The 57,279-nt window shown below is 68.7% G+C and carries 49 protein-coding genes (1 of these 49 cut by a window edge); 25 read left to right on the top strand and 24 right to left on the bottom strand.

The window, feature by feature from the left end; all coding sequences use genetic code 11:
* Together BM436_RS03695 and BM436_RS03690 are read left to right on the top strand one after the other, a co-directional pair.
* Positions 1-620, top strand: partial view of a metal-dependent hydrolase gene (locus BM436_RS03695; protein WP_093553574.1) — the final stretch only. Its footprint begins 637 nt before the window's first position; 620 of the gene's 1,257 nt are visible here — the last part of the coding sequence; its start codon lies beyond the left edge, outside the window; the stop codon is at positions 618-620.
* Between the two features lie 95 nt (positions 621-715).
* Positions 716-1,633 (top strand): ion transporter, encoded by a 918-nt coding sequence (locus tag BM436_RS03690; RefSeq protein WP_093553572.1) that lies wholly within the window; start codon positions 716-718, stop codon positions 1,631-1,633.
* A 76-nt stretch (positions 1,634-1,709) separates the two neighbouring features.
* On the opposite strand, the gene BM436_RS03685 is transcribed toward BM436_RS03690, so the two are convergent.
* Complete coding sequence (locus BM436_RS03685; RefSeq protein WP_093553570.1) at positions 1,710-2,561, bottom strand: oxidoreductase; 852 nt, start codon at positions 2,559-2,561, stop codon at positions 1,710-1,712.
* Between the two features lie 105 nt (positions 2,562-2,666).
* On the opposite strand from BM436_RS03685, the gene BM436_RS03680 reads away from it, so the two are divergent.
* From BM436_RS03680 to BM436_RS03660, 5 genes are all read left to right on the top strand, one after another.
* Positions 2,667-3,578, top strand: coding sequence for a LysR family transcriptional regulator (locus BM436_RS03680; RefSeq protein WP_093553568.1), 912 nt, complete (start codon positions 2,667-2,669; stop codon positions 3,576-3,578).
* A 2-nt stretch (positions 3,579-3,580) separates the two neighbouring features.
* On the top strand, positions 3,581-4,498 hold the full coding sequence (locus BM436_RS03675; protein ID WP_093553566.1) for a LysR family transcriptional regulator: 918 nt from the start codon (positions 3,581-3,583) through the stop codon (positions 4,496-4,498).
* Positions 4,499-4,810: 312 nt separating this feature from the next.
* Positions 4,811-6,043, top strand: a complete 1,233-nt coding sequence (locus tag BM436_RS03670) for a CmpA/NrtA family ABC transporter substrate-binding protein (RefSeq protein ID WP_093553564.1) — start codon at positions 4,811-4,813, stop codon at positions 6,041-6,043.
* A gap of 9 nt (positions 6,044-6,052) precedes the next feature.
* Positions 6,053-6,964 carry a nitrate ABC transporter permease gene (gene ntrB / locus BM436_RS03665; protein WP_093553562.1) on the top strand — a complete coding sequence of 304 codons (912 nt, stop codon included), beginning with the start codon at positions 6,053-6,055 and terminating at the stop codon, positions 6,962-6,964.
* Between the two features lies 1 nt (position 6,965).
* Entirely contained in the window at positions 6,966-7,769 is an 804-nt protein-coding gene (locus BM436_RS03660) for an ABC transporter ATP-binding protein (protein ID WP_093553561.1), read from the top strand.
* Between the two features lie 62 nt (positions 7,770-7,831).
* Here BM436_RS03660 and tsaD read toward each other — a convergent pair whose 3' ends face one another.
* Positions 7,832-8,872 (bottom strand): tRNA (adenosine(37)-N6)-threonylcarbamoyltransferase complex transferase subunit TsaD, encoded by a 1,041-nt coding sequence (gene tsaD / locus BM436_RS03655; protein WP_093553559.1) that lies wholly within the window; start codon positions 8,870-8,872, stop codon positions 7,832-7,834.
* A gap of 186 nt (positions 8,873-9,058) precedes the next feature.
* Between tsaD and BM436_RS03650 the strand changes: the two genes are divergently transcribed.
* Positions 9,059-9,478, top strand: a complete 420-nt coding sequence (locus tag BM436_RS03650) for a Rieske 2Fe-2S domain-containing protein (RefSeq protein ID WP_093553557.1) — start codon at positions 9,059-9,061, stop codon at positions 9,476-9,478.
* A 13-nt stretch (positions 9,479-9,491) separates the two neighbouring features.
* Here BM436_RS03650 and BM436_RS03645 read toward each other — a convergent pair whose 3' ends face one another.
* A complete protein-coding gene (locus tag BM436_RS03645; protein ID WP_093553555.1) occupies positions 9,492-10,550 on the bottom strand; it encodes a 3-deoxy-7-phosphoheptulonate synthase in 1,059 nt (352 codons plus the stop codon).
* A gap of 87 nt (positions 10,551-10,637) precedes the next feature.
* On the opposite strand from BM436_RS03645, the gene ybiB reads away from it, so the two are divergent.
* From ybiB to rpoD, 6 genes are all read left to right on the top strand, one after another.
* A complete protein-coding gene (gene ybiB, locus BM436_RS03640; RefSeq protein WP_093553553.1) occupies positions 10,638-11,603 on the top strand; it encodes a DNA-binding protein YbiB in 966 nt (321 codons plus the stop codon).
* 149 nt (positions 11,604-11,752) lie between these two features.
* Positions 11,753-12,961: a BaiN/RdsA family NAD(P)/FAD-dependent oxidoreductase gene (locus tag BM436_RS03635; protein ID WP_093553551.1), complete on the top strand. Its 1,209-nt coding sequence runs from the start codon at positions 11,753-11,755 to the stop codon at positions 12,959-12,961.
* A 192-nt stretch (positions 12,962-13,153) separates the two neighbouring features.
* Positions 13,154-13,366, top strand: a complete 213-nt coding sequence (rpsU, locus tag BM436_RS03630; RefSeq protein WP_005665410.1) for a 30S ribosomal protein S21 — start codon at positions 13,154-13,156, stop codon at positions 13,364-13,366.
* 130 nt (positions 13,367-13,496) lie between these two features.
* Entirely contained in the window at positions 13,497-13,946 is a 450-nt protein-coding gene (locus BM436_RS03625; RefSeq protein ID WP_093553549.1) for a GatB/YqeY domain-containing protein, read from the top strand.
* 182 nt (positions 13,947-14,128) lie between these two features.
* Positions 14,129-15,925, top strand: a complete 1,797-nt coding sequence (gene dnaG, locus BM436_RS03620) for a DNA primase (protein ID WP_093553547.1) — start codon at positions 14,129-14,131, stop codon at positions 15,923-15,925.
* A gap of 471 nt (positions 15,926-16,396) precedes the next feature.
* Positions 16,397-18,586 carry an RNA polymerase sigma factor RpoD gene (gene rpoD / locus BM436_RS03615; protein WP_229488908.1) on the top strand — a complete coding sequence of 730 codons (2,190 nt, stop codon included), beginning with the start codon at positions 16,397-16,399 and terminating at the stop codon, positions 18,584-18,586.
* Between the two features lie 757 nt (positions 18,587-19,343).
* Here rpoD and BM436_RS03610 read toward each other — a convergent pair.
* The 3 genes from BM436_RS03610 to BM436_RS03600 all read right to left on the bottom strand — a co-directional run bounded on the left by BM436_RS03610 (position 19,344) and on the right by BM436_RS03600 (position 21,455).
* The gene (locus BM436_RS03610; protein WP_093553543.1) at positions 19,344-19,559 is read right to left on the bottom strand and encodes a cold-shock protein; all 216 of its coding nucleotides are present in this window, start codon (positions 19,557-19,559) and stop codon (positions 19,344-19,346) included.
* Between the two features lie 332 nt (positions 19,560-19,891).
* Positions 19,892-21,010 (bottom strand): YsnF/AvaK domain-containing protein, encoded by a 1,119-nt coding sequence (locus tag BM436_RS03605; RefSeq protein ID WP_093553541.1) that lies wholly within the window; start codon positions 21,008-21,010, stop codon positions 19,892-19,894.
* A 10-nt stretch (positions 21,011-21,020) separates the two neighbouring features.
* Positions 21,021-21,455 (bottom strand): YsnF/AvaK domain-containing protein, encoded by a 435-nt coding sequence (locus BM436_RS03600; protein ID WP_093553539.1) that lies wholly within the window; start codon positions 21,453-21,455, stop codon positions 21,021-21,023.
* Positions 21,456-21,655: 200 nt separating this feature from the next.
* On the opposite strand from BM436_RS03600, the gene BM436_RS03595 reads away from it, so the two are divergent.
* From BM436_RS03595 to BM436_RS03575, 5 genes are read left to right on the top strand one after another with little or no spacing between them, the layout of a single operon-like run.
* The gene (locus tag BM436_RS03595; protein ID WP_093553538.1) at positions 21,656-22,681 is read left to right on the top strand and encodes an ABC transporter substrate-binding protein; all 1,026 of its coding nucleotides are present in this window, start codon (positions 21,656-21,658) and stop codon (positions 22,679-22,681) included.
* Between the two features lies 1 nt (position 22,682).
* Positions 22,683-23,267, top strand: coding sequence for an SCO family protein (locus BM436_RS03590; protein ID WP_093553536.1), 585 nt, complete (start codon positions 22,683-22,685; stop codon positions 23,265-23,267).
* 3 nt (positions 23,268-23,270) lie between these two features.
* A complete protein-coding gene (locus BM436_RS03585) occupies positions 23,271-23,732 on the top strand; it encodes a cupredoxin domain-containing protein (protein WP_229488891.1) in 462 nt (153 codons plus the stop codon).
* On the top strand, positions 23,720-24,478 hold the full coding sequence (locus BM436_RS03580) for an ABC transporter permease (protein ID WP_093553534.1): 759 nt from the start codon (positions 23,720-23,722) through the stop codon (positions 24,476-24,478). Before BM436_RS03585 ends, BM436_RS03580 begins: the two co-directional genes overlap by 13 nt.
* Before the next feature lies 1 nt (position 24,479).
* Complete coding sequence (locus BM436_RS03575) at positions 24,480-25,226, top strand: ABC transporter ATP-binding protein (RefSeq protein WP_093553738.1); 747 nt, start codon at positions 24,480-24,482, stop codon at positions 25,224-25,226.
* Positions 25,227-25,326: 100 nt separating this feature from the next.
* Here BM436_RS03575 and BM436_RS03570 read toward each other — a convergent pair whose 3' ends face one another.
* Positions 25,327-27,054: a GMC oxidoreductase gene (locus BM436_RS03570; RefSeq protein WP_218164807.1), complete on the bottom strand. Its 1,728-nt coding sequence runs from the start codon at positions 27,052-27,054 to the stop codon at positions 25,327-25,329.
* Positions 27,055-27,214: 160 nt separating this feature from the next.
* Here BM436_RS03570 and lpxO point away from each other — a divergent pair, with 160 nt between their 5' ends.
* Positions 27,215-28,114 carry a lipid A hydroxylase LpxO gene (gene lpxO / locus BM436_RS03565; protein WP_093553532.1) on the top strand — a complete coding sequence of 300 codons (900 nt, stop codon included), beginning with the start codon at positions 27,215-27,217 and terminating at the stop codon, positions 28,112-28,114.
* A gap of 44 nt (positions 28,115-28,158) precedes the next feature.
* Here lpxO and BM436_RS03560 read toward each other — a convergent pair whose 3' ends face one another.
* Both BM436_RS03560 and BM436_RS03555 read right to left on the bottom strand, forming a co-directional pair.
* Entirely contained in the window at positions 28,159-28,482 is a 324-nt protein-coding gene (locus BM436_RS03560; RefSeq protein WP_229488889.1) for a hypothetical protein, read from the bottom strand.
* Positions 28,483-28,502: 20 nt separating this feature from the next.
* Positions 28,503-29,813, bottom strand: a complete 1,311-nt coding sequence (locus BM436_RS03555) for an NRAMP family divalent metal transporter (protein WP_093553530.1) — start codon at positions 29,811-29,813, stop codon at positions 28,503-28,505.
* Positions 29,814-29,967: 154 nt separating this feature from the next.
* Here BM436_RS03555 and BM436_RS03550 point away from each other — a divergent pair, with 154 nt between their 5' ends.
* A complete protein-coding gene (locus BM436_RS03550) occupies positions 29,968-31,692 on the top strand; it encodes a methyl-accepting chemotaxis protein (RefSeq protein WP_093553528.1) in 1,725 nt (574 codons plus the stop codon).
* On the opposite strand, the gene BM436_RS03545 is transcribed toward BM436_RS03550, so the two are convergent.
* Entirely contained in the window at positions 31,689-31,877 is a 189-nt protein-coding gene (locus BM436_RS03545; RefSeq protein ID WP_093553526.1) for an oxidoreductase-like domain-containing protein, read from the bottom strand. The two genes, BM436_RS03550 and BM436_RS03545, sit on opposite strands and share 4 nt — an antisense overlap.
* 199 nt (positions 31,878-32,076) lie before the next feature.
* On the opposite strand from BM436_RS03545, the gene BM436_RS03540 reads away from it, so the two are divergent.
* Complete coding sequence (locus BM436_RS03540) at positions 32,077-33,672, top strand: DEAD/DEAH box helicase (RefSeq protein WP_093553524.1); 1,596 nt, start codon at positions 32,077-32,079, stop codon at positions 33,670-33,672.
* Positions 33,673-33,838: 166 nt separating this feature from the next.
* The gene (locus BM436_RS03535; protein WP_093553522.1) at positions 33,839-35,851 is read left to right on the top strand and encodes an acyltransferase family protein; all 2,013 of its coding nucleotides are present in this window, start codon (positions 33,839-33,841) and stop codon (positions 35,849-35,851) included.
* Between the two features lie 27 nt (positions 35,852-35,878).
* On the opposite strand, the gene BM436_RS03530 is transcribed toward BM436_RS03535, so the two are convergent.
* The 14 genes from BM436_RS03530 to BM436_RS03465 form a co-directional block, all read right to left on the bottom strand.
* A complete protein-coding gene (locus BM436_RS03530; protein WP_093553520.1) occupies positions 35,879-37,966 on the bottom strand; it encodes a DUF7024 domain-containing protein in 2,088 nt (695 codons plus the stop codon).
* Complete coding sequence (locus tag BM436_RS03525; RefSeq protein WP_093553518.1) at positions 37,963-38,346, bottom strand: GtrA family protein; 384 nt, start codon at positions 38,344-38,346, stop codon at positions 37,963-37,965. The genes BM436_RS03530 and BM436_RS03525 overlap by 4 nt, the downstream gene beginning before the upstream one ends.
* Entirely contained in the window at positions 38,339-39,334 is a 996-nt protein-coding gene (locus tag BM436_RS03520; protein ID WP_093553516.1) for a glycosyltransferase family 2 protein, read from the bottom strand. The genes BM436_RS03525 and BM436_RS03520 overlap by 8 nt, the downstream gene beginning before the upstream one ends.
* A gap of 43 nt (positions 39,335-39,377) precedes the next feature.
* Complete coding sequence (locus tag BM436_RS03515; protein WP_093553514.1) at positions 39,378-41,336, bottom strand: hypothetical protein; 1,959 nt, start codon at positions 41,334-41,336, stop codon at positions 39,378-39,380.
* 10 nt (positions 41,337-41,346) lie between these two features.
* Positions 41,347-41,688, bottom strand: coding sequence for an SMR family transporter (locus tag BM436_RS03510; RefSeq protein ID WP_177306922.1), 342 nt, complete (start codon positions 41,686-41,688; stop codon positions 41,347-41,349).
* Positions 41,689-41,705: 17 nt separating this feature from the next.
* Complete coding sequence (locus BM436_RS03505; protein ID WP_093553510.1) at positions 41,706-43,193, bottom strand: UbiA family prenyltransferase; 1,488 nt, start codon at positions 43,191-43,193, stop codon at positions 41,706-41,708.
* A gap of 19 nt (positions 43,194-43,212) precedes the next feature.
* Entirely contained in the window at positions 43,213-47,805 is a 4,593-nt protein-coding gene (locus tag BM436_RS03500) for a glycosyltransferase (RefSeq protein WP_229488885.1), read from the bottom strand.
* Positions 47,806-47,807: 2 nt separating this feature from the next.
* A complete protein-coding gene (locus BM436_RS03495) occupies positions 47,808-49,211 on the bottom strand; it encodes an FkbM family methyltransferase (RefSeq protein ID WP_093553508.1) in 1,404 nt (467 codons plus the stop codon).
* On the bottom strand, positions 49,208-50,431 hold the full coding sequence (locus BM436_RS03490) for an ABC transporter ATP-binding protein (protein ID WP_093553506.1): 1,224 nt from the start codon (positions 50,429-50,431) through the stop codon (positions 49,208-49,210). The genes BM436_RS03495 and BM436_RS03490 overlap by 4 nt, the downstream gene beginning before the upstream one ends.
* Positions 50,431-51,231, bottom strand: a complete 801-nt coding sequence (locus BM436_RS03485; RefSeq protein WP_093553504.1) for an ABC transporter permease — start codon at positions 51,229-51,231, stop codon at positions 50,431-50,433. The genes BM436_RS03490 and BM436_RS03485 overlap by 1 nt, the downstream gene beginning before the upstream one ends.
* A gap of 222 nt (positions 51,232-51,453) precedes the next feature.
* Complete coding sequence (locus BM436_RS03480; protein ID WP_093553502.1) at positions 51,454-52,206, bottom strand: Crp/Fnr family transcriptional regulator; 753 nt, start codon at positions 52,204-52,206, stop codon at positions 51,454-51,456.
* A 36-nt stretch (positions 52,207-52,242) separates the two neighbouring features.
* Complete coding sequence (locus tag BM436_RS03475) at positions 52,243-52,560, bottom strand: VanZ family protein (RefSeq protein ID WP_229488883.1); 318 nt, start codon at positions 52,558-52,560, stop codon at positions 52,243-52,245.
* Positions 52,561-52,614: 54 nt separating this feature from the next.
* Complete coding sequence (locus tag BM436_RS03470; RefSeq protein WP_093553498.1) at positions 52,615-53,874, bottom strand: tetratricopeptide repeat protein; 1,260 nt, start codon at positions 53,872-53,874, stop codon at positions 52,615-52,617.
* Entirely contained in the window at positions 53,871-55,766 is a 1,896-nt protein-coding gene (locus tag BM436_RS03465) for a CHASE2 domain-containing protein (protein WP_229488875.1), read from the bottom strand. The genes BM436_RS03470 and BM436_RS03465 overlap by 4 nt, the downstream gene beginning before the upstream one ends.
* Before the next feature lie 188 nt (positions 55,767-55,954).
* Here BM436_RS03465 and BM436_RS03460 point away from each other — a divergent pair, with 188 nt between their 5' ends.
* Positions 55,955-56,227, top strand: coding sequence for a type II toxin-antitoxin system TacA family antitoxin (locus BM436_RS03460; RefSeq protein WP_093553728.1), 273 nt, complete (start codon positions 55,955-55,957; stop codon positions 56,225-56,227).
* 385 nt (positions 56,228-56,612) lie between these two features.
* Positions 56,613-57,279, top strand: a 667-nt coding sequence (locus tag BM436_RS03450) for an RNA-guided endonuclease InsQ/TnpB family protein (RefSeq protein WP_143132950.1), incomplete at its 3' end; no start/stop codon positions are given.

Below are 57,279 nucleotides of genomic sequence, written 5' to 3'. Positions count from 1 at the left end.
GCTTCTGGGCGCACAGCCGCTGGGCGATGGCGCTCGCGCTGGCGGCCAGCGCGGCCTTCGTGGCGGGGCAGGGCGCGGCGTCGGCCGCCGGCGCGCAGCGGGTGCGGGCCGCGCTGGCCCCTATCGATCCCCGGGCCCGGCTGCTGGACGTGGCGATGACGGCCTTCCCGGCGCAGCCGCTGTGCTGGATCTTCGTGTCGGTCGAGAGCGACGAGGCGGCGGACCGCTACCGGCTGCGGCGCGGGCTGGTGAGCCTGGCGCCGGACGTGGTGCCGCCGTCGCGCTGTCCCGCCGGCCTGGCCGACCCGGGGCGGCCCGCAGCCGCCGGCGCCGGCGTGCTGCTGTACAGGGAAGTGGAAGGCAGCCTGTCCGGACTGCGCCGCCTGCGGCGGGAGAACTGCTGGATCGACGACTGGCTGCGTTTCGGCCGCGCGCCGGCGCTGGAGGGCGGCGCCATCACCGACCTGCGCTTCGCCACCACGCCGCGCGGCAACTTCTCCACCATGGACCTGGCGGGAACGGGCGGACGCGCCTGCCCGGCCGGCGTCCCCGCCTGGACCCACCCGCGCGCCGACCTGCTGGCCCCGCCGCCCGCCGCCGAGCGCCAGGCGCGCCGGTAAGCGGCGTCAGCAACAGTTTGGGGTCAGACCCCAAGCGGCGTGAACCGTACTGAAACCGCGTGCGCCGCGGCGGGCGGACGCGCTATCATGGCGCGATGAGCAACCCTTCCCACGCCCCCGCGCCGCCCGGCGCCTCGGCCGATCCCCATCAGCGCTACGGCAAGCCGGACGGCGGCTGGCGCGCGCGCCTGTACGCCGTCATCTTCGAGTCCGACACGCCGGCCGGCCGCAGCTTCGACCTGGTGCTGATCGGCGCCATCGTGCTCAGCGCGCTGGTGGTGGTGTTGACCAGCGTGGCGCCCGTGGCGCGCGCATACGGCCCCTACCTGCAGGCCGCCGAGTGGTTCTTCACCCTGCTGTTCTCCATCGAATACGTGGGGCGCCTGCTGTGCGTGAAGCGCCCGGTGCGCTACGCGCGCAGCTTCTTCGGCGTGATCGACCTGATGGCCATCCTGCCCAGCTACGTGTCGCTGGTGCTGCCGGCCGCGCACGTGCTGATGGGCATCCGCATCCTGCGCCTGCTGCGCATGTTCCGGATCCTCAAGCTGACGCTGTACATCGAGGAGTACAGCATGCTGGGCCGCGCGCTGATGGCCAGCCGCCGCAAGATCCTGGTGTTCCTGTCGGTGGTGATGATGATCGTGTTCCTGCTGGGAACGGTGATGTACGTGGTGGAGGGGCCGCGGCACGGCTACACCAGCATCCCCACCGCCGTCTACTGGGCCATCAGCACAGTCACCACCGTCGGCTTCGGCGACCTGGTGCCGAAGACGGACCTGGGCCGCACCGTGGCGTCCATGATGATGCTGCTGGGCTGGGGCATCCTGGCGGTGCCCACCGGCATCATCAGCTCGGAGATCTCGCACCAGCGCAGCGCCGGCTACGCGCCGCGCCGCGACTGCCCGGCCTGCGGCACCACGGGCCACGAGCAGCTGGCGCGCTACTGCAAGGATTGCGGCGGCGCGCTGCCCGCCACCGCCGTGGCCCCGGTGCCGCCGCCGGCCGCCACGTAGCGCGGCCGGCGGACTGCGCGCGGCGTCGCCGCGCTTACTCCGCCCTATGGAACGGGGCGCGGGCCCGCGGCCCTGGTTACGCCGCCAGCGGCGCCGTGTCGTCATGGTCGGTCGATTCGGCCACCTGCAGCCATTCGGCCAGCTCCCCCGCCACGACGGCCTGCGTCTCGCGCAGCGCGGCCACCGCGTCCGTGCCCAGCGGCAGGCGCGCGGGCGGGTTGGCGCTGTCCACCAGCCGCAGGATCGCGCGCGACAGCTTTCGCGGGTCGCCCGGCTGCCTGTGGTTCACGCCGGCCACCAGTTCGCGCATCGCGCCCACCGTTGGCGCGTAGGCGGCGATGGGCCGGGCGGCGTCGCGCATCGACGAGCCGTCCAGGAAGTCGGTGCGGAAGAAGCCCGGCTGCACCGACGTGGCGCGGATGCCCAGCGGCGCCAGTTCCGCCGCCAGCCCGGCCGTGATGCCCTCCACCGCGAACTTGGTCGAGCCGTACACGGCCCAGCCCGGGTAGGACTTGTAGCCGCCCACCGACGAGATGTTGACGATGTGGCCGCTCCCCCGCGCGCGCATGAACGGCAGCACCGCGCGCGTCACGTTCAGCAGGCCGAACACGTTGGTGTCGTACTGCGCGCGCACCTCGGCGTCGCTGGCCTCCTCGACGGCCGCCAGCAGGCCGTAGCCGGCGTTGTTGACCAGCACGTCGATGCGGCCGAAGCGCTCCACGGCCTGGCGCGCCGCCAGCACCGACGCCGCCTCCAGCGTCACGTCCAGGCGCAGCGCCAGCAAGTTGGGATGGGCGCCCAGCGCCGCGACGACGGCTTGCGGATCGCGGGCGGTGGCGACCACGCTGTCGCCGCGCGCCAGCGCGTCCTTCGCCATCAGGACACCGAAGCCGCGGGACGCGCCGGTAATGAACCATACTTTGGACATGCTGTTCTCCTCGAGGGTGGTGGGTTGATGGAGGCCAGTGTAGGCCGGCCGGCGGTGCTACACTAGATAGCGGAAAGCTGTTTGATTTTCATCCACGGGTTGTAAATGGACAAAGCGCGTGTCATCACCTTATTCACCGGCGTCGTGCGCGCCGGCAGCTTCAGCCGGGCGGCCGTGGAGGCCGGCCTGTCGCCGCAGGCCGTCAGCAAGGCGATACGCCAGCTGGAGGAGCACCTGGGCGTGCGCCTGTTCCACCGCACCACGCGCAGCCTGACCCTGACGCGGGAGGGCGAGCGCCTCCACGAGCTGGCCAGCCCCGGCCTGCGCCTGCTGGACGAGGCGCTGGACCAGGTGCGCGACAGCCGCCGGGACATGGACGGCACGATCCGCATCGCCGCGCCCACCTCCTTCGGCAACCACATGGTGGTGCCCCTGATCCGCGACTTCCAGGCGCTGCATCCCGGCGTGCATTTCGACCTGCTGCTGGAGGACCAGTTCACCGACCTTGTGGAGGCCCGCATCGACGTCGGCTTCCGGGGCGGCAATCCGCCCGAGCGCAACCTGGTGTCGCGCCGCATCGGCGACCTGTGGCTGCTGGTGTGCGCGGCGCCGGCCTACGTGGCGCGACACGGCGCGCCGCGCGGCGTGGACGAGCTGCGCAAGCACCGTTGCACCGGCTTCCGCCAGCCCAACACGGGCCGCATGACGCCCTGGGAGCTGAGCGTGGACGGCGCCACCGTCTACCTCGACATCCCGGCCGTGGCCAGCTTCAACACCGCAGAGGCGGAGGCCTGCGCCGTGCTCTCGGGCATGGCGATCGGGCAGCTGGTCAGCTACATGGCGGACCCGGAACTGGACGCGGGCCGTTTGCTCCACCTGCTGCCGGAAACGGCGGCGCTGCACGGCGGCGTCTATATGTATTACCAGCAGCGCACCCAGATGCCGCAACGCGTGCGCCAGTTCATCGACTACGCGTCCGAGCGCGCGCCGGGCATGTTCCGCGGGCGGGGAGGCTGACCATGGACCGTTTGCACCTGATGACCGTGTTCGCCGCCGTCGGCGAGGAACAGAGCTTCGCCGGCGGCGCGCGCCGCCTGGGCATGTCGCCGCCCGCCGTCACGCGCGCCATCGCCGCGCTGGAGGCCCGCCTCGGCGTGCGCCTGCTGGAGCGCACCACGCGCCATGTGCGCGTGACGGAGGCGGGCCAGCGCTACCTGGACGACGCGCGCCGCATCATCGCCGAGATCGACGAGGCCGACGAGGCGGCCGCCGGCAGCAACGCCGCGCCGCGCGGCCACCTGGCGGTGACGGCGCCGGTGCTGTTCGGCCGCATCTACGTCACGCCCGGCATCGTCGACTACCTGCGGCGCTACCCGCACATGGAGGTGAACGCCATGTTCGTGGACCGCGTGACGAACCTGATGGAGGAGGGGCTGGACGTGGGCGTGCGCATCGGCGAGCTGCCCGATTCCAGCCTGCGCGCCGTGCCCGTGGGACGGGTGCGGCGCGTGATCTGCGCCTCGCCCGCCTACCTGGAGCGGCACGGCGCGCCGCGCACGCCGCGCGACCTGGCCGCGCACACCATCGTCAGTTCCACCGGCTCCAGCGCGCCGCCGGACTGGCGCTTCACGCGCGACGGCCGCGCGCAGGCCCTGCGCCTCAAGCCGCGCCTGACCGTCAACAGCAACGACGCCGCCATCGAGGCGCTGCGCGACGGCTTCGGCGTGGCGCGGCTGCTGTCCTACCAGGCCGCCCCGCTGCTCGCCTCGGGCGAGCTGCGGGAGGTGCTGGAGGACTACGCCACGCCCGGCGTGCCGGTCAACATCGTGCACCGGGACAGCCGCCAGGGATCGCCCCGCATCCGCAGCTTCGTCGACCTCATGGTGGAGCGCCTGCGCGCCGAGCCCAACCTGCAAACCGGGCCATACGGCCTATAGGTATGGGCCGTATGGCCCGGCGACCCTCGAAAAACGCACCTCTTTGATCCACGCGGGCGCGCCGTGCGAGGTCTTGGTGCGTTGCACAACTCCGGTGCCGAAAATAGTTGTTGCCGCGCTTGCGCTCATGAACGAACTTTCGCGCCGCGGCCGGCCCGCGCGGCCCGCCCCCCGGCGTGTTTACAGAGTGAAAAACGGTTGTTTCGGCGCTCTTTTTCCACGCGTTTTATCGTGGTGCACGGGACCTGGCACAGCTATTGCAAAGCTAGTGGCAGGGCAGGCACCCGCCTGTCATACGCTACGGGGACCTAGATGGACAATAAATTCACTCTCACCCGCCGCGCCTTGATCAAGGCCGGCGCCGCCACTGCCATCACCGGACTCGCGACCCAGGGAGCATGGGCCGCCGGTTCCGACAAGCCGGAGAAGGAGGAGGTCAAGGTCGGCTTCATTCCGCTGACCGACTGCGCTTCCGTCGTCATGGCCTCGGTGCTGGGCTTCGACAAGAAGTATGGCATCAAGATCGTGCCGAGCAAGGAGGCCTCCTGGCCCGGCGTGCGCGACAAACTGGTGAACGGCGAATTGGACGCGGCCCACGTGCTGTACGGCCTGATCTACGGCGTGCACCTGGGCGCGGGCGGTCCGAAGAAGGACATGGCGGTGCTGATGAACCTGAACCACAACGGCCAGGCCATCACGCTGTCGAAGAAGGTGGCCGACAAGGGCGCGGTGGACGGCGCCTCGCTGGCCAAGCTGATGAAGACCGACCCGCGCGAATACACCTTCGCCCAGACCTTCCCCACCGGCACCCACGCCATGTGGCTGTACTACTGGCTGGCCAGCTACGGCATCAACCCGATGAAGGACGCCAAGGTGATCACCGTGCCGCCGCCGCAGATGGTGGCCAACATGCGCATCGGCAACATGGATGGCTTCTGCGTGGGCGAACCGTGGAACCACCGGGCCATCATCGACAACATCGGCATCACCGCCACCACCACCCAGGACATCTGGCGCGACCACCCGGAGAAGGTGCTGGGCACCAGCGCCGAGTGGGTGAAGAAGTACCCGAACACCGCGCGCGCGCTGACCGCCGCCATCCTGGACGCCAGCCGCTGGATCGACGCCTCGCTGTCGAACAAGATGAAGATGGCCGAAACCATCGCCGACAAGTCCTACGTCAACACCACCGTGGACGCGATCAACCAGCGCATCCTGGGCCGCTACCAGAATGGCCTGGGCAAGACCTGGGACGATCCGAACTCGATGAAGTTCTTCAACGACGGCTCGGTCAACTATCCGTACCTGTCGGACGGCATGTGGTTCCTGACGCAGCAAAAGCGCTGGGGTCTGCTGAAGAGCGAGCCGGACTACCTGGCCGTGGCCACGCAGATCAACCAGGTCGACGTCTACAAGGACGCCGCCGCGATGGCCAAGGTCAGCGTGCCGAAGTCGCCGATGCGCACCGTGAAGATGATCGACGGCACCACCTGGGACGGCAAGAATCCGAAGGCGTACGCCGACTCGTTCAAGATCAAAGCGTAAGGAGAGAATATGAGCGCAGTGCTGGAAAACATCGCCGCCCCCGCGCCCGGAGCGCCGGCGGCCAACGTGGTCCCCCTGGAACGGCCGGCGCGCACCGAGCGCCTGGCGGCCAAGGGCGTCAATCTTGCCTCGGGGAGCGCGCGCATGCGGCCGTACGTCATGAAGTTCCTGCCGCCGCTGCTGGGCATCGCCATGCTGGTGCTGGTGTGGCAGGTGATGGCCTCGCGCACCGAGGGCTTCCCGGGTCCGTTCGAAACCTGGAAGGAGGCGGTGCACCTGTTCTCCGACCCGTTCTACCGCAAGGGCCCGAACGACCAGGGCATAGGCTGGAACGTGTACGCCTCGCTCAAGCGCGTGGCGCTGGGCTTCGGCCTGGCGGCCGCCGTCGGCATCCCGCTGGGCTTCGTGATCGGCCGCTTCAAGTTCATGTTCGGCATGTTCAGCCCCATCATCAGCCTGCTCAAGCCGGTTTCGCCGCTGGCCTGGCTGCCGATCGGCCTGTTGGTGTTCAAGGCCGCCGACCCGGCCGCGATCTGGTCCATCTTCATCTGCTCGATCTGGCCGATGATCATCAACACCGCCGTCGGCGTGCAGCGCGTGCCGCAGGACTACATGAACGTGGCGCGGGTATTGAGCCTGTCGGAGTGGAAGATCTTCACCAAGATCCTGCTGCCGTCCGTGCTGCCCTACATGCTGACCGGCGTGCGCCTGGCCATCGGCACCGCCTGGCTGGTGATCGTCGCGGCCGAGATGCTGACCGGCGGCGTGGGCATCGGCTTCTGGGTCTGGGACGAATGGAACAACCTGAACGTGCCGCACATCCTGATCGCCATCGGCGTGATCGGCATCGTCGGCCTGCTGCTGGAACTGGCGCTGGTCTCGCTGGCCAAGGCCTTCACCTACGAACAAGTGGAGAACTGATATGAGCGCGAAATTCATCGAAATCAGCCATGCCGAGATGGTGTTCAACACCAAGAAGGGGCAGTTCCACGCGCTGGCCGACGTCAACCTGACGGTGCAGCAGGGCGAGTTCATCACCCTGATCGGCCACTCGGGCTGCGGCAAGTCCACCCTGCTGAACCTGATCGCCGGGCTCACCACGGCCACCCACGGCGTCCTGCTGTGCAACGGCCGCGAGATCGCCGGCCCGTCGCCGGAGCGCGCGGTGGTGTTCCAGAACCACTCGCTGCTGCCGTGGCTGACCTGCTACGAGAACATCTACCTGGCGGTGGAGCGCGTCTTCGGCGGCAAGGAGACGGGCAAGCAGATGCAGGAGCGCACCATGGCGGCGCTGGCGCTGGTCAACCTGACGGCGGCGGCGCAGAAGCGGCCGCACGAGATCTCGGGCGGCATGAAGCAGCGCGTGGGCATCGCCCGGGCGCTGTCGATGGAGCCTAAGGTGTTGTTGATGGACGAGCCCTTCGGCGCGCTGGACGCCTTGACCCGCGCCCACCTGCAGGACGAGCTGCTGCGCATCGTGGCCGCCACCGGCGCCACCACGGTGATGGTGACGCACGACGTGGACGAGGCGGTGCTGCTGTCGGACCGCATCGTGATGATGACCAACGGCCCGGCGGCGACCATCGGCGACATCGTCAACGTGCGCCTGGCGCGTCCGCGCGACCGGCTGGAGCTGGCGCAGGACCCGCTGTACATCGAGTACCGCACCAGCGTGCTCGAGTTCCTGTACCACCGCCAGGGCCGCCCGGCCCAGAAAGCCGCCTAAAACCAGGGGCGGAATCTGGGGGCAGACCCCTCGGGGTCTGACCCCGGCCTTTGCGGTTGGGTTTAGACCACCCGCAACTCGTCCAGCGGCCAGCGCGGACGCACGTTGAAGGAGTAATCCTTCTTCGCCGCGTCCGGGTTGATCATCAGCCGCATCGCGCCGGCGAAGGCGATCATCGCGCCGTTGTCGGTGCAGAACTCCAGTTCCGGGTAGTAGACCTTGAACTTCCTCTTCGCGGCCGCCGCGTTCAAGGACGCGCGCAGCTGCGCGTTCGCCCCCACCCCGCCCGCGATCACCAGCCGCTTCAAGCCCGTGTGCTTGATGGCCGACACGCACTTGGCCGTCAGCACCTCCACGATGGCGTCCACGAAGCCGCGCGCGATGTTGGCCTTGTCCTGCTCGCAGATGTTGGCGATGCCCTGCGCCGGGTGGTTCTTCACCACCGTCAGCACCGCCGTCTTCAGGCCGGAGAAGCTGAAATTGAAATCCTTGGTGTGCATCATCGGGCGCGGCAGCTTGTAGGCCAGCGGGTCGCCGAAGTCGGCCAGGCGGGAGATCGCCGGCCCGCCCGGGTAGCCCAGGCCCAGCAGCTTGGCCGACTTGTCGAAGGCCTCGCCGGCCGCGTCGTCCAGGGTCTCGCCCAAGAGCGTGTACTGGCCCACGCCGTCCACCCGCATCAGCTGCGTGTGGCCGCCCGAGACCAGCAGCGCGATGAAGGGGAACTCCGGCGGCTGCGACGCCAGCAGCGGCGACAGCAGGTGGCCCTCCAGGTGGTGCACGCCCAGCACCGGCTTGTCCAGCGCCATGCCCAGGCTGCAGGCGATGGACGAGCCGACCAGCAGCGCGCCGGCCAGGCCGGGTCCCTGCGTGTAGGCGATGGCGTCGATGTCGGCCAGCGCCTTGCCGGCGCCGGCCAGGGTCTGCTCCAGCAGCGGGATGGCGCGCCGGATATGGTCGCGCGAGGCCAGCTCCGGCACCACGCCGCCGTACTCCTCGTGCATCGCGACCTGGGAATACAGGGCATGGGACAACAGGCCGCGCTCGGTGTCATACAGCGCCAGGCCGGTTTCGTCACAGGAGGATTCAACGCCGAGAACGATCATTTGGACAGTGCGAAGTGGAAGGGGAATCCGCCATTGTAAAGGAAAGCCGGGCGCGCCTGCACCAAAGGGGCGAGCGCCGCACCCATGTAGGGCGGCCGGCCGCGCGCCGGCCGCCGAAAGCGCGTCCGGGCCATGGCATCGCTCTTGCTACGTATGCAATAACAAGCACAAGCACTGGAGGCGACCATGGCCGAACACTGGAAATTGATTTGCAAGCTGAAAGACATCCCGCCGGAGGGCGCGCGCCTGGTGCCGCGCGGGTTCGCGTGGCAGGAGCTGCCCGGCGTGGCCGTGTTCCGCACCGCCGGGGACAAGGTCTTCGCCCTGCTCGACAGCTGCCCGCACAACGGCGGCCCGCTGTCGCAGGGCAAGGTGCTGGGCGAGCAGGTGTGCTGCCCGCGCCACCAATGGAGCGTCGAACTGGAAACCGGCTGCCTGGTGTCGCCCGAAGAGCATGGCTGCGCGCGGCGCTACGCGGTGAGGATAGAGGACGAGAAGATTTATCTGGACTTGAATGAACTGAACGCGCCGGCCAGCCGCGCGGAGGCGGCGTTGGCGGGCGCGTTCGGCGTGGCGCCGCACGTGGGCGCCAATCCCTGGGCCTAGAGGGGCCGGGGGCTCAAGGACGGGCCAGCAGTTCCTTGTGCGCGCCGCGCAGCATCTCGGCCGTGGTGTCCCAGTCGATGCAGCCGTCGGTCACCGAGCAGCCGTATTTCAGCTCGCCCAGGTTGGCCGGGATCTTCTGGTTGCCGCCCACGATGTTCGATTCGATCATCACGCCCACCAGCGCCTTGTTGCCGTGCGTGATCTGGTTGACCACGTCCGTCATCACCAGCGGCTGCAGTTCCGGCTTCTTGTAGCTGTTGGCGTGCGAGCAGTCCACCACCACGTTGGCCGGCAGCTTGGCCTTCTCCAGCGCCTGGGCGGCGATCGCCACCGACACCGAGTCGTAGTTCGGGCGGCCGTCGCCGCCGCGCAGCACCACGTGGCCGTAGGCGTTGCCGCGGGTGCGCACGATGGACACGTTGCCCTGGCTGTTGATGCCCAGGAAGGCGTGCGGGTTGGCCGCCGACAGGATGGCGTTGATGGCGATGCCGATGTCGCCGTCGGTGCCGTTCTTGAAGCCCACCGGCGTCGACAGGCCGGACGACATCTCGCGGTGCGTCTGCGATTCCGTGGTGCGCGCGCCGATCGCGGTCCAGGCGATCAGGTCGCCCAGGTATTGCGGCGAGATCGGATCCAGCGCCTCGGTGGCGGTGGGCAGGCCCATTTCGCACACGTCCAGCAGGAACTGGCGGGCCTTCTCCATGCCCACGTCCACGCGGAAGGAATCGTCCATGTCCGGATCGTTGATGTAGCCCTTCCAGCCGGTGGTGGTGCGCGGCTTCTCGAAGTACACGCGCATCACCAGCAGCATCGTGTCCTTGACCTCCTCCTGCAGCGCCTTCAGGCGGCGCGCGTAGTCCAGGCCGGCGACCGGGTCGTGGATGGAGCAGGGGCCCACCACCACGAACAGGCGCTTGTCCTTGCGGTCCAGGATGGCGCGCAGGTCGGCGCGGCCCTTCATCACGGTGGCCGAGGCGGTGTCGGTCAGCGGCAGCTTGGCGTGCAGCGCCTCCGGCGTGGGCATGGAGGCGAAGTTGGTGACGTTGATGTTTTCGATGTCTGGCGAGATCATGGTTCAGGCTTGTTTTATCGGGGGAGCCTGCAAGTGTAGCTGAATTGTGGCTTTCCCGCGGCGGTCGGGCGCGGTAAGCTACGCCTTATGACTACGCAAACCACCTTCCATTCGAATCCCTACCCGGCCGCCCACCTGATCAAGGAGATCGGCCGCGGCAGGAAGGGCGCGCGCGGCATGACGCGCGAGACCGCCCGTGAACTCTACGGCGCCATTCTGGACGGCCGCGTCTCCGACCTGGAGCTGGGCGGCATCCTGCTGGCCATGCGCATCAAGGGCGAGACGGTCGACGAGATCGCCGGCTTCCTGGAGGCGGCGGAAGCCTCGTTCGCGCCGCTGCGCGCCCCGGCCGGCTGCGCGCCGGTGCTGATCCCGACCTACAACGGCGCCCGCAAGATGGCCAACCTGACGCCCTTGCTGGCGCTGCTGCTGGCGCGCGAGGGCGTGCCGGTGCTGGTGCACGGCGTGGGGCACGACCCGGGGCGGGTGGCCACGGCCGAGGTGTTCGAGGCGCTGGGCATCCACGCCGCGGGCGGCCACGCCGAGGCGGAGGCCGCGCTGGCGGCGGGCAGGGTGGCCTTCATCACCATCGAGGCGCTGGCGCCCCGGCTGGCGCATATGCTGTCGCTGCGTCGCGTGCTGGGCGTGCGCAACTCCACCCACACGCTGGTCAAGATGCTGCAGCCCTTCGCCGGGCCGGCGCTGCGGCTGGTGTCCTACACCCATCCGGAATACCTGGAAATGCTGGGCGAGTACTTCACCACCGCCGCGCCCCACGAGCGGGGGCACGCCTTCCTGATGCGCGGCACCGAGGGCGAGACGGTGGCCAACGCCAACAAGGGCCAGCGCATCGACTGGTTCCACGACGGCGAGCGCACCGAGCTGGTCGAGAAGCAATTGGACGCCGAGGAGAATGTCGCGCTGCCGGAGGACAAGAGCGCGGCCGCCACCGCCGCCTGGATCGCCTCCGTGCTGCGCGGCGATCTGCCGGTGCCGGCCTCGATCGCCGAGCAGGTCGCGCAGGTCGCCAGGGTGACCCGCTCGCTGGCGTGATCGCGGCCCAAAACCGGGGACAGACCCGCGATCGGCGGCTCTGGCTTTGTTAGAGGTTTGTGGCGCGGAGGGGCTGTCCCCTCGGCCACTGTCGCTGTCCCCGCCGCAACAGGTACAATGGCCGGTTTTGAAGCGGAATCGAGGCGGTTATGGCAAAACAGTTTGATGTGGCGGTGATCGGCGCGGGCGCGGCGGGGATGATGTGCGCGGCCGAGGCCGGCAAGCGCGGGCGGCGCGTGGTGCTGATCGACCATGGCGCCAAGCTGGCCGAGAAGATCCGCATCTCCGGCGGCGGCCGCTGCAATTTCACCAACATCAACGCCGGCCCGGCCAACTTCCTGTCCGAGAATCCGCACTTTTGCAAGAGCGCGCTGTCGCGCTACACGCCGCGGGACTTCCTGGCGCTGGTGAAGAAACACCGCATCGCCTTCCACGAGAAGCATCGCGGCCAGCTGTTCTGCGACGACTCCGCCGAGCGCATCATCGACATGCTGAAGGCCGAGTGCGCGGCCGGCGACGTCAACTGGCGCATGCCCACCAGGGTCGCCAGCGTCGAGCGCATCGACGGCGGCTTCTATCTGGCCACCGACACCGGCGACATCGAGGCCGAGAGCGTGGTGATCGCCACCGGCGGCCTGTCGATCCCGAAAATCGGCGCCACCGATTTCGGCTACCGCGTCGCCAGCCAGTTCGAGCTGCGCATGGTGGAGCCCCGTCCCGCGCTGGTGCCGCTGACCTTCGACGCCGACTCCTGGGCCCCGTTCGCGCCGCTGTCCGGCATCTCGCTGGAGGTGGACGTGGAAACCGGCGCCCTGAAGGGCCGCAACCCGGACGGCGCGCGCTTCCGCGAGGACCTGCTGTTCACGCACCGCGGCCTGTCCGGCCCCGCCATCCTGCAGATCTCCAGCTTCTGGCGGCCGGGCGCGCCCATCACCATCGACCTGCTGCCGGAGATGGACGTGGCGCAGGCGCTGATCGAGGGCAAGCAGACCGTCAAGAAACAGCTGGGCAACGTGCTGGCCGGCTGGCTGCCCGCGCGCCTGGCCGAGGGCCTGCTACAGGCCCACGGCTTCGACGGCGAACTGCGCCTGGCCGACATGCAGGACGCGGCGCTGCGCAAGCTGGGTACGGCCATCAACCGCTGGGTGCTCACGCCCAACGGTTCCGAGGGCTACCGCAAGGCCGAGGTCACCCGCGGCGGCGTCGACACGCGCGAACTGTCGCAGCAGACCATGATGGCCAACAAGGTGTCCGGCCTGTACTTTATCGGCGAGGCGGTGGACGTGACCGGGTGGCTGGGCGGCTACAATTTCCAGTGGGCCTGGGCCTCCGGGGTGGCGGCTGGGCAGGCGGCCTGATATAATTGCTATCCCGGCGTGCAGATCCCGCCCGGAGTCAGATGTTGGCAGGACGAAAAGGTTGCTCGTAATCAGACACTTTCCCCACGAAATGTGCCTGTAGAGCCGGTTTGGCGTCCAAGGCTCTTCCCAATCGGGCCGAAAGCTGCTAATATCTTTTTCTTCCTAAAATCTAACGGTTTGAATTTTTACATGACCACCATCCGCCTTAAAGAAAACGAGCCGTTCGAAGTCGCAATGCGTCGCTTCAAACGCACCATCGAAAAAACCGGCCTGCTGACCGAACTGCGCGCACGCGAGTTCTACGAGAAGCCAACCGCCGAGCGCAAGCGCAAGCTGGCCGCCGCCGTGAAGCGCCACTACAAGCGCATCCGCAGCCAGCAACTGCCTAAGAAACTGTACTAAGACTGCCACAGCAGGATGGCCCGGCAGTACGGCATAGCGCCGCGGGCTTCCTGTTCAGTCGTTTGCCCGCTCCGGCTCGCCGCGGCGGGTTTTCGCGTTTTAGCGCCCCATATTTTCCACAGGACATGATATGACTTTGAAACAACAGATCTCCGACGACATGAAGAACGCCATGCGCGCCAAGGAGGCGGGCAAGCTGGGCACCATCCGCCTGCTGCTGGCCGAAATCAAGCGCAAGGAAGTGGACGAGCGGATCGAAGTCGACGACACCCAGGTCGTGGCCATCGTGGAAAAGATGATCAAGCAGCGCAAGGACTCGATCACCCAGTTCGAGGCCGGTGGCCGCGCCGACCTGGCCGACATCGAGAAGGCCGAGCTGGCCGTGCTGGCGGGCTACATGCCGGCCGGCCTGTCGGAGGAGGAGGTGGCGGCCGAGGTCGCCGCCGCCGTGGCCGCCTCCGGCGCCGCCGGTCCGCAGGACATGGGCAAGGTGATGGCCATCGTCAAGCCCAAGCTGGCTGGCCGCGCCGACATGACGGTCGTGTCCGCGCTGGTCAAGAAAGCGCTGGCCCCGGCGTAGGGCGGAGTAAGCGTAGCGCAGTCCGCCACGGCGCCGTCGAAACGCGTGCATGGCGGACTGCGCCCTACGAGCTTACTCCGCCCTACGTTGCTGAGCTGTCCCCGGTTTGCCACCCCCTTGCGCCGGATCAAACCCGCTCCACAGGCGGCGGTATAGCCTGATGTAGAACAACACTGATCGCCGTGATACCTCAATCCTTCATCTCCGATCTCCTGAACCGCGTCGACATCGTCGACGTGGTCGGCCGCTACGTGCAGCTGAAAAAAGGCGGCGCCAACTACATGGGGCTGTGCCCCTTCCACAACGAAAAATCGCCCAGCTTCACGGTCAGCCCGACCAAGCAGTTCTACCACTGCTTCGGCTGCGGCGCCCACGGCACCTCGATCGGCTTCATGATCGAGTACTCCGGCATGGGCTTCGTCGACGCCGTCAAGGACCTGGCCCAGGGCGTGGGCATGGTCGTGCCCGAGCAGGACGACAAGATCCCGCCCGCCCAGCGCGCCCAGATGCAGGCGCAGAGCATGGCCCTGTCCGACGCCATGTCGCACGCCGCCGAGTACTACAAGTCCCAGCTGCGCCAGGCGCCGGCCGCCATCGCCTATCTGAAAGGGCGCGGACTGACCGGCGAGATCGCCGCCCGTTTCGCGCTCGGCTACGCCCCCGGCGGCTGGGACAACCTGCGCGCCGTGTTCCCCGACTACGACGCCGTCGCGCTGGTCGAGGCCGGCCTGGTGATCGACCGCGTGGACGAGGAGGGCAACCGCCACAAGCGCTACGACCGTTTCCGCGAGCGCGTGATGTTCCCCATCCGCAACACCAAGGGGCAGGTGATCGCCTTCGGCGGCCGCATCATGGAACAGGGCGAGCCAAAGTACTTGAATTCCCCGGAAACGCCTTTATTTTCAAAGGGCCACGAGTTGTACGGCCTGTTCGAGGCGCGCCAGGCGATCCGCGACGCGGGCTACGTGCTGGTGACCGAGGGGTATATGGACGTGGTGGCGCTGGCGCAGATGGGTTTTCCGCAAGCCGTGGCGACCCTGGGGACCGCGTGCACCACCACCCACGTGCAAAAGCTGTTGCGGCAAACAGACACGGTGATCTTCAGTTTCGACGGCGACAAGGCCGGCCGCCGCGCCGCGCAGCGCGCGCTGGAGGCCTGCCTGCCGCAGGTGTCGGACAACAAGACCATCAAGTTCCTGTTCCTGCCGGCCGAGCACGACCCGGACAGCTATATCCGCGAATTCGGCGCCGCCGGTTTCGAGCGGCAGGTGGCGGAGGCGATGCCGCTGTCGCAGTTCCTGCTGCGGGTGGTGTCGGCCGAGCACGACTTGGGCGAGCCCGAGGGCCGCGCCCGCGTGCAGTTCGAGGCCAAGCCGTTGCTGCAGGCGATGGCGCCGTCGGCCCTGCGCCTGCAGATCGTGCGCGGCCTGGCGACGATGACGCAGAGCAGCCCCGGCGAGATCGAGGCGCTGTACGAGCTGAGCAAGCCGGTGGCCGAGGTGCGCCGGGCGCCGCCGCGCAGCAGCCGCCAGCAGCCGGTGGGGCTGGAGTTGCAGATCGTGCGGCACCTGGTGGCCCATCCGGCGCTGGCGCTGCAGATCGACGAGGCCGGCATGGCCGCCTTCGCCAGTTTCGGCCCGGAGCCGCACGAGCGGCTGGCGCAGCTGATCGGCGCGGCCTGCGCGTTGGGGCCACAGGCCACCTTCGCGGCGCTGGCGCAGCACCTGAAGGAGCAGGGCGGCGAGTACGACGCGATCATCGGCGAGATCGCGGCGGAGCCGGAATCGGACGTGGACGCGGTGCGGGTCTACCTGGTCAGCGCGATCCGCCAGATCAAGATGGACGCGCTGAAAGCGGAGCTCGCACAGTTGTTCGCCTCCGGTTTGTCGTCCACGGAAATTGGTGTACGCTACCGCGAGATTACCGCGATGCAAGACCAGCTGTTGCGGGAGGCCGAGGCGGACTTGTCGGCGCGCTAGCGGGGGCGGTTTTCACGGGCGGGGACGCGGGGCGTTCCCCCTGGAATTTGTAAAGTGGCGTGCTATAATAAAACGCTAAGTATTGACTCTTGGCGTAGCGTTATTTGTTCGGAATTTTGTTTGTTTTCAGTAAGTTAGGCTCTTGATCGGCACAGCTGGACGATGCCGGCGGCCAGGGCCAGGACTTTGGCACGGATCGCGCCAGCAACGAGGTGGCGCGCCCATCCCGCCAATCGCGGCTCTAGCCCCCATGCGCTGTCTACAGTAGAATTTCTGCGGAGCACGACCTAGGGTTGAGGTCGGCGGCGGAGGTTCCGGGTGTGCGTGGCACGGTCGGGGGCCGAAGGTATAAGTATTCGTAGCGGTGTTGCAAGAACTTTATCCTAACCCGTAAAGCAAGTCGTTGTGTAATCGAAAGCGCCTGTGCCAACAAAGAAACCTGAATCCCAAGCGGCTGAAAAGCCGAGCAAAGTGACTGCCAAGGCCGCGAAATCGGCCGACAAACCGGAAACGCGCGTCAACACGCCGCCGGCAGTCAGCCAAACCACGGACGCGGCCACGCTGGCCGCCATCGACACCTCCGGCTATGTGCTGCCGAGCGTGAAGGTGCCGGGGCGGCGCGGCCGCAAGCCCAAGGAATTCCAGCCCGAGAACGACGAAGTGGCCGCGTTGAACGCGGTCGAGCGCGCCGAGCTGAAAGCGGTGGACAAGGCCAAGGCCAAGGATCGCAAGGCCAAGGAAAAGGCCCTGCTGAAGGACGCGTTCTCCTCCGACACGGAAGCCACCGAGGAAGAGCTGGAGCGCCGCCGCCAGAAACTGAAGACCCTGATCAAGTTCGGCAAGGAACGCGGCTTCCTCACCTACGCCGAGATCAACGACCATCTGCCCGAGAACATCGTCGATCCGGAAGCGATCGAAGGCATCATCGGCACCTTCAACGACATGGGCATCGCGGTCTACGAGCACGCGCCGGACGCCGAGACCTTGCTGCTGTCGGACAACGTGGCCACCGTCACCAGCGACGACGAGGCCGAAGCCGCCGCCGAGGCGGCGCTGTCCACCGTCGACTCCGATTTCGGCCGCACCACCGACCCGGTGCGCATGTACATGCGCGAGATGGGCTCGGTCGAGCTGCTGACGCGCGAGGGCGAGATCGAGATCGCCAAGCGCATCGAGGACGGCCTGAAGGACATGATCCAGGCCATCTCCGCCTGCCCGGTGACGATCGCCGAGATCATCGCCGCCGCCGACCGCATCCGCAACGACGAGATCAAGATCGACGAGATCGTCGACGGCCTGGTGGACGACACCACCGCCGAGGAGGCCCCGTCCGCCGCCGCGTCCGACGACGAGGAGGAGGACGAGGAGGAGGAGGAGGAGGAGGAAGAGGAAGAGGAGGAGGCCCCCAGTCCGTCGGGCGCGGCCGGCTACTCGGCCGAGCAGCTGGAGCAGATGAAGAACGCCGCGCTGGAAAAGTTCGACATGATCTCCTCGCAGTTCGACAAGATGCGCCGCGCCTTCGAGAAGGACGGCTACAACTCCAAGGCCTACGTGAAGGCGCAGGAAGCCATCTCGTACGAGCTGCTGGGCATCCGCTTCACCGCCAAGGTGGTCGAGAAGCTGTGCGACACCTTGCGCGGCCAGGTGGACGAGGTGCGCCACATCGAGAAGCAGATCCTGGACGTGGCCGTGAACAAGTGCGGCATGCCGCGCGCCCACTTCATCAAGGTGTTCCCGGGTAACGAGACCAACCTGGAATGGGTGGACGCCGAGGTGTCGGCCGGCCACGCCTACAGCGCCATCCTGGGCCGCAACATCCCCACCATCAAGGAACTGCAGCAGCGCCTGATCGACCTGCAGGCGCGCGTGGTGCTGCCGCTGCCGGACCTGCGCAACATCAACCGCCAGATGGCGGCCGGCGAGATGAAGGCCCGCAAGGCCAAGCGCGAAATGACCGAGGCCAACCTGCGCCTGGTGATCTCGATCGCCAAGAAGTACACCAACCGCGGCCTGCAGTTCCTGGACCTGATCCAGGAAGGCAACATCGGCCTGATGAAGGCGGTCGACAAGTTCGAATACCGCCGCGGCTACAAGTTCTCGACCTACGCCACGTGGTGGATCCGCCAGGCCATCACGCGCTCGATCGCCGACCAGGCGCGCACCATCCGCATCCCGGTGCACATGATCGAGACCATCAACAAGATGAACCGCATCTCGCGCCAGATCCTGCAGGAAACGGGCGCCGAGCCCGATCCGGCCACCTTGGCGATCAAGATGGAAATGCCGGAGGACAAGATCCGCAAGATCATGAAGATCGCCAAGGAACCGATCTCCATGGAAACGCCGATCGGCGACGACGACGATTCCCACCTGGGCGACTTCATCGAGGACAACAACACCCTGGCGCCGTCCGACGCGGCGCTGCACGCGTCCATGCGCGGCGTAGTGAAGGACGTGCTGGACTCGCTGACCCCGCGCGAGGCCAAGGTGCTGCGCATGCGTTTCGGCATCGAGATGTCGACCGACCACACGCTGGAGGAGGTCGGCAAGCAGTTCGACGTCACGCGCGAGCGTATCCGCCAGATCGAGGCCAAGGCGCTGCGCAAGCTGCGCCACCCGTCGCGCTCGGACAAGCTGAAAAGCTTCTTGGAAGGCAACTAGGCACTTGACGGGAGCCGGCGTTCCGCCTATGCTCCCGTGTCCGTTTAATCAACGGTTGCAGTACCCAGGGCCTCTAGCTCATGCTTGGTTAGAGCAGCGGACTCATAAAATTTGTGCCTTACGATTGGGAAACCGCGTAAGGGATGGTGTCAAATTCGGCGAAACCTAAGCACAGCAATGTGGATGGCAACGCCGAGCCAAGCTCCGGCGCGAAAGCGCCGTTGAAGGTGTAGAGACTAGACGGCACCCACCTAAGGCGCGAGCTATGGTGAAGGCATAGTCCAGGGAGTGGCGAAAGTCACACAAACCAGAATCCGTTGGTGCCGTGTTCGACTCACGGGAGGCCCACCATATAATGAAAAAGCCAACCCTTCGGGGTTGGCTTTTTTTCGACTAAACTGTGGTGACTCGAATTTAGCTGCGCGGGAAAATAAACCAGGCAGGCAGACGTAAAAAAGCCCGCCGAGGCGGGCTTATCTATTCAGTATGACGCATGACTCACCGATCACCCCGGCTATCTGCCGGGTGTCATCAGTCACCTGCAACCCGCGCTATCTGCTCGGTGTTGCCGGTTAATGCAAGCCATTGTCCCGCTAAACCATTTTCCCCAGACCCTGGCTATCTGCCAAGTGTCCGTAGCCGGATGGAGGGGGGCGCAACAAGGCGCATGGCAATGCGACCTTCATCTGTGTGGAGCATGTCTTCAACGGCGAAGACTCTTCGCGCGCGGCTGTGCCGGGCGCGGGCACATCATCGATCAGGACACAACCTGAATGTTGCCAGCCTTTTCGCCTTTAGGGCCAACGCTGCGCTCAAACGAGACGCGCTGGTTTTCGGACAGGCTCTTGAAGCCGGTCGATTGGATGTCCCCGAAATGGGCGAACAGATCGGCGCCGCCTGCGTCCGGCGTGATAAAGCCGAAGCCTTTAGCGTCGTTGAACCATTTAACGATACCGGTTTGTTGAGTACTCATGATTTTTCCTTTAATTAAAATAATAGGCAACTTTTGCCATAAGGGCACTTGAAACCAAGAATTAAAACCGAAGGAAAAAAAACTGGACGACCGGGAAAGACAGCCATGCGGAATTGGGACCGACAAGATTACGACTTGATGTAAGTACGAGATGCAATATACGCGGCTTTACAGGTATCACCTAGCTTTAATTTATTTTTTTGCTATTTTCCGTTATCTGCGCGGCAGGAAGGAACGCTCGCGTGCGGGCGGATTGCCCGGCATGAAGACCAGCCCGCCTGGTGCCCTCCAACCAACAGCGGCGCCGCGCGGCGCCGCAGCGGTTCGCTCAACTACGAGGTGACCCGATCCCAGCCATGTCGCACGGCCGCCTTGAACTTCTCCCAGGCCGATTGCGGATAGCTGCTTTCCCAGCTGGAGCGCAGCGTGGGCTCGGCCTCGTCCCAGGAGCGGTCCGGGGAGCTGGAGCGCATGGTGGCGCCGTAACGGTAGGCGGGCGCGTAGTCGTCGTAGCCGCCGCCCGAGCCCGCGTAGTTCGAGGTCCAGTGCGAGCGGAAATACTGGTCCGCGTCGGCGTCGTCCGCGCCCAGCTGCTCGACCTCCACCTCGGTGCGGCGCACCGTCTCGTTGATCTGGTCCTGGCGCTGCGTGGCGTCCTTGCTGACCACCACCTCCTCGACCACGCGCGCGGTCTTCTGCACCACGGCCTCCTCGGCCATCTCGCGCAGCTCGATGGTGTTTTCCTGGAACGCGTCCACGCTGGCGGGATCGACCGGGCGGTCCACCGCGTGCCGCTCCACGTTCACGTGTTCCTCGCGCAGGCTGACGTTCTCGCTCACCGGCGTCGACACCACGCGCTGATGGATGCGCAGGCCGCCGCGCTGCACGATGCGCTTGCCCACCTTGAGCGCCTCCTCGACCACGGGGATGGTCTGGCTGGCGGCGCCGGCGGCGTACTGCATCGATCCCTGCGCGCTCGCACCGCCTTGCTGCGAGGCGCTCTGCATGGCGCCCTGCGACGCGGCCGACCCCTGCAGGTTCTGGGCGCCGCTGCGCGGCGTCTCGGCGCCGCTCCAGCCGCTGGCGCGCCATTCGTTCTGGTATTCGTCGATGTCGACCGGACCGTAGCGCTCCACGATGTCGGCCGCGCGTTCGATCTCGTCCTCGCTGTCGGCCTGCACGGTCAGCACGGCCTTGCCACGGTGGACCGCCTCCTCGTACACGCGGCGCTCGTCGTCCTCGTCGCCGAACAGGTTGGAGAAGAAATTGCCGATGCGGTCGCCCAGCGATTCGTCGCGCGGGGCGGCGGCGGTGGCGCCCGCGCTTGCGCTTGCGCCGTCCGCCGAGCTGTCGCTCAGCGCGGTGTTGTTGAAGCCCGAGCCGATCAGGTCGGTCCTGGCGCGCTCGGCGTCGGAACGGTTGTCAAATACTGCTGCCAGCGTGTGTGTCATGGTTGACTCCTTACTGTTGAGTGGTTTGGGGCGGGTTGTCGTCGAATCGTTCCACTGTCACGTCCTCGGTGCGTACCGGCACCGTCGCGGCGTGCTTCTCCTTATGTCGGCTGCGCGTGATGCGCAGCTCTTCCTTGATGCGGTAGCGCTTTTCCACCACCAGCACCTCTTCCAGCACCGGCACCACCAGCGTGTCGCCCTCGTAGCGGGTGGCGGGCGCCTCGGCGACGACGCGGTCGACGGGCACGCGCAGCACCTCCACCTCGTCGTGCCACAGCTCCCGCGTCACCTGTTGCGGGCGCTCGCTGACGCGCTTTTGCACGCGCACGCCGCGGCCGGTTTCCACCTCGAAGGTTTCCACCCGCAGCTGTTCCTCGTGGACGGGGATGGTGACCGTGCCCTCGCCGGGCGGGCACGCGGGGTCTGGTGCGGAATTGCGTGTCATTAAAAGCTCCGTGGTTACGCGGACCGGGTGGGGTTCATTCGGGAAGCCAGTCTATGTCGGGGCCAGTCTGGCTAGCGCGCGATTGCCCGAAAGCCACGAATCGGCGGGCCGGGCGCGAATTCGCCCCGGCGGCTGTAGTACAATTACAGCGAGATCGCGGCGCCGCCTTGGCGCCGCCCATAAATGCGCGACCACGCCATATGTCCTCCGACGCCTCCCCCGACTCTCCGCTGCGCCGCCAACTGCTGGGCGGCATGCTGGCCGCCTCGCTGCCGCTGCTGCCCCCGCGCGCGGCGGCGGCCGATCCGCTGCTGCAGGTGGGCGGCTTGCCCGTCACCTGCAACCTGACCTTGCCGGTGGCCGCCGCGGCGCACGCGGCCGGGCCGGGCAAGGGCGGCGCGCGCGCCTTCGAATACAGCAAGTACAACGGCTGGCCGGAGATCAAGGAATCGCTGATGACGGGCCGCATCCAGGCCGCCTACATGCTGGCGCCGCTGGTGATGGACCTGGCCGACAAGAAGATCCCGGTCAAGATCGTCTCGCTGGGCCACCGCTCAGGCGCCGTCATCATGGTGCGCACCGATTCGCCGTACCAGCGCTTCGCCGACCTCAAGGGCAAGCGCATCGCCATCCCGAGCCGCTTCGCGGTGGACTTCCTGTTCCTGCGCAAGATGCTGGCGCGCGAGAAGATGGACGCCAAGGACATCCAGATCGTCGAGATGGCGCCGCCGGACATGCCGGCCGCGCTGTACGCCAAGGCGGTGGACGGCTATTGCACCGGCGAGCCCTTCGGCGCCGCCGCGCAGCGCGCCGGCTACGCGCGCCCGCTGGCGATGACGCGCGACGAGTGGCGCAACTACATCTGCTGCGTGCTGACGGTGCGCGAGGAGCTGATCAAGACCAACCGCCCCTTGGTGCAGGAGTTGGTGAACTACGTGCAGGCGGCCGGCCACTGGCTGGACGCGGGCCCCGCCAGCCGCGAGAAGGCGGTGCTGATCGCCTCCGGCCGCAAGGTCTTCAACCAGGACCCGAACGTCATCCGCTTCGTCATGCAGAACCCGGCCGACCGCGTCACCTACGGCGACCTGCGCATGATACGCAAGGAGTTCGACGAACTGATGCAGTTGTCCATCGAGGCGGGCACGCTCAAGCGCCCGGTCGCCTACGAGGCCTATGTGGACGAGAGCTTCGTCAAGGGCATCAAGCCGGTCGCCATCAATCTGTGACATGAAACGCCTCCTGTTCGCCATCCTCTTCGTCCTGGCCGCGGCCTCTGCCCATGCCGCGGACGCCGGCAAACTCAAATCCGGCGTGTTCGATCCGCCGCGCATGGCGCCCGATTTCACGCTGCGCGGCTCGGACGGCCGCGAGCTGAAACTGAGCGGCCACCGCGGCAAGCTGGTGGTGCTCGAATTCGGCTACACCTCGTGCCCGGACGTGTGCCCGGTGTCGCTGGCGCTGCTGGCCGAGGCGCGCCGGCAGCTGGGCGCGCTGGCCCCGCAGGTGCAGGTGATCTACGTGACGGTCGACCCCGAGCGCGACACGGCGCCCCATATGCGGGCCTACCTGTCGGCCTTCGACCCCAGCTTCATCGGCGCCACCGGCACGCCGGAGCAGCTGGCGCGCGTGCGCAAGGACTACGGCATCACCGCCACCAGGAAGATGGTCGAGGGCAGCAAGACCGAGTATTCGGTGGCGCACTCCTCCTACCTGTATTTCATCGACCGCAAGGGCTACCTGCGCGCGCTGATGCCGTACGGCCGCACCGCCGCCGACGTGGCGCACGACGCGGCGCTGCTGCTGAAGAACTGAACGGTGCGGATCCGGGCCGGACGATTGCCGCTGTACTTGCTGGCGCCGCTGTTGCTGGCGGCCGGCGCGTTCGCGGGCCTGGCCGCGTGGGCCGCGTACGCGCCCATCGCGCCGGCCTCGCGCGACCAGCCCTTCGAAATCCCCAAGGGCACCTGGGCGCGCCGCATGGCGGGCGAGAAGATCGAGATCCTGCCGTCCGAAATCCACCTCACGCTGGGCGCCAACGACGTGCTCCTGCTGCGCAACCTGGACGACGTGCCGCAGATCTTCGGGCCGGTGCTGATCATGCCGGGCCAGAGTTTCCGGTTGCCGTTCGAGCGGGCCGGCGAGAATCAATTCGCGTGCACCGCGCACGCCAGCGGGCAGATGAGCGTGATCGTCGCGCCCACGCCGGCGGCGGGCTGGGCGCGCCTGAAGTGGCGTATCGAAAATAGGCATCTACTTGGACATGCATGGATAAACTGAACAGGATATGGCCGCCGCTGGCGGTGCTGGCGGCGGTGATCGCCGTCTGGTGGACGGTGGTGGTGCAGACCGAAAGCGTGATCTTCCCCACGCCGCTGCAGGTGGTCACCGGCACGCGGGAACTGATCGACGACGGCACGCTGTGGGAGCACATCTCGGCCTCGCTGTTCCGGGTCGGCTGCGGCTTCGGCCTGGCCGCGCTGGCCGGCATTCCGCTGGGGCTGTGGATGGGCCGCGTGCAGGGCGCCTACATCACGCTCAACCCCATCTTCCAGATCCTGCGCCCGATCTCGCCGATCGCGTGGATCCCGCTGGCCATCCTGTGGTTCGGCGTGGGCGACCTGTCGCCCGTGTTCCTGATCTTCATCGCCGCCGTGTTCCCGATGATCGTGCAGACCGCCGCCGGCGTGCACACCATCGAGCGCCGCTACCTGCGCGCGGCCGAGAACTTCGGCGTCTCGCGCGCCACCCTGTTCCGGCGCGTGATCATCCCGGCGGTGCTGCCGGAGATCATCGTCGGCATGCGCATCGGCCTGGGCGTGGCCTGGCTGGTGGTGGTGGCGGCCGAGATGATCGCGCTGCGCTCCGGCCTGGGCTACCTGATCATGGACTCGCGCAACGCCGGCAACCGCTACGACCTGGTCATCGCGGGCATGATCATCATCGGCGTCATCGGCCTGATACTGGACGGCGCGATGCGCAAACTGGAAACGCTGAAATCGGTGAGGTGGCGCTATGGGCACTGACATGAACACCAAGATCGTGGTCGACAACATCCGCAAGGGCTTCAAGTCCGGCAAGGCGCAACTGCCGGTGGTGGGCGGCGTCGGCCTGACGGTGGCGGACGGCGAGTTCGTCGCCATCGTCGGCCCCTCGGGCTGCGGCAAGTCGACGCTGATGAAGATCATCGCCGGCTTCGAGCGGCCGGACGAGGGCGAGGTGCGCATCGACGGCGCGGCGCGCCACGGCCCCAGCCCCAAGGGCATCGTCATCTCGCAGCACGGCTCGGTGTTCCCGTGGCTCACGGTGCAGCAAAACCTGATGTTCGGCCTGAACGGCGACGGCCACGGCGACAAGGCGGCGCTGGCCGACCACTACGCCGAGATGGTGGGGCTGAAGGGGTTCGAGAACAGCTATCCGCACGAACTGTCCGGCGGCATGCTCAAGCGCGTGGAGCTGGCGCGCGCCTTCGTCGTCAAGCCCGAGATCCTGTACATGGACGAGCCGTTCTCCGCGCTGGACGCGCTGATGAACCTGCGCATGCGCACCGAGCTGCTGCGCATCCTGGCCGAGGAGCGCCACACCGTGCTGCTGATCACGCACGACGTCGAGGAGGCGCTGTACATGGCGGACCGCGTGCTGGTGCTGTCGCCGCGGCCCACGCGCATCCAGGCCACGTTCGAGGTGCCGCATCCGCACCCGCGCAAGCTGTCGCGGCCCGAGTTCCAGGAGATGAAGGAACGGATCCTGCGCGAGCTGGGCGTGGGCGAGTAGGCCCCCCGCGTCAAACCGGGGACGGCCGCGCGGCCGGCGGCGCCGAACTCCGTGACGGCCGGTGGCGCGGGAGGCCTGCCCCCCGGGTGATGGCCGCGCTCTACGTCCGGCTGCGCAGGAAGCCCTCGGCCAGGTCCTGCGTCAGCGCCACCATCGTCATGGTGGGGTTCCATGAACCGCTGGCCGGCCACAGGCCGCCGCCCGTCACGTACACGTTGTGCACGCCGTGCGGGCGGTAGTCCAGCCCCACCGGGCTGTCGTCCCGGTCGCCCATCCACAGCGGCGAGCCCTCGTGCACCAGGCCGGGCACGCGCCGCTGCTGCGCGCCGGGGCGTTCCTCGGACCAGCCCTGGACGCCGTCCTGCCAGTATTCCACCCGCCCCTCCGGCGACAGCGCGCGCTCCAGCATCTGGAAGGTGGCCTCGTCCATCGTGTCCCAGGTGGCGCGGTCGGTGGCGTTGGCCAGCACCTGCAGCGTGACGTTGGTGGCCGGGTCGCCGCCGCCGTTGCGGCGCAGCCAGTTGTCGGTGTTGCGGTAATCGAGCTCGCCCAGCACGGCGCACACGAACACCAGGTGGTCCTTGGACGACTGCAGCTGCCGCGGGCTGGCCGTGGCCACCACGTCCGGCATGTAGCGCGCCGCCAGCGCCGCGTTCTTCTCCGGGTCGCGGTCCGACAGCACGGACAGCTGCACGTGGTACTGCATGCCGCTTTGCTTGTTTTTGCCGGCCATGTAGATGGCCGCCAGTTCCAGTTCGTTGAGCTGGCCGCTGAAGGGATAGTCCTTGCGCGGCACGCGCGCCACCACCGAGGTGATGAAGTGCGCGGTGAAGCGCCGCCCGATGCGCTCGTTGGCCGGGAAGGAGTTCATCAGCAGCGTGGCCGGCGGCAGCGTGCCCATCGCCAGGATCACCTTGGCGTCGCCCACGTTGACCACGCCGCGGGTGGTGTCCAGCGCCGTCACCTTGCCCTCCTGCTCGATCAGGCGGTGCACCACGCAGTCCGAGACGATGCGCAGCGGCTTGGCGCGCGACGGGTCCTTGCGCGCCAGCGTCTTCTGTTTCTGCACCAGCTCCAGCAGCGGCGCGGGGGCCGAGAACTTGGTGAAGTCGGTGCCGGCCGTCAGGCCCGCGCCCACCGCCAGCGGCGCGGCCATGCTGCGGGTGGCGCTGTCTATCTTGCCCAGGTTATCGGCCAGCATCTCCTGCAGCGCCAGCTGCATCACGCCGTACACGGGGCGCTTGCGCGCCATGGCGGCCTGCTCGCCGGCCGACAGGTGGCTGTCGATGCGGTCGGCCGGGATCACGTTCAACAGCCGCTCGGCGGACTCGAAATTGCGCTGCGCGGCCTGGATCGCCTGCGGCGGCCAGTGCGCCATCTCGTCCTGCGTGGGCCGCGGGCACCAGGCGCTCCACATGATGCTGCGCCCGCCGAAGAAGGGCACCATGCCGTGCTGCCACTGGATGCCGCCGGCGGGCTGGCCGGCGGTGCGGGCCGACAGCGTCCAGGGGAAGGTCTCGGACAGGCCGCCCAGCGTGGACTGGTAGGGCAGCGGCAGGTTCTGGAAGTGCTCGGGCAGGAAGAAGGAGCCGCGCTCGACGACGAGGATGGCGCTGTCCGGCCGGTCGCGCAGGATGCGCTCGACGAAGGCCAGCGCGCAGAAGCCGCTGCCGATCACGATGTAGTCGAAGCGCAGCTGCTCGCGCGCCTCCTTCCACTCCGCCTCGGACAGGAAAAAGACGTGGTTCATCACTTGCTGCGCGCTCGGGGTCTGCGGCCCCGGCGTGGGAAAGCCGTGGGCGAAATTGGGCGACGACGCGTAACTCATTCCGGCCTCCGTGTGGGGTTGTTGTTGTAGGGTAATTCTGCACTTTTTTTTGCTGGAATTTGTCACCAATATTCACAGTGGTGATGAACGCAACGACGGCCGCCGGCAAGGGGGGCGGTTTGCCGTTAGAATTGCCAATAAAGTAACTGCCGGAGGCCTTATGAAACTCACACTGGTGTCGGTCTATCTGCTGTCCGTTTTCCACATCCATTTCCGGGGCAGGGTGCGCCTGCCCTTCCTGCGCCAGCTGTTCGACCACTCGTCGTTCATGGCGCCGATCAACCTGTTCATGCACCTGTTCTCGCGGGTGCCGGGGCGGCCCTACCTGGCGCTGGAGCAGTTCGGCGAGCTCGAGCCGCTGCGGCGCAACTGGGAGGTGATACGGGCCGAGGCCGAGCAGCTGCTGGCGCTGCAAAAGATCAAGGCGGCCGAGCAGAACGACGACGCCGGCTTCAATTCCTTTTTCAAGAACGGCTGGAAGCGCTTCTACCTGAAGTGGTACGACGCCAGCCATCCGTCGGCCGAGCGCCTGTGCCCGCGCACCCATGCGCTGCTGAAGTCCATCCCGTCGGTGAAGGCGGCCATGTTCGCGGAACTGCCGCCGGGCGGCAAGCTCAATCCGCACCGCGACCCGTATGCCGGCTCGCTGCGCTACCACCTGGGCCTGGCCACGCCCAACGACGACCGCTGCTTCATCGACGTGGACGGCGAGCGCCACAGCTGGCGCGACGGCCAGGGCGTGATGTTCGACGAGACCTATATCCACTGGGCCGTCAACGGCAGCGAGCGCGACCGCATCATCCTGTTCTGCGACGTCGAGCGCCCGATGCGCTACCGCTGGGCGCAGGCGGTCAACCGCTGGCTGGGGCGCACCCTGATGACGGCGGCCAGCTCGCCCAACGAGACGGGCGACCAGACCGGCCTGGTGAGCAGGCTGTTCAAGATCTCCTTCGTCATGGGACGGTACCGCCGCCGCTACAAGGCGTGGAACAAGACGGCCTACAAGCTCACCAAGTTCGGACTGATCGCCGGCCTGGCGGCCGCCATCGTGTTCCTTTGAACTGGCCGCGTCGCCGCACGCGCGCGGCGGAATAAGCCTTGGGCTTACTCCGCCCTACGCCGGGGCGCCGCGATCTCCTCGTCGGTCAGGATCCAGACGTTGACGATCTGGCCGTCGCCGTCCTCCTGGTAGTTGACCACGATGTCGCGTCCGCGCAGGCTGGCCGGCATCTGGATCAGGTTGTCCTGGTTGAACACGCGCGCCGACGGCGCCAGCCGGCGCGTCTTGCCGTCGATGACGATCTCTGGATGATAGGCGGGCGTCATCCGGCCGCGCTTGGCGTTGGCGGGGAAGGGGCGGCCGTCCGCGAAGGCGGGCGGAGCGAGCAGGGCGGCCACGAGGATGGCGAGGGCGGTTTTGGTCCACATGCCCATAGCTTACCGCATGCCTAGCCCATCGTCGCGAACATCGCGACGGCCGCCGCCGCCATCACGCCGGTGCAGGCCCAGCCCAGCACCTTCAGGCGGCGCGAAATCACCAGTTCGCCCATCACGCCGGGACGGCTGGACAGGTACATCATCACCGCCATCAGCGGCACCGCGATCACGCCGTTGATCACCGCGCTCCAGTACAACGCCTGGATCGGGTCGAAGCCCACGAAGCCGAAGGCCACGCCGGCCAGGGTGGAGGCGGCGATGATGCCGTAGAACTTGCGCGCCGTGGACGGCGCCAGCTCCAGGCTGTTGCGCCAGCCGAAGGCGCCCGCCATCGCGTACGCGGCCGAGCCCGCCAGCACGGGCACGGCCAGCAGGCCGGTGCCGATGATGCCCAGGCTGAACAGCACGAACGCGAACTCGCCCGCCACCGGCCGCAGCGCGGAGGCGGCCTGGGCCGAGGACTGGATGTCGAACACGCCGTGCGCGTGCAGCGTGACGGCCGTGGTCAGCATGATGCAGAACGCCACCAGGTTGGAAAAGCCCATGCCGATCAGCGTGTCGAGCTTGATGCGGCGGTACTGCCCGGCCACCTGTTCCGGGGCGCGCTTGAGCGCCTGCGCCAGCGGGTCGGCGCGCAGCTCCTCCACCTCCTGCGAGGACTGCCAGAAGAACAGGTAGGGGCTGATGGTGGTGCCGAACACGGCCACCATGGTGGTCAGGTAGGCCGCGTCCCAGCGCGGGCGCGGCAGCAGCGTGCCGCGCAGCACCTCGGCCCACGGCACCTTCACCACCAGCATGGTGGCCACGTAGGCCAGCAGCGCCAGGGTCAGCCATTTGAGGATGCGCACGTAGCGCTGGTAGGGGATGAACATCTGCAGCAGCAGCGACAGCACGCCGAAGCCGGCCGCGTACAGCGGCGCCGGGCCGCCCGCCAGCAGTTGCACGGCCTGGCCCATGGCGGCGATGTCGGCGGCGATGTTGATGGTGTTGGCCACCAGCAGCAGGCCGACCACCGCGTACAGCAGCGGCGCCGGGCAATGGCGGCGGATGTTGGTGGCCAGCCCGCGCCCCGTCACGCGGCCGATGCGCGCGCTGATCTCCTGGATGCCCACCATCAGCGGATAGGTCAGCAGCACCGTCCATAGCATGCCGAAACCGAACTGCGCGCCGGCCTGCGAATAGGTGGCGATGCCGCTGGGATCGTCGTCGGCGGCGCCCGTCACCAGGCCGGGGCCGAGCTTGCTGGTCCACGAGGCGGGCGGCGGCTCCGTCTCCACCGCCGTTTCGGATGGCGCGTTTTGACCTGTGTTGTGGGTGTCCATTGCGCGATGCTAGGGCGCGCAAGCCAACGCGTCCGTACGTCCGCGAACATATCTGCCGTGTTGCCGGCGCACCCTTGCATTGTCGGCTGGAGCGGACCATGATGTACCGGTAACCGCCGTCCCGCACGCTCATCCAACAAGAACAGGAGACGCCATGAAGTGGTTCTACGACTTGCGCATCGCCCCCAAGCTGCTCATCGCCTTCGGCGTGGTCCAATTGCTCACGCTGTTCCTGGGCGTTCAATCCATCCTGGCCCTGGGCCGCATCAACCAGGCCTCGGGCGACCTGGCCGGAAAATGGATGCCCAGCGTCCAGGCGGTGATGACGATACGCGGCGACGTGGGCGATTACCGGCGCTGGGAACTGGCGCACATGCTGTCCAGCGACGCCGCCGCCTACGAGACCTTCGAGAAGCGCATGGCCGACACGGCGGCGTCGCTGCAGGCGCACCGCGCGCGCTACGAGCGACTGATCTCCAGCCCGGATGAGCGCGCGCTGTACGACGGCTTCGGCCAAGCCTGGCAGGCCTTCCAGGGCGAGCACGCGAAACTGGTCGAGCTGTCGCGCGCGGGGAGCAAGGACGAGGCGGCCAAGGCCGCCACGGGCCCCTCGGCCAAGGTGCTGGGCGAGGTGACGGGCGCGCTGGACAAGCTGGTGGCCTTGAACGTGAAAGGCGGCGAGGCCGCGAGCGCCGCCGCCGGCGTCCTGTATGGTGATACGCGGCTGGGCATCATTGTCTTGCTGGTGGTCACGGTGGTGGTCGGCATGCTGCTGGCGCTGTGGGTGGCGCGCATCATCGCGCGCCCGCTGGGGCAGGCGGTGGCGGTGGCGCGCAAGGTGGCCGGCGGCGACCTCACGCAGGAGATCGAGGTCCGCAGCCGCGGCGAGACGGGCGAGCTGATGCAGGCGCTGAAGGACATGGCCGACAGCCTGCGGCGCGTGGTGTCGCAGGTGCGCAGCGGCACCGACACCATCGCCACCGCGTCCGGCCAGATCGCGTCGGGCAACCAGGACCTGTCCTCGCGCACCGAGCAGCAGGCCAGCTCGCTGGAGGAGACCGCCTCCTCGATGGAGGAGCTGACCTCGACCGTGCGGCAGAACGCCGACAACGCGCGCCAGGCCAACCAGCTGGCGCGCTCGGCGTCCGGCATCGCGGTCCAGGGCGGCGACGTGGTGGGGCGGGTGGTGGGCACGATGGCGTCCATCAACGAATCGTCGCGCAAGATCGTCGACATCATCTCCGTCATCGACGGCATCGCCTTCCAGACCAACATCCTGGCGCTGAACGCGGCGGTGGAGGCGGCGCGCGCCGGGGAGCAGGGGCGGGGCTTCGCGGTGGTCGCCTCCGAGGTGCGCAACCTGGCGCAGCGCTCGGCGGCGGCGGCCAAGGACATCAAGACGCTGATCGGCGACTCGGTCGAGAAGGTCGACGCCGGCTCGCGCCTGGTGGACCAGGCCGGTGCCACGATGGGCGAGATCGTGGCCAGCATCCAGCGCGTGACGGACATCATGGCCGAGATCACGGCGGCCAGCCAGGAGCAGAGCAGCGGCATCGAGCAGGTCAACACGGCGATCGTGCAGATGGACAATGTCACGCAACAGAACGCGGCCCTGGTGGAGCAGGCGGCCGCGGCGGCCGAGGCCATGCTGGAACAAGCCGCCAGCCTGAGCGAGGTGGTGGGGGTGTTCAAGCTGAACGCCAACGCGACGTCCGGCGTCGCGGTCCAGGCGCCGCGCCGGCCCGCGGCCGTGACGGCAGCGCCACGCAGGGCGATTGCCGCCGCGCCGCCGCCACGGCGGCCCAAGCCCGGCCCGGCCCTGAAGGCGCCGGCGCGCGCGCAGGCCAAGGTGGCCGCCGACGAGTGGGAAGAGTTCTAGGCCTGGTCCGGATGCCGCGCCAGCCAGGCCTTGAGCTGCTCGCGGTACCTGTCCAGCGCCTCCTGGTACAGGTCATCAACGCAATACGCGCAGCCGCTATGGCAGCAATCGTCGGGTCCGGGCGGCTCGGGCGCTTGCGGGCGCGGGTCGCCGTCGGGATCGGCGGTATGGGGTAAGATGTTCATCCCTACCATTGTACATTCCATTGGCGCAATAGTTTCTTCGGTAAAATGTGCATAGGCGTGTACAGTTGCGCGGATTTAGGGTATCTTGTAGGCCGCTGAATTTGTGTCCTTCCGCAGCGGCGCGCCCGCCTGCCAGCCTTCCCGCTTCCCCCTGTGCCCACGGCCCCCTACGGAAACATTGCTGTTTATTAAAAAATTTATGTCCGATATCGAGAACACCCCCATGTTAGGCGCCGAACCGGTGCCAGCCAACCCTCCGGTTCCGGCACCAGCCGCCGAACCCGCCCCGGCCGTCGCGGCCGAGACCGTGACCGCGGCGGAAGCCGCGCCCGAGGCGCCGGCGGTGCGTTTCGCCGACTTCGGCCTGTCGTCCGATATCCTGAGCGCGCTGACCGCGCAAGGCTACGTCCATCCGACGCCGATCCAGGCGCAAGCCATACCCGTGGTGCTGCAAGGCCGCGACGTGATGGGCGCGGCCCAGACCGGCACCGGCAAGACCGCCGGCTTCTCGCTGCCCATCATCCAGCTGCTGCTGGCGCACGCCAACAGCAGCATGTCGCCGGCGCGCCACCCGGTGCGCGCGCTGATCCTGACCCCGACCCGCGAACTGGCGGTGCAGGTGGCCGAGAACGTGGCCGCCTACTGCAAGTTCACCCCGCTGCGCTCCTGCGTGGTGTTCGGCGGCATGGACATGAAGCCGCAGACCATCACGCTGCGCGGCGGCGTCGAGATCGTCATCGCCACCCCGGGCCGGCTGCTGGACCACGTCGAACAGAAGAACATCAGCCTGGGCCAGGTGCAGATGCTGGTGATGGACGAGGCCGACCGCATGCTGGACATGGGCTTCCTGCCCGACCTGCAGCGCATCATCAACCTGCTGCCCAAGGTGCGCCAGAACCTGATGTTCTCGGCCACGTTCTCGCCCGAGATCAAGAAGCTGGCCAACAGCTTCCTGAAGGAGCCGGTGCTGATCGAGGTGGCGCGCAGCAACGCCACCGCCGAGCGCGTCACGCAGGTGGTGTACAAGGTGGCCGAGGAGCACAAGCGCGACGTGGTCGCCCACATCCTGCGCCAGCGCGAGCTCAAGCAGGTGATCGTGTTCTCCAACACCAAGATCGGCGCCTCGCGCCTGGCGCGCAGCCTGGAGCAGGAGGGCATGAAGGCCACCGCCATCCACGGCGACAAGACGCAGCAGGAACGCATGGCCGCGCTGGAATCGTTCAAGAAGGGCGAGATCGACGTGCTGGTGGCCACCGACGTGGCCGCGCGCGGCCTGGACATCTCGGACCTGCCCTGCGTGATCAACTACGACCTGCCCTACAACGCCGAGGACTATGTGCACCGCATCGGCCGCACCGGCCGCGCCGGCGCCTCGGGCGACGCCATCTCGATCTTCTCGGACAAGGACGAGCGCCTGCTGGTGGACATCGAAAAGCTGATCAAGCAGACCGTCAAGCGCGGCGAGCTGGTGGGCTTCACGCCCTCGTTCTCGCGCGGCGAGCGCGGCGACGAGCGCCACGGCGAGCGCCGCTCCTCCAGCGGCCCGCGCCGTCCGGAGGCGGAAGCGCGCGGCGGCCGTCCGCCCGAGCGCGGCGAGCGTCCCGATCGCGGCGAGCGCCCGGCCTACGGCCGCTCGTCCGGCCCGGCGCCGCGGCGCGAGAAGGTCGACCCGTGGTTCCTGAAACCCTACGAGCCGACCAAGAGCACCCTGCCGGCGCCGACCGCGTCCATGCCCTCGTCGACCAAGCCCAAGCAGAAAGTCGCCGCCTTGCTGGGCGGCCTGCGCAAACTGTAATCCCGGCCGCGGGCGGGCCGCGCCGCCCGCGTTGCCCGCGGCCGCCGGCTTGCGCCCATCGTTGATGGCGGCGGCCACCAAAGCCACCAATGACTCTGGACAATACGGTAACATGCCGGATTCGCAAGCAGAGATCATAGGCGCCCCGCGCCATCGCAAACCAGCCATGAAAATCGAACATCTTCCCGCCGGCGACCATCCGGCGGAGCGGGCGCCCGCGCCCGCCCACCCCGCCTACCGTCCGGACATCGACGGCATGCGCGCGCTGGCCGTGCTGGCCGTCGTCGTCTACCACGCCTTTCCCAAGGCGCTGCCGGGCGGCTTCGCCGGCGTGGACATCTTCTTCATCATCTCCGGCTTCCTGATCTTCAGCATCCTGATGGGCTCCCTGCGCGAGGGCAGCTTCAGCTTCGCCGACTTCTACGCCCGCCGCGTGCGCCGCATCTTCCCGGCGCTGGCGCTGGTGCTGTCGGCCTGCATCGCCTTCGGCTACTTCGCCCTGTTCCCCGACGAGTTCAAGCAGCTGGGCAAGCACGTGTTCGGCGGCACGGCCTTCGTGTCCAACTTCTTCCTGTGGAACGAGGTCGGCTACTTCGACACGGCGGCGGAAACCAAGCCGCTGCTGCACCTGTGGTCGCTGGGCATCGAGGAGCAGTTCTACATCTTCTGGCCGGTGATCCTGGTGTGGGCGCACAAGCGCGGCAAGAGCGTGGCCAAGGTGCTGCTGGCGCTGGCGGCGCTGTCCTTCCTGGTCAACATCGGCGGCCTGCACCGCTACCCCAGCGCCACCTTCTATTCGCCCGCCAGCCGCGTGTGGGAACTGCTGCTGGGCGCCTTGCTGGCCTGGCTGAGCGTCCACCGCTACACGCTGTTCGCCGGCCTGCGCCAGGCGGGCCGCGAAGACCGCCTGCTGCTGGACCCCGGCAGCGCCCGCGCGCGCGACGCGCGCTCCGTGCTCGGCCTGGCGCTGGTGGCGTGCGGCTACGCCTTCCTCAGCGCCAAGCGCGGCTTCCCCGGCTGGGCGGCGCTGTTGCCGACGCTGGGCGCGGTCATGCTGATCAGCGCGGGGCCGCGGGCCTGGGTCAACCGCGTGATCCTGTCCAACCGCGTGCTGGTGTGGTTCGGCCTGATCAGCTACCCGCTGTACCTGTGGCACTGGCCGCTGCTGTCTTTCGCGCAGATCGTCGAATCCGGCGTGCCGGCGGCGAAGATCCGGGCGGCGGCCGTGCTGGCCGCCGTCGCGCTGGCGTGGCTGACCTACCGGCTGGTCGAGCGCCCGCTGCGCGGCGCGGCGCATGGACGCGCCAAGGTCGCCGCGCTGTCGCTGGCGATGATCGCGGTGGCCGCCGCCGGCGGCTACCTGGTCAAGCGCGACGGCCTGCCCAAGCGCGGCGCCGTGGTCGACAACGCGCTGCAGCAGAAGGACTTGATCCTGGTGGAGGACGTGGCCAACGCCAAGGCCTGCAAGGAACGCTACGGCTTCGCCAGCCTGTACGAGTACTGCCTGCTGGACGATCCGAAAAAGGACCCGACCGTGCTGCTGATCGGCGACAGCCACGCCTACCACCTGGTGGCGGGGCAGACGCGCTACTGGCGCGGCCAGGGCGAGAACCTGTGGATGCTGGGCACGCGCATCCCCTTCATCGGCGTGCCGGTGGGCGATGACCCGTATCAGAAGGCGACGCCGATGATGATGGACCTGGCGCTCAAGACCGCCAGCGTGAAGACCGTGATCATCTCCACCGCGCAGCGGGTCGAGGAGCAGAGCGGCGACGGCAAGGCCCGGACGGCGGCCCTGCGCGAGACGCTGCGGCGGTTGCTGGCCGCCGGCAAGCAGGTGATCTGGGCCAACGACGTGCCGCGCCTGGACTTCGAGCCGCGCGCCTGCATCCGCCGCGGCGCCATCGCCAGTTCGCAGACGCGCGCCGATTGCGCCATGCCGCGCCAGCAGTACGAGCGCGAGGTGGAACTGCACAAGACCACCATGGCGGCCGTGCTAAGGGAATTCCCGCAAGTGCGGCTGTTCGACGCCGCCTCCGGCCTATGCGACGCGCAACGCTGCAAGGGGATGGCGGACGGCGTGCTGCTGTACCGGGACAACAACCACCTGAGCTATCGCGGCGACCTGCTGGTGGGCGAGGCCTTCGCGCGCTGGCGCCGGGAGAACGGCGCCCCCTGAGGGCGCCCCCTGGCGCCCGGCCGGCGCTCAGCGCTGGCCGATCTCCATGCTGATCAAGCCCATGCCCAGGGCGCGACTGTCGTTGCCCTGGCCCAGTTCGGCCGGCACGGTGGGCGCCGGCACGGTGATCGCGATGTCCCGCTGCGCGCCGTCGGTGTCGAACTCGAAGTACAGCTCCTGCGGATTGTCGCGCAGCTTGAAGCGCCGCTGCTGGCCGCCCACCGTCAGCACGAACTCCTGGCCCACGTTGGGGCCGTAGGCGCGCGCGTCCAGGAACAGCGCCAGCCTGTGCGGCAGCGGCTGCGCGAGCCGCAGCGCCACCTGCTTGGCGTTGGACCAGCGGCCCCACGACTCGGCTTCCTCCATCCCCTGCACGCCCTCCACCGGCGCGGCCAGCGGCCGCGAGAAGTCGAGGCGGTGCAGCGGCCGGTACGGCACGTCCATGCGCACCAGCGCCACGTCCTGCGCGACCCGCTCGGCCTTGATCTCGGGCGGCAGCGCGTGCGGGCCCACCAGCAACAGCATCTTGCGGCGCGCCGGCAGCTGGTAGGCCTCGAAGGCGGAGCCGGGCGCGAGCTCGATGGCGGCGATGGCGGCGCTGTCGGCGTTGAATTGCGCGCGCGCCAGGCCGGACGGCTCGGCGCCGGCGATGGCCAGCTCGCCGCGCCGCTCGGGCGGCAGCGCGCGGTAGGCGTACTGGCCGGCCAAGTCGTAGGCGTTCGGCTGCGCGCCCCGCGCCATCAATTCCCTGGACACCGTGACGGAGTTGTACGCGAACATGGGCAGCAGCAGCCACAGGAAAGCGGCGCGCGCGATCGCCGGCCGCCACACCCACAGCGCGATCACCAGCAACTGCAGGCCGGCCACCATGGCGCGCGTATTGCGGTCATACGTCGCATTGAATACCTCGGGACCGTCGACGTAGGACAGCGAGTACGCCGGCAGGATGCGCAGCGACGCGTAGGCCAGCAGCGCGGCGCAGGGCAGCGCCAGCGCCAAGCGGCGCGCCAAGGTTTGCGGCTGCGCCAGCGCAGGGGAGGCGGCGGCCATGGCCAGCAGCGGGAACGCGAAGTCGTAATAGCGCAGGTGCAGGCGCAGCCCTTCCAGCGGGCCGATGTGGGCGATGGAGGCGGTGAAGGCCACCGTCATGCCCAGCGCCGCGCCCAGCGCCAGCACGGTGTAGGCCAGCAGCGCGCGGCCGGGGCGGTCCAGCTCGCGCCGCACGGCGGCGCTGCCGGCGCTGGCGGCGAAGGCCAGCAGCGGCACGGCGAACAGCAGCATCAGCGCCATCGCGTGGCCGTGCAGGTTGACCAGCGCCGGCGGCAGCAGGCGCGCCAGCGCGCCCTCGCCGCCGCCGTTGGCGTGGTTGCCGTAGAAGCTGCCCAGTATGGACAGGCCGTTCGGGCCGGCCAGCAGCCAGCCCAGCGCCAGCTTGACGCCCAGCGCGCTGGCCGCCAGCGCGAGCGCGCCCGCCAGGGCGGCGCGCGCGGCGTCCTGTGTCCAGCCGCGCCACAGCATGAACAGCGCCAGCGCCGGCAGCAGGAACAGCGCGTGCACCTTCACCACGGCCATCGCGCCCAGCAGCGCCCCGGCCAGCAGGCCGCCCGCCAGGCCGACGCCGCCGCGCGCCGACAGCAGGCACCAGCTCACCACCCAGAAGCCGAGGTAGTACATCGATTCCGGCATGAAGTAGGCGGTGTAGCTGTTGACCGGCGCCAGCATGCTGGCCGCCGCGATGGCGAGCGCCGCGGCGCGGCCCGTCACGGGGCGGGCCACCAGGTAGATGAAGGGCGCGGCCAGCACGAACAGGGCGGCGTTGAGCATGCGCGCGCAGTCCAGGAAGCCGGCGCCGCAGGCCGAGGTGGCCCCGAACAGCTTCAGGTACAGGTAGGACGGCAGCACGCTGGCGCTGAGCGGCTCCAGGCGCGCGTAGCGGTCGTACAGCCATTCGTCGGCGAACACCATCGGGTACAGGCCCCGGTCGCGCAGCGTCAGGTGCAGGAAGACGGCCAGCATGGCCAGCAGCAGGGCGGCGCCCGCGGCGCGGCCGGCGCGCCGCGGGCCGGCGCCGGCGCCGATGCCGGCGGAGAGAAGGGCGGTGTCGTTGAGGTTCATACAAAGATCCAGATTTTCCCCAGCACGTAGCCGAGCGCCGCCGTCGCCGGCAGGGCGACCAGCTTGCCCGCCATGGGGCTGCCCAGCAGCGCCTCGCCGGCGGCGACCAGGGCGATGGTGACGGCGTAGCCGAGCGCCACCACGCACAGGTAGCGCGCGAAGCTGGCGCCGGCCGGCGCGGCGTTCGCGCCGCCGGCGCGGAAGGTCACGCGCGCGTGGTAGGTGTAGTTGAACAGCAGGCCGGCCACGAAGGCCAGCGTGGTGGCGGGGATGGTGGGCATGCCGCCCGCCATCAGCAGGTGCATGGCGCCGAGGTCGATCGCGGCGCTCAGCACGCCGCCCGCCAGGTAGACCAGCACGCGGGGCGAGAGCTTAAACATGGCGCCGCCGCCGGCTGGCCACCCGGTGGATCGCGCGCCGCGGCACCGAGGCGATGTCGTGCGCGACGAAGGCCAGCACCAGTTGCGTGCCCATCAGCACCGGCAGCGCCGACAGCATGACGGTGCCGGCCGGCGTGGCCACGCCGGCGCGCGCCGATACCAGCCAGTGCAGGCCGCCGTACACGGCGCCCCACAGGAACAGGGCCAGCCCCAGCGGCAGTTCCAGCGACGCCAGCGACATGTTGCGCAGGTAGTAGTTGTAGAAGATGCGCTTGCCGAAGTTGCGCGCGTGCTTGACCATGAACTCGGTGACGATCTTCGAGATCTTCAGGTTGCTGACCTCGTCGCCATAGCTGGCGTCCATCGGCACGTCCACCACGGCGGCGTTGATGGTGTTGAGCCGGAACAGCATGTCGGTCTCGAAGAAATAGCGCTTGCTGATCTTGTCGAACGGCAGGTGGCGCGCGGCGTCGGCGTGGATGGCGGTGTAGCCGTTGGTCGGGTCGAACAGGTCCCAGTAGCCGGACGACAGCTTGGTCATCAGCGAGAGGATGGCGTTGCCGAACAGGCGCACCCGCGGCATCTGGCGGATCTGCTCCAGGTCGAAGAAGCGGTTGCCCTTGGTGTAGTCGGCCTCGCCGTTCAGGATGGGGGCGACGAAATCGGGGATCAGGCGCGCGTCCATCTGGCCGTCGCCGTCGACCTTGACGATCACGTCCATGCCGTCGGCGATGGCGGCGCGGTAGCCCGTCATCACGGCGCCGCCCACGCCCTGGTTCAACTCGTGCTCGAGCACCACCACGCGCGGATCGGCGCAGTTGGCGCGCACGAAGGCGCCGGAGCCGTCCGGGCACTTGTCGTCGACCACGTAGATGCGCGTCACCTCGGGGCCGATGCCGGCGATGACACCGACGATGTGGCGGGTGACGCGGTAGCTGGGGATGACCACGGCGATGGCCGGCGTGTCCGGCTGAAAGTCGTTTTTCATGCTCTTTTTATGATCTTGTTGTCTTGAATCGATGCCGCCGCCGTCACTGCAGCTCCACCCGCAGCATATAGTAAGCCAGCAGGCGGCCGTCCTGCGGTCCCGGGCTGCGCGGCGCCTCGTGTTGCAGCTCGACGCGCACCGCGCTGGCCTCGGCCGCGGCGGGTATGGCCAGCGGCGCGCCGGCCTGCAGGTCTTGCCAGCCCAGGTCCACGCCGTTGAGCTTGACGCGTGTGCGCCGGTTGCCCTCGAAGTAGCGGCCGGCCAGCACCACCTGGGTGTAGGCGCCGGCGCGGCCGTAGGCGATGGTGAGGCTGGAGGCGGAGCCCTCGCTCCACAGGCCGGGCGCCTGGCCCGGGGCCTGCTCGACGACGCTCCAGCCGGCGCCCAGCATGACGGCCGGGCCGGCGGTGAATTCGCGCGGGCCCACGCTGACCCGCGCGACGCAGCGCACCGGACCGTTCAGGTAGCTCCAGCCGCGTCCGATGGCGACGCGCTCCCCGCCCGCCAGCGTCTGCCCGGGGCCGCACATGCGCTCGCCCGGCCGCGCGTTGTCGCCGTGCACCATGGTTTTCACGGCCACGCCGTCGACCTTGTAGACGTGGACTTGTTGCGGGTCCAGCCACGCCAGTTCGGCGCCGCCGGCGCGCTCGGCGAAGATTTCCGGTTCCGGGTTGTACAGGCCCGGCGCGCGCGCCATGGCCAGCTTGGCCATCGGCCCGAACTGCACCTCGTTGTAGTCGTCGGCGGCGGACATGGCCCAGGCCTGCGCCACGATCACCACCGCCAGCACCGGCAGCGGCCAGCGGTTTTCGCCGCGCAGGCGCCAGAACAGCAGGAACAGCAGCGGCATGGCGGACCAGAAGGCGTAGCGCATCACGCCGGCCGCGCCGGAGTTCCAGTTGTGCACCGCCATCGCGGGGATGGCGTAGGCCACCGTCAGCAGGACGCACAGGGCCAGCGCCGCCGCGCGCCGGCGCCGCTGCGCGGCGTCCATGCCACGCCAGCCCCACAGCAGCAGCATGGCGGCCATGGCGGGGATGGCCACGATCATGCCCTGGTTCAGGTCGAAGTACAGCGAGTGCAGGCGGCCCGCGCCGATCAGCTCCTTGGCGGTGCCGATCTTGGCGATGATGCTGGCCACGCCGAAGGTGTGCAGGTTGAACAGCACCGGCAGCGCGAACAGCGTTCCGCCCAGCGCCAGGCCCAGCAGCATGCGCGGGCGCAGCGCGGCGCGCGCGCCGTCCAGCCAGCCCTGCGCGGCCGGGCGCACGCAACACAGCAGCGCCGGCACGGCCCCCAGGGTCAGCACGATGCTGGGATTTTGCAGCGATGCCACGCCGATCAGCAGGCCGCCGCGCAGCGGCGCGCCGCTGCAGAAATACGCCAGGCCGGCCAGCAGCGCCGCCGCGCTCAGGCATTCGGGACTGGTCCAGTTCCAGTACAGCGCGCCGCCGCACAGCATGTACAGCGCCACCCCGGCCAGCGCGCGCGGCGCCGTGCCGAACAGGCGCAGCAGGGCCAGGCCCAGCACGAACACCATCGCCAGGTTGACCGCCTGGTAGCACTTCAGCGGCGGCGCGCCGGTCCACCGGAGCAGCCGGTAGGGCAGGGCCGCCAGCGTGGAATAGGCGTGGAAATGGATGGCGTAGGTCTTGCCGTCGCGGCCCTTGTAAAAGCCCGGCAGCGGCATCTCCTTGCCTTCGCGCATGCCCTGTTCCAGCGCCGCCAGTTCCCTGTGCAGCACGGGCATCAGCAGCCGGCCCTGCGCGATGTCGTCCAGGCGGATGTCCGGGCTGCCGTGCGATGCCATCGCCACGGTCATCAGCACGTACTCGGTGGAGTCGCCGGTCAGCTTGGCGCGCTTGGAAGCCATCAGCGCCAGTATCAGCAGGGCCAGCGCGATGGCGACCAGGCCCAGGGCGCGCCGGGAGGACGGGGCGGGCGGCGGGGAGGGCGCGGCGGGCGGCGCGGCGAGGTCGGCGGCGGCGGATGGAATGCTCATGGCCGGCTCCTCAGCGCGCCAGCATGAAGGCGCCGGCGCCCACCAGCACGATGCCGGCCAACTTGGCGGCCGACATCGGCTCCTGCAGCGCGGCGTAGCCGATCAGCGCCACCAGCGCCAGCGTGATGGCCGTCATCACCGGATAGGCCAGGCTGACCTGCAGCCTCTGCAGCGCGATGGAATAGCAGACGAAGCCCAGCCCGTAGCTGGCGCAGGCGCCGCCCAGCCACGCCAGGCGGACCAGGTTCCAGTCCGCGCCGTTCTGGCCGGACAGTTTGATCAGGTAGGTCGACAGCGCGCTGGCGAGGGCGGCGCCGGCGCACCACAGGTAGCCGGTGTAGGCGGGATTCATGGGCGTGTCCGATGGGTTCATAGGGTGGCGGCGAGGGCCAGCAGGCAGCAGAAGAAGATCAGCGCCAGGCTGATCGGGTCCTTGCTGACGTACAGCACGGGGTCCTCGTTGACCTGGCCGCGGAAGGCCAGCGTCCACAAGCGCCCCAGCCACAGCACCAGCAGCGGCACGATGCCCAGCAGCAGGGGCGGCGTGTGGTAGCGCGCCAGCACGTCGGTGGAATTAAAATAGAGCATGAAGATCAGCACCGACATGAAGGCGCTGTTGATGCCCATCATGGCGATCGGCGACTTGTCGGCGACCGTGTAGCCGCGGCCGCTGGTCTTGTCCTGGCCGCGCCGCTTCAGGTTGTACAGCTCGCTGAAACGCTTGAGCAGGGCCAGGCTGAGGAAGATAAAGAAGGAGAACGCCAGCAGCCAGAACGAGGGCGTGATGCCGGTGGCGGCGCTGCCGCCCAGCACGCGCAGCGTGTACAGCAGCGACAGGGTGACGATGTCCAGCATCAGGATGCGCTTCAGGTAGAAGGAATAGCCCAGCGTGCTGGCGAAATACACCAGCAGCACCGCCAGCAGCAGCGGGTCGAACAGCGCGCACAGGCCGATGGCCAGCATGGCCAGCAGCGGGCTGGCCGCCATCGCCAGCGGCAGCGGCAGCTTGCCGGACGCGATCGGCCGCTTTTGCTTGGTGGGGTGCTGGCGGTCGTCCTGCGCGTCGAGCGCGTCGTTCAGCAGGTAGGCGCTGGAGGCGCACAGCGAGAACGCGACGAAGGCCGTCATCGACTGCAGCAGCGTGGCCGTGGTCAAGGCGTGGCCGGCCAGCATGGGCACGAACACCAGCAGGTTCTTCAGCCACTGGCGCGGGCGCATGGCCTTCAGCAGCGCGGCCAGCGGGTTGCCGCGCAGGCTGCCCATTTGCGTGGTGCTGCGGCCGTCGCCCAGGGTGAACGGGCGCGTGGTGACGGAATAGGCGTGGCGCGCCGCGTCCCACACGGGGATGTCGACGCGGGAATTGCCGATGTAGTCGTAGCCCCGCGCGCCGTAGCGCCGCACCAGCGCGCCGGCCTTGTTGGACGAGGTCAGGTTCACGCCCTCTTCGGTGGCGTGCACCTCGTCGAACACGCGCAGGTGCGCGGCGATGCCCTGCGCCAGCTGGCGCTGGCTGCCGGTGGCCAGCACGATGCGGCGCCCGCTGTCGTACTGGGCGACCAGGTCGGCCAGCAGCGCGCGGTCGTAGGGCAGCGTGGCCGGGTCCGGCTGCACGCGGCTGGCGATCTGGTGCTTGAAGCCGGCCTTGCCGCCAAGCAGCCACAGCGGCAGGCGCCAGGCCTGCCAGAAGCAGGTCTTCAGGAACAGCAGCAGCGATTCCCACAGCATGTCCGTGTAGATCAGCGTGCCGTCCAGGTCGACCACCAGCGGCGGCTCGCCGGCGCGGCTGGCGCCGCGCGGCGGGAGGGGGGAGGGCGGGGCGATGGCGGAATCTTGGGGCATGGGTATGGGATGGGTCATGGGGGCTCGGGCGGGGGGCTCAGGCCGCCTTCGGGAACAGGGTGCCGGTCAGCACGGTGACGTTGTCGGCCCAGGTTTGCCAAGGCATGGCGGCGGAGCCGGCCACCCGCCCGGCCTCGCGCAGGCGCAGCCACTCGCGCACGCAGGCGGCCAGCTCGGCGCCTTCGTTGCCGCTGAAGTAGTGCGCGTGTTCACCCGCCACTTCGCGGAACACGGGAATGTCGCGCGAGATCAGCGGCAGGCCGTGGCGCGCCGCCTCGATCAGCGGCAGGCCGAAGCCCTCGCCCTCGCTGGGCACCAGCAGGCAGGCGCTGGCCTGGTAGACCCGCTCCAGGTATTCGTCGCTGATGCCGCGCAGCCAGTGCAGGCGCTTGCCCAGCTCCGGGTGCGTGGCCAGGCGCCGCATGATGGACGGGATGGTGCGGCGCTCGGCGTCCGGCAGGCCCTTCCAGCCCTCGCCGCCGACGATCACCAGGCGCGTGTCCGCGCCCTCGGCCCACAGGCGCTCGAACGCGTCCAGCGCTTGCAGGTGGCCCTTGCGCGGCTCGATGGTGCCCACCATCAGGAAGGCGGGCGCGCCGGCGAGGTCGGCCAGCACGGCCGGGGCGTCGTCCGGCAGGCCGGTGCTGGGCTGCGAGGCGTTGATGTCGGCGCCGTGGTGCACCACCGCCAGCTCCGGCATCGCGTGCCGGCCGTCCAGCCGCGGCTGCAGCCAGGCGCGCGTCTCGTCGGCCACCGCGCCGCTGATGCAGATCAGGCGGTCGGCGTTGGCGCCGATGGCGGTCAGCCACTGCTCGAACAGGGTGTCGCTGCGCGGCGGGAAGAAGTCCGGCCGCAGCACCGGCAGGATGTCGTGGATCAGGAAGTTCACGCTCACGCCGGCCGCGCGCCAGCGCGCGTACAGGCCCGTGCGCGCGGCCTCGGTGACGGGGCCGGGGAAGAAGTCCGGGCTGTAGAACACGTCGCCCGCGTTGAGTTTCACTTCGCCGTCCACCACGCCGCTGCCGTCGGTGCCCAGCAGCTGGTGCTCGTAGCGGCGCGCGTAGCGGTAGTGCCAGCGGCCGCCCTCGTCGGTGAGGTAGACCGGGTGCACCTGGTAGGCGGTGGTGGGCTTTTGCAGCAACGCGGACAGCTGCGCGCGCACCACGCGCTGGATGCCGGTCTTCAGGTCGTCGCGCGCGACGGCGGAGACGTCCACCAGCAGCTGCGGCGCTACGCCGCCGGCCGCGTAGCTGCCATGGCCGTTGCCGTGCACGGTCACGTCCATCAGGCGCTGCGCGCTCTGTTCCCACGTCAGCCACGGCATGGCGGAAGACGGCGGCGCCTTGCCTTCCCGGTTCAGCGCCAGCCAGGCGGTGATGGCGTCGGCCAGCGCGCCCGGCTCCCGGCCCTCGAAGTAGTAGGCGTGCTCGCCCGCCACCTCGCGGAACACGGGGATGCCGCGCGCGATGATGGGCAGCCCGTGCTGGGCCGCCTCGATCAGCGGCAGGCCGAAGCCCTCGCCCTCGGAGGCGGCCAGCAGCACGGCGCAGGCGCCGTACAGCTTGAGCAGCATCTCGTCGGACACGCCCGGCAGCCAGAACAGGCGCCGCTCGCGCTGCGGATGGTGCTCCAGACGCTTGGCCAGGCTGTCGACCAGCCAGCCGACCTTGCCGACGATGACCAGGTTGACCTCCACGCCGCGCTCCCACAGCAGCTCGCAGGCGTCCAGCGCCTGGGCCTGGCCCTTGCGCGGTTCGATGGTGCCCACCATCAGCATGGTGGGGGCTTCCCGCACGGCCGCCATCACGCGCTCGGCGTTGTCCGGCAGGCCGGTGCTGGGCGCGCTGGCGTTGATGTCGGCGCCCAGGTGGAAGTAGCCCAGCTGCAGGGGCTTGGCCCGGCGGCTCGGGTGCGTGGCCAGCCACTCGGCCACCTCGTCCGACACCGCGTGCGAGATCGAGGCGATGCCGTCGGCGATCAGCGACAGGGTGTTGATGTAGTCGCCGTAGTGCTTCTCGGTCCCGTAGGGGAAGGCCTCGGGGCGCAGCAGCGGCAGCAGGTCGTACACCACGAACCACATCGCCACGCCGCGGCGGCGCATCTGCAGCAGCATGGCCTCGTTTTGCGTGGTGACGTTGGCGGCCAGGTCCAGGCCCAGGAACATGTCGCCGGCGCTGGCGTCGATGGGCGCGTCCTCCAGCGTGTCGATGAAGCCGGCGGGGATGCGGCCGTCCGCGCCGCCCAGCATGGAACAGGTGAAGCGGCGCGCGTAGCGGTAGGGGTGCATGCCGCCGGTGCTGAACACCGGCTCGACGCGGTAGCCGGCCGGCGGCTGCTTGAACAGCGCCAGCAGCACGCTGCGCACCACGCGCTGGATGCCGGTCTTGTAGTCGGCCTGCACCAGCGCCGAAATGTCCACCAGCAGCTGGCGCTGGCCGGTGGCGGCCTGCGCGCGGTTGGCGGCGATGGCGGTGGCCAGCCCGATCAGCGCGGCCTGCCCCGGCGGGCGCGGCGCGTCCGGACGGGCCAGCGCGCCCAGCATGCGGCGGTAGTGGGCGTGGCCGCTGCGCAGCGCGAAATGCTCGATGGCCTCGACGTACAGGCGGCCCACCTTGGCCGGGCTGTGTTCCTCGCGGATGAAGGCGCGCGCGCGGTCGGCCAGCTGCGCGCGGCGCGCCGGGTGGCCGTGCAGGCCGGCCAAGGCCGCGCTCAGTTCCGCCGTGTCGAATTCGTCGGCCAGCTTGATCAGCACCTCGCCCGGCAGGTCGGCCGAGGCGCCGTGCGCGTTGATGATGGTGGGCACCCCGTGCAGCAGGCAGTCCAGCACCGAGGCCGAGGTCTCGCCGCGGGTCTTGGCGCGCAGCTGCACCGAGGTGTCGCTGGCGGCCAGCCAGTGCGCGTAGTCCGCCGCGCTGGCGAAGCCGGTGATGGTGACGCGGCCGGCCGCCTCGCTGGCGGCGATGCGGCGCTGCAGCTCGGCGCCGTAGGGGCCGGCGTCGTTCTGGCCCACGAACACCAGGCGGCAGCGCGGGTCGCGCGCCAGCGGCGAGGCCAGGAAGGCGTCCAGCAGGCGGTCGTTCAGCTTGGTGCTGCCCAGCATGCCGAAGCTGCTGACGATGTAGTCGTCCTCGGCCACGCCCAGGGCCTTGCGCGCGGCGGCGCGCGCCTGCGCCGGGTCGCGGTCCGCGCCCTGGCCGCGCAGCAGCGGCAGCGTGCGCCAGCCGTCCGCGCTGCCCGCGCCGTACCATTGCTCGGCCAGGCGCTTGGAGAAGTCGCTGTGCACGATCACGCCGGCGGCGTGGTCCAGCACCGGCTTGTTGCAGGGGTAGGCCCAGATGGTGGCGTTGCGGCCGTGCTCCGTGTGGTGCTGCAGGCCGCTGTGGCCGTGCGAGGCGTACAGCGCGTCCAGGAAGGCGTTGGCCACGTCGCCGTCGCGCTCCATGTTGTCCAGCACGCCGCTCAGGTAGAAGTCGTGCAGCACCACCACGCCGGGGTGGCGGCGCAGCAGCGCGAACATGTGCTTGTGCATGTTCGAGTTGCCGAAGTGGTAGACCACGCGGTCGTACTCGTGCGCGTGCTTGTCGAAGTAGTCGGCGCCGCGGATGGGGAAGCGTTGCAGGGCCGCGTCGGGCGTGGCGCCGGGGGCGGCCACCAGTTCGATGGCGTAGAACGGTTCCAGCTCGGCCAGCACCTCGGCGCTGTAGTCGGCGATGCCGGACGGCTCGGGCGGCAGCGGCGAGACGTAGGCCATGCGCGGGCGCCGCTCCGGGGCGGTGGGCGGGACCGGCGCTTGCGCGGCGGACGCGCGCGCGGCCAGCGCTTGCTCGATGGCCGTCAGCAGCGCGGCGGCGCCGGCCGGCGACGGGGGAGTGGCGACAACGCGCGCGGGTCCGGCGGGGGCGGCGCCGTTGCCCGCGGCGCCAGCTCCGTCACCCGCGGCGCTAGCTCCGTCACCCAAGGCGCCAGCTCCGTCATTCCCGCGCAGGCGGGAATCCAAGTGTTGCGGCGTTGGCTGCGCGGCGGAATTGGATTCCCGCCTACGCGGGAATGACGAGTCTCCGGCCGGGAATGACGAGTTCTCCGGTAACACCGCAGCCAGCTTGGCGCGCGTGGTTTCGTCGCCGGCGGCGACCAGGTCCGCGCCGGCCAGCAGCAGGCGGTTGGCGCGCGTCAGCGCCTGTTGCGCGGGGGCGCCGTGGGGCGCGGCCAGCAGCTCGGCGCAGTCGCCCACGCCCATCACGTTCAGCGTTAGCGGCACCGGGCCGTACACGGTGTCGCCCATCGGCCGGTCCAGCGCGCCGGGCGCGAACACGGCGTCCGGCCGCAGCGAGGCGAGGAAGCCGGCGCGCGCCTCCAGCGCGGCGTGGCGCTGCCACTCGCCGTCGGGGGCGGGCATGGCGTAGCTGAGCACCCGCTCCGGCGGCAGCAGGCCGTCGAAGGCGTTGCGCAGCACGTCGATGCCGTCGGCGTGGTGCTCGGCCAGCGCCACCAGCACGGTGTGGGAGGTTTCGGCCTGGCCCGCCGGGGCGCGGCACAGTTCGCGGCATAGTTCGCGGCACAGCTCAATCACGGCCGCGCGGTCGTGAGCGGCGCCGGTCTGGCAGGACTGCAGGTCAATGACGATACGCATGTTCAGTGTTTCGCTTGTTGTTCATAGGCGCGCTGCAGGTCCGCCAGCACGGCGCGCGCGGACTGCGGCAGTTCACGCAGCGCGTGCGGCAGGTCCGGCGCGATGGGCGCGTCCGGCGAGGTGGCGCTCTTGGCGGCAGCCAGAGTGCGCGCCACGCGTTCCTGCAGCCACGGCGAGCGGGCCACCAGCGGCAGCACGGCGCGGCGCAGCGATTCGCGCGAGGTCAGCCAGCGCAGGCCGCGCCGCAGGGCGCCGCGCGCCTTGCGCTTGAAGATGTTGGCCAGGCTGTTCGGGCCGCGCCGCATGATCAGGCGCAACGGCGCGGTGATGCGCCAGGACGAGCTGGCGTACACCGCCAGCAGGCGCTGTTCCAGGTCCTTGCCCCACTGGTCAGTGGTGTGCAGCGTGGCCTGCAGTTGCCGTTCGCGTTCCTCGGCGGCGTGCAGGCGCGACTGGGTCTGCTGGATTTCCTCGGCCGCGCGGATGGCTTCGCGCGCGGCCGCCGCGGCTGCCGCTTCGGCCACCGCGGCCGCTTCCGCCGCGGCCGCGGCGGCGGCCTCGCGTTCGGCGTGCAGCTGGGCGTCCAGTTGCGCGGTGCGCCGGCGGGCCTGGTCCGCCGCCTCGGCCAGTTCCCTGGCCTGGCCGTCCATCTGCTCGATACGTTCCCAGCCCGCCTTCACCTGTTTCGACAGGTCCTTGCCCCGCGCCCACGCGGCGTCCAGGTGGTGCGAGATGAAGGCGTCGAACACATTGGGCTGGATGTCCAGGTCCGCCATCAGCTCGGCGTGCTCCTCCGCCACGTAGTAGCGGTTCAAGCCGTCGAAATAGGCGTAGCGGTAGCCGTGCGGCGTGACCAGGTGTTCCCACGTCTCGTGGTTGGTGACGCGCTGGCCGGGCAGCGTGGCCTCGATCACCAGCACCCAGGGGCGCCAGCGTCGCAGGTCCATGCCCTTCAGGACCTCGCCCTCGAAACCCTCGACGTCGATCTTGAGGAAATGGATCTCGCCCGTCACGTGCTCGGCGCAGATGTCGGCCAGCGTGCGCATGGGCACGCGCGTCTCGGTGACCTCGTAGCCCTCGGCCTTGTGCGCGACGGCCACGCCGCTGTCGGTGGAGGCCCAGCCGTTCATGGTGGGCACGTCGAACAGCGTGATCTCGCCCGCCTCGGCGCCGGCCGCGCAGCCCAGGTTGATGTCGCGCGGGCGCTGGTCCAGGAAGGGCTGGCGGTAGGACGGCATCGGCTCGATGTTGATGCCGCGCCAGCCGGCGTCGTAGAAGGCCTTGGTGACCGAGTGCAGCACCGGATCGTTGGCGCCGACGTCGATGTAGAAGCCGTTCTGGACCTTGCCGAGCGCGCGCCACAGCAGCACGTCCTCGAAATTCTGGGAATAGGAAATGAAAGTCATAGCTTGCTGATCTCGATGGCGGGGTCTATCCACGCCGAACCTTCGAAGTAGGGCCGGCGCATGTTCACCACGGTGAACACCAGCGCCAGGTCGCGCCACTCGTAATTGTTGACCAGATGGGTCTCGGTGCTGACGATGGCGGTGGCCACCGAATAGGTGCCGGCGCCCAGGTTGGCGTTGAAGCTGAAGCGGAACACGTGGCTGTCGCCGGCCCGCACGTCGCTCACCGGCATCTCCTTCAGGTGCGTGTTGGTGCCGTACATGGCCTGGCCCAGGCGGTCCTTGATCATATAGCCCAGCACCATGCGCGGGATGTCGGCCTTGGCGGCGACGGTCACCTGCAGGGTGACGGCCTGGCCGACGTCGATCACCTCCACCCGCTGGCCGTGCTCGTCGAGCAGCGCGATGTCGGACACGGTGGCCTCGCCGGTGCCGGAGATGACCTGCACCTTGCCGTCGTCGCGCGACAGCAGCTGCAGGTTGCTGTTCTCGCGGTCGGCGATCATGGCGTTGTAGTAGTCCATGATCTCCTCGGGCGGGCCCTCGCGCGCCAGGCGGCCGGCGTCCAGCAGGATGGCGCGGTCGCACACGGACTGGATGGCCTGCTTGTCGTGCGACACCAGCAGCAAGGTGGTGCCGGAGCGGCGGAACTGGCGGATGCGCTCGAAGCTCTTGTGCTGGAAATAGGTGTCGCCCACCGACAGCGCCTCGTCGACGATCAGGATGTCCGGGCGGCGCGCGGTGGCCACGCTGAAGGCCACCCGCATCTGCATGCCGGACGAGTAGACGCGCACCGGCTGGTCCATGTATTCGCCCACCTCGGCGAAGGCCTCGATCTCCGGCATCAGCCGGGTGATCTGCTCCACGCTCATGCCCAGCAGCTGGCCGGCCATGTAGACGTTCTGGCGGCCCGTGAAATCGGGATGGAAGCCCATGCCCAGTTCCAGCAGGGCGGCCACGGTGCCCTCCATGTAGACGCTGCCGGTGGTGGGCTGGGTGGTGCCGGTGATGAGCTTGAGCAGCGTGCTCTTGCCGGCGCCGTTGATGCCGATCAGGCCCACCGCCTCGCCGGGCGAGACGTGGAAGCTGACGTCGCGCAGGATCCACTTGAGCTTGTGTTGCGGGCCGCGGAAGGGCAGCAGCCATTCGCGCAGTCGCGAGGAGCGCGCCGGATACTGTTTATAGGCCTTGCCCAGATTGCTGACTGTTATGGAGCCCATCAGAGTTCATCCACCATTTCACCCGCGCGGCGGCGGAACAATTGCATGCCCAGCGCGCACAGCGCCAGCGCCAGCACGGCCGGCCCGAGCAACTCGCCCCAGGCGGGCGCGCGGCCGCTCACCAGGATGTCCTGGCAGGCCTGGATCGGCGCGGCCATCGGGTTCCACGCCATCGCGGCGCGCACCTCGGCCGGCACGATGGAGATCGGATAGACGATGGGCGTGAGCCAGAACCAGAATTGCAGGAAGATGGTGAAGAACTGGCCGACGTCGCGGAAGAACACGTTGAGCACGCCCAGCACCATGCCCAGGCCGATGGCCAGCATCACCTGCAGCAGGATCACGGGCGCCAGCAGCAGGTAGACGGCGCCGGGGAACTGGCCGCTCGCCAGCAGGAACACGGTGAACAGGCCGAAGATGATGGCGAAGTTGGACAGCGCGTTGAGCACCACGATCACCGGCAGGCAGATGCGCGGGAAGCTGATCTTCTTGAGCAGGTTGGCGTTCTCCAGGAACATGCCCTGCGCGCGCGCCAGGATCTCCGAGAACAGGCCCCAGCTCAGGATGCCGGCGCACAGGTAGATGCTGTAGCCGTAGGGGCTGGTGTCTCCGGGCAGCTTGCTTTTCATGACTTGCGAGAAGATCAGCGTGTAGACCAGGATCATGGCCAGCGGGCTGAGCACGGCCCAGGCCCCGCCCAGCATGGTGTTGCGGTATTTGGCCTGGAACTCGCGCTTGACGCTGCCGAGCACGAAGCCGCGGTACGACCAGAGCGCCCGCATCATCATGCCCGATATCATGCCGCCCCCCGCGAGCGGCGCGGCGTGCCTGCTGCTAAAACTATCATGTTGGAATTGAATTTGGTAGGAGCGGCATTATACCGTACCACCAAGGCGAGGCTTGCCACAGTTGTAACACGTTGTCACATAGAAATCCCGCGCCCGCCGCGAAAAAGGGGTCAGGTTCGCATTTCCGCTGCGCGGAATATGCGAACCTGACCCCTTTTTTCTGCCCTTTTTTTCTTAGCCCTGCACCAGCTTTTGCAGCGCTTCCGGGTTCTTGATCACCAGCCGGTGCGGCTCTTTTTGCACGATGCCCTGTTGCACCAGGGTCAGCAGGGCGCGCGTCACGGTCTCGCGGCTGGTGTTGATCATGTTGGCGATGTCTTGGTGGGTCGGCAGGTTTTCCACCACCGTGCCGTCCGGATTCTTCTTCTGCATCAGCACCAGGTAGGTGTAGATGCGCTTGGCCGTGTTGTTGATGCTGAGCAGGGCGCGGAATTCGGAGTCGCGCTGGATCTTTTGCGCCAGGTGCTGCAGCATCTGGCGCGCCACCGACGGCGAGTGCGAGAACAGGTGCATCGCGGTGGCCGTGGGCAGGAAGGCCACCAGCACGTCGCTCATCGCCACCACCGACGCCGAGCGCGTGGTGTTGTTGATCAGCGCGATCTCGCCGAAGAAGTCGCCGGGCGCCAGCATGCGCAGGCCGATCGCGCGGCCGTCCTCGGTCACGTCGATCACCTGCAGCTGGCCGGCCAGCAGGAACAGCAGGCCGTCGCCGCTGCCGCCCTTGTGCAGCACCACCTCGCGCTTGGCGTACTGGCGGATGCGGATGTCGGCCTTGACGCGGGTGATCTCCTCGTCGGTGAGCTCGGCAAGCAGGGGGATCTTGCGCAGGTGGATCTGGATGTTGCGTTCCTCGGGCGCGGCGGCCGGCGCGCCGGCGGGCGCTGCCGCTTCCGGCGTGTCACTAAGGTGTGGGCTCGTCGACTTCATGCGTTCCAAATCAGGGGTAAATACCGTTATGGTATATCAGATGGCGCCGAACGCCGCCGCGCACAAGGCCGCCGCGGCGATGCCGGCCGCGTTGGCCGCCATGTCGGGCCAGGAAAAGTTGCGATCGGGAACGAGTTTCTGCAGGCATTCGATCAGCCAGCCCGCCACCAGCAGGCCGGCCAGCCACAGCATGGCGTCGTGCCGGTCGCGCGCCACGCGCAGCGCCAGCAGCGCCAGCCCGCCGAAAGCGGCGAAGTGCATCAGCTTGTCGTTGGGCATGGTCGCCGGCAACCAGCGGTTGGGCACCAGGCAACCGGCCACCAGGGCCGCGCCGCCGGCGATTAACATTGTCATTTCCCACATCATCTCGAGTATCCCGTTCGCCGCTGCGCTGCCTCGGGGATGCCGTCACAGACCCTGCCACTGCCAGCTTAATTGCAATTGGCGGTTATTGTACTGAAAGATGGGGATGTTTTCCTTGTTTACCACCTGCCGCAGTTCCAGGATCAGGTTCTGGTTGCGCGTGACGGGGTAGGTGAAGGTGCCGCGCAGGGTGTGCGTGCGCTGGTCCCGCACCTGTTCGATCACGGTCGGCGCGTACGGCGTGCTGCTGCGCCAGGTCTGCAGGCTGTAGCCGAAATCGGCCGTCACGCCGCCGCCGTAGCGGTGGCGCCAGTTCAGGTTGACGGACACGCCGTCGCGGTCGCCGCCGGGCCGGTCGCCGATCGCGCGGTCGCGCTGCGCGCCGACGCTGGCGCTGACCGAGGTGTCGCCGCTGCGGCGGCTGAGCATGGCACGCAGCTCGCCGGTGGTGGAATCGAAGTTCTCCAGCGTGACGTAGCCGATGCGGCTGACGCTGCCTACCATGTGGAATTGCAGGCTGTAGGGCAAGGGCACCGGCGGGCCGACCCGGCCCTGCAGTTGGACCTGGCGCTGGTAGAACTTGCTGCCCAGGGTGACGAAGCCGGCCAGCACGGTGCCGCGCACGGTCCAGCGGCCGAAACGCCACGGCGTCTCGGCGCCGAAGAACAGCGCCGAACTGTCGTACTGGCTCAGCTGGTCGTTGCGGCGGCCCTGGAACTGGGCGAAGCCCAGCGTGCCGTTCGGCGTCAGGTCGCGCATGTAGTCGGCCGACAGCATGGTGTACTGGTCGTGCTGGGGGCGGAACTCGGGCGTCAGGGAATCGGTGTTGACGCCCAGGTCGCGGGTCGAACCCTGGTTGACGTTCTGGTCGATGCCGCGCGCCAGGCTCACGCTGTACTGGCTGAGCGGGGTCCAGTCGCCGCAACCGTTGGTGCGGGTGTCGGCGATCAGCTGCACGATGCCGGCCGGCGGGTCGAAGCGCTGCTCGATGATGTTGAACAGGCGCTCGGCCTCCTTGGGCCGGCCCAGGCTGCACTGCAGCAGCGCCAGGTCCAGCCAGGCGCCCGCGTGCAGCGGTTCCTTGTCGACCACCCGCTGCAGCGTGGCGTTGGCGTCGTTCTTGCGGCCCTCGGCGATCGATTGCAGCGCCTCTTGGTACAGGTCCTGCACCTGGCCGTCGGGCGGCGGGGCCTCGGGCGCCGGCGCCTGCGCGCGCGCCGGCCCGGCCAGCGCGGCGGCCAGCAGGGCGGACAGCAGCGCGGCCGGTAGGCGCCGCGGCGGGAAGGGGATGCGCGCGAACCTCACGCGGCGGCCTCGGGACGGGCGGCGGCGGACGGTGCGGAGAAATCCATATCGGGTGTCAACGTATACAAGATAGTGCGTTTTTCCTTGCCCCGCAGCTGGCGTTCGCCCAGCGGCAGGAAGTGGTGGCGCCGGGCGTGGGCCACGGTGCCCTCGCCGATGATTATGTCATGCGGATAGTCGCGCGCGGCCTGTTCCAGCCGCGACGCCGTGTTCACGCTGTCGCCGACGGCGGTGTAAATGCTGCGGAAGGCGGTGCCGAAATCGCCGGCGAAGGCCGGGCCGCTGTCGATGCCGATGCGCACCCGCAGCGGCGGGCGGCCCTCGGCCTCGCGCAGCCGGCTGTATTGCCGCACCCGCTCGACGATGGCGGAGGCGGCGTCCAGCGCCAGGTCGGCGTGGCCGGCGTTGGGCAGGGGCGCGCCCCAGAACGCCACCAGGCCGTCGCCGGTGTATTTGTCCAGGGTGCCGCCGGCCTCGATCACGGGGCCGGTCAGGCATTCGAGGAAGTCGCGCGTCAGGCGCGCCGCCTCGCTCACCGGCAGCGATTCGACCTGGGTGGTGTAGCCCTCCATGTCGGCGATCAGGGTGGTCACCTCCAGCTGGCGCGGCGCCAGCGGGTCCTCGATGTCGCTGCGCAGCAACTCGTCGACCACGGCCGGCGCCACGTACTGGCGCAGGGTGTCGAGCAGGTGGCGCGAGCGGCGCTGGGTCAGCTGCCAGTGGTAGGGCACGGCCACGGCCAGCAGGAACAGGTTGCAGGCCACCGGCCCGGTGGTCGAGAACGCGGGATCGTGCGGGCTGATGACATAGGCCAGCGCCAGCCACGCCGCGGTGAGCGCCGCCAGCATGCCCACGCCGGCCACGGCGGGCAGGCGCGGCAGGGCCAGCGCGGCCAGCACCACGCACAGCAGCGCGTACAGGCTGCCGATCCAGCGGCCGGGCCAGGGCGCCGGCGCCTTGCCTTGCTGGCGGTCGAGCAGGGTGGACAGCATGGCCGCCTGCACCCCCAGGCCGGGGCGGTTGGCCGCCAGCGGCGTGGCCACCCGGTCGCTCAGCCCCAGCGAGGACGAGCCCACCAGCACCAGGCGGCCGCTGGCGCTGGCCGGCGCGATGCGCTCGGCCAGGATGTCGGCCGCCGACACCACGGTGTAGGCGGTCCAGTCGCGTTTATACGACACGCGCTGCGGGGCGGCCGGCACGTGGGCCAGTCCGCCGCCGCAGCAATTGATCAGCGCCACGCTCAGCGCGGGGTACAGCCTGCCCTGGTAGCGCGTGAGCAGCGGCAGGCGGCGCAGCGCGCCGTCCGGGTCCGGAATGAAGCCGATGTTGCCCACGTGCGGCGCGTCGGCGAAGGCCGGCTGGTTGCCGATGTAGCCGGTGGCCTCGGCCGCATGGGCGTGGCCGGCCGCCTCCGGCAGGGCGCCGGCGGGCTGGCCCTCGCGCAAGGTGTAGGGGCGGTGCGGGCTGTAGTCGAAGGCCTGCGCCAGCACCAGCGGGCCGTGGCGCGCGAGCATGCCGAGCCGGGCGTCGCCCTCGGCGTCGGCCGGGTTGGGCAGCACGATGTCGAGCGCCACGCCGCGCGCGCCGTAGGTGGTCAGCAGGGTTTCCACCAGGTCGGCCAGGCGCGCGCGCGGCCAGGGCCACGGCCCCAGCGCGGCCATGCTTTGCTCGTCGATGTCCACCACCAGCACGCGCGGCTCGGGCGCGTCGGTTTGCTGCAACTGGATGTACTGGTCGCGCAGCCACTCGTCGGCCAGCAGCGAGGCGCCGGGCGGCGCCAGCCACTGCGCCCACAGCGCCACGCTGAGCGCCGCCAGCGTGATGGCCGCGCGCATCACCGCCGGCGATGCGGCCGGCAGGCGCCGGAACAGGGAGGTGAGCGCTTCGATCAAAGGAGTGGGTCGGGAAAGTGAACTTGAGTAGCGGAAACGCAAACTATCCTACAGTATAGCCGTTCGACGTGGCGCCGGGTGGGCCTCCTCGCGTCGTGCGGCTCGATGCTGGCCGCTCCGGCGTGTATTGACAATCGCTATACGCGACCTATGCTGGTGTATTTATTGTGTATGCATTGGGGGATTTCATGCGTGACGCCGCCATTAATTTGCGGGCCCTGCCCGAGCAACGGGAGTTGATTGACCGCGCTGCCAACCTGCTGGGTAAGAACCGTTCGGACTTCATGCTTGAAGCCGCCTGCGACAAGGCGCAGGCAGTGGTGCTTGATCAGGTTTTTTTCAACCTCGATACCGACAAGTTCAAGCGATTCACCGCAATGCTCGACGCCCCACCCAGCCATAATCCAGGGCTCGAGCGCCTCATGGCCGTGACCCCTCCTTGGAGCGGCTCCAAGGGCTGAACTTGCAACTCAGCTCGCCCCAGCCGCTCGCCCCCACCCACTTGGTGGATGAGTTTGAGTGCGGCGAGGCGGTTCTCGATGAATGGCTGAAGCGTCGGGCCATGAGTAATCAGTTGAGCGGCGCCAGTCGCACCTTTGTCGTGACGGACCAGGACGGTCGAGTTTACTGCTATTACGCCATGGCCGCGGGCGCTGTCTCCCACCAGATGGCAAGCGGTTCGGTGCGCCGAAACATGCCCGATCCCGTTCCAGAGATGGTTTTGGGGCGGCTCGCTGTTGACCCAGGGCGCGGCAAGCCTCGGACTTCTGGCCGAGGTCAATAGCGCGGACGCCGAAGGCGTCGTATGGTGCGTCCCCAGTCGCCACAACTGTATAGAATCACAGTATGGAACGCCTTCAAGCCTTCAAATTCGCGTTGAACCCCAACGGCCAGCAGCAACGCGCCCTGCGCCGCTTCGCCGGCGCCTGCCGTTTCGTTTTCAACCAGGCGCTGGAGGTTCAAAAGCAACGCCATGAGGGCGGCGAGCGGAAGCTGGGCTACGCTGAACTGTGCAGGTTGCTCACGACATGGCGCAACGGGACGGCGACCCCATGGCTGAAAGAGGCGCCGACGCATCCCTTGCAGCAGGCATTGAAGGACCTGGAGAGGGCCTACACCAACTTCTTCGCCAAGCGGGCCGCCTTCCCGCGCTTCAAGAAGAAGGGCCGGCACGACAGCTTCCGCTACCCCGATCCCACGCAGATCAAGCTCGACCAGGCCCATGGCCGGGTGTTCCTGCCCAAGCTGGGCTGGCTGCGCTACCGCGACAGCCGAACGGTGCCGGGCGAGGTGCGCAACGTCACCGTCAGCCAGTCGGCGGGACGCTGGTATGTGGCGATCCAGACCGCGCGCGATGTCGCGCGGCCCGTGCCGTCGGGCGGCGCGGTCGGCATCGATATGGGGATAGTCCGCTTCGCCACGCTGTCCGACGGCCAAGCGCTGGAACCCCTCCACAGTTTCAAGCGGCACGAGGAGCGTCTGCGGCGCGCGCAGCAAGCCATGAGCCGCAAGC

It is taken from the genome of Pseudoduganella namucuonensis (genome assembly GCF_900116645.1).
Taxonomy (GTDB): Bacteria; Pseudomonadota; Gammaproteobacteria; order Burkholderiales; family Burkholderiaceae_D; genus Rugamonas; species Rugamonas namucuonensis.
The sequence above is the reverse complement of the archived record's forward strand: the minus strand, read 5'-3'. Positions and strand labels throughout refer to the sequence as shown.

Excerpts from the sequence above, each read along its gene's own strand:
- BM436_RS03690 (WP_093553572.1), top strand. The coding sequence starts at position 716 with ATGAGCAACCCTTCCCACGCCCCCGCGCCGCCCGGCGCCTCGGCCGAT.
- BM436_RS03685 (WP_093553570.1), bottom strand. The coding sequence starts at position 2,561 with ATGTCCAAAGTATGGTTCATTACCGGCGCGTCCCGCGGCTTCGGTGTC.
- BM436_RS03680 (WP_093553568.1), top strand. The coding sequence starts at position 2,667 with ATGGACAAAGCGCGTGTCATCACCTTATTCACCGGCGTCGTGCGCGCC.
- BM436_RS03675 (WP_093553566.1), top strand. The coding sequence starts at position 3,581 with ATGGACCGTTTGCACCTGATGACCGTGTTCGCCGCCGTCGGCGAGGAA.
- BM436_RS03670 (WP_093553564.1), top strand. The coding sequence starts at position 4,811 with ATGGACAATAAATTCACTCTCACCCGCCGCGCCTTGATCAAGGCCGGC.
- ntrB (WP_093553562.1), top strand. The coding sequence starts at position 6,053 with ATGAGCGCAGTGCTGGAAAACATCGCCGCCCCCGCGCCCGGAGCGCCG.
- BM436_RS03660 (WP_093553561.1), top strand. The coding sequence starts at position 6,966 with ATGAGCGCGAAATTCATCGAAATCAGCCATGCCGAGATGGTGTTCAAC.
- tsaD (WP_093553559.1), bottom strand. The coding sequence starts at position 8,872 with ATGATCGTTCTCGGCGTTGAATCCTCCTGTGACGAAACCGGCCTGGCG.
- BM436_RS03650 (WP_093553557.1), top strand. The coding sequence starts at position 9,059 with ATGGCCGAACACTGGAAATTGATTTGCAAGCTGAAAGACATCCCGCCG.
- BM436_RS03645 (WP_093553555.1), bottom strand. The coding sequence starts at position 10,550 with ATGATCTCGCCAGACATCGAAAACATCAACGTCACCAACTTCGCCTCC.
- ybiB (WP_093553553.1), top strand. The coding sequence starts at position 10,638 with ATGACTACGCAAACCACCTTCCATTCGAATCCCTACCCGGCCGCCCAC.
- BM436_RS03635 (WP_093553551.1), top strand. The coding sequence starts at position 11,753 with ATGGCAAAACAGTTTGATGTGGCGGTGATCGGCGCGGGCGCGGCGGGG.
- rpsU (WP_005665410.1), top strand. The coding sequence starts at position 13,154 with ATGACCACCATCCGCCTTAAAGAAAACGAGCCGTTCGAAGTCGCAATG.
- BM436_RS03625 (WP_093553549.1), top strand. The coding sequence starts at position 13,497 with ATGACTTTGAAACAACAGATCTCCGACGACATGAAGAACGCCATGCGC.
- BM436_RS03610 (WP_093553543.1), bottom strand. The coding sequence starts at position 19,559 with ATGAGTACTCAACAAACCGGTATCGTTAAATGGTTCAACGACGCTAAA.
- BM436_RS03605 (WP_093553541.1), bottom strand. The coding sequence starts at position 21,010 with ATGACACACACGCTGGCAGCAGTATTTGACAACCGTTCCGACGCCGAG.
- BM436_RS03600 (WP_093553539.1), bottom strand. The coding sequence starts at position 21,455 with ATGACACGCAATTCCGCACCAGACCCCGCGTGCCCGCCCGGCGAGGGC.
- BM436_RS03595 (WP_093553538.1), top strand. The coding sequence starts at position 21,656 with ATGTCCTCCGACGCCTCCCCCGACTCTCCGCTGCGCCGCCAACTGCTG.
- BM436_RS03590 (WP_093553536.1), top strand. The coding sequence starts at position 22,683 with ATGAAACGCCTCCTGTTCGCCATCCTCTTCGTCCTGGCCGCGGCCTCT.
- BM436_RS03580 (WP_093553534.1), top strand. The coding sequence starts at position 23,720 with ATGGATAAACTGAACAGGATATGGCCGCCGCTGGCGGTGCTGGCGGCG.
- BM436_RS03575 (WP_093553738.1), top strand. The coding sequence starts at position 24,480 with ATGAACACCAAGATCGTGGTCGACAACATCCGCAAGGGCTTCAAGTCC.
- BM436_RS03570 (WP_218164807.1), bottom strand. The coding sequence starts at position 27,054 with ATGAGTTACGCGTCGTCGCCCAATTTCGCCCACGGCTTTCCCACGCCG.
- lpxO (WP_093553532.1), top strand. The coding sequence starts at position 27,215 with ATGAAACTCACACTGGTGTCGGTCTATCTGCTGTCCGTTTTCCACATC.
- BM436_RS03560 (WP_229488889.1), bottom strand. The coding sequence starts at position 28,482 with ATGTGGACCAAAACCGCCCTCGCCATCCTCGTGGCCGCCCTGCTCGCT.
- BM436_RS03555 (WP_093553530.1), bottom strand. The coding sequence starts at position 29,813 with ATGGACACCCACAACACAGGTCAAAACGCGCCATCCGAAACGGCGGTG.
- BM436_RS03550 (WP_093553528.1), top strand. The coding sequence starts at position 29,968 with ATGAAGTGGTTCTACGACTTGCGCATCGCCCCCAAGCTGCTCATCGCC.
- BM436_RS03545 (WP_093553526.1), bottom strand. The coding sequence starts at position 31,877 with ATGAACATCTTACCCCATACCGCCGATCCCGACGGCGACCCGCGCCCG.
- BM436_RS03540 (WP_093553524.1), top strand. The coding sequence starts at position 32,077 with ATGTCCGATATCGAGAACACCCCCATGTTAGGCGCCGAACCGGTGCCA.
- BM436_RS03535 (WP_093553522.1), top strand. The coding sequence starts at position 33,839 with ATGAAAATCGAACATCTTCCCGCCGGCGACCATCCGGCGGAGCGGGCG.
- BM436_RS03530 (WP_093553520.1), bottom strand. The coding sequence starts at position 37,966 with ATGAACCTCAACGACACCGCCCTTCTCTCCGCCGGCATCGGCGCCGGC.
- BM436_RS03525 (WP_093553518.1), bottom strand. The coding sequence starts at position 38,346 with ATGTTTAAGCTCTCGCCCCGCGTGCTGGTCTACCTGGCGGGCGGCGTG.
- BM436_RS03520 (WP_093553516.1), bottom strand. The coding sequence starts at position 39,334 with ATGAAAAACGACTTTCAGCCGGACACGCCGGCCATCGCCGTGGTCATC.
- BM436_RS03515 (WP_093553514.1), bottom strand. The coding sequence starts at position 41,336 with ATGAGCATTCCATCCGCCGCCGCCGACCTCGCCGCGCCGCCCGCCGCG.
- BM436_RS03510 (WP_177306922.1), bottom strand. The coding sequence starts at position 41,688 with ATGAATCCCGCCTACACCGGCTACCTGTGGTGCGCCGGCGCCGCCCTC.
- BM436_RS03505 (WP_093553510.1), bottom strand. The coding sequence starts at position 43,193 with ATGACCCATCCCATACCCATGCCCCAAGATTCCGCCATCGCCCCGCCC.
- BM436_RS03500 (WP_229488885.1), bottom strand. The coding sequence starts at position 47,805 with ATGCGTATCGTCATTGACCTGCAGTCCTGCCAGACCGGCGCCGCTCAC.
- BM436_RS03495 (WP_093553508.1), bottom strand. The coding sequence starts at position 49,211 with ATGACTTTCATTTCCTATTCCCAGAATTTCGAGGACGTGCTGCTGTGG.
- BM436_RS03490 (WP_093553506.1), bottom strand. The coding sequence starts at position 50,431 with ATGGGCTCCATAACAGTCAGCAATCTGGGCAAGGCCTATAAACAGTAT.
- BM436_RS03485 (WP_093553504.1), bottom strand. The coding sequence starts at position 51,231 with ATGATATCGGGCATGATGATGCGGGCGCTCTGGTCGTACCGCGGCTTC.
- BM436_RS03480 (WP_093553502.1), bottom strand. The coding sequence starts at position 52,206 with ATGAAGTCGACGAGCCCACACCTTAGTGACACGCCGGAAGCGGCAGCG.
- BM436_RS03475 (WP_229488883.1), bottom strand. The coding sequence starts at position 52,560 with ATGACAATGTTAATCGCCGGCGGCGCGGCCCTGGTGGCCGGTTGCCTG.
- BM436_RS03460 (WP_093553728.1), top strand. The coding sequence starts at position 55,955 with ATGCGTGACGCCGCCATTAATTTGCGGGCCCTGCCCGAGCAACGGGAG.